Raw genomic sequence first — 56542 nt, 5'->3', positions numbered from 1 at the left:
CGTCGGCCGTCACGGTGGCGTAGGGGATGTCCTCCAGCGGGAGCGCGTCCTCGGGCGGCTGCGGGTCGGCTTGGGGGACGTCGGCGGGTGAACGGCGGTTGCGCCGGCGGCGCCGGCTCGCCCGCGACGCCGCGCTGCGCTCGCGCATCGCCGTCATCAGGTCGACCGGCTCCTCCCGCCCGGAGGGTCCGCCGCCGGCCTTTCCCGGCTGGCCCGGGGAGGCGGCGTCCTCGCCCGAGCGGCCCGCTGCGCCGGCCCCGCTGTCTCCGGAGCGCTCGGTGGCGCGCAGGCCGCCCTCGGCCTCGACGTCATACACCCGCGTGGAGCGGCCGGTGGGGGGCACTCGAGGTGCGGGCAGCGGTCCGGTGGAGGCGGCATCGTCGTCCCCGCTGAGCCAGCGGGCCTCGTCGTCGAGCGGGGTGATCGTCCGGTCCGGCAGGTCGAAGTGCCAGCTGGCCTGCCGCTCCCGACCGCCGGCCGGGAAGGTGACCACCACGGTCCAGGGTCCGTGCTCGACCCGGTGCGCGTCCCAGTAGGCGTGGGTCGGGTTCACGCCACGGTCGCTCAGGCGCTCGGTGGTCCGGGAGTCCAGGGTCGGGGCGACGCCGCCCTGTGCGCGGCCGCGCACCCGCACCGCGCGGGCCAGCTGGGCCACGTGCTCGCGCTCGGCGAGGATCGGGCCCTCGTAGCGGCGGACCTTGTCGACCGACCACCCGGCCTGGTCGGCCACGTCCTCGGCGCTCGCGCCAGCCCGGATCAGCGCCTGCACGTCGCGCGGCCGCAGCCCGCCCTCGACCTCGACGGGCAGGTGGCCCTGGCGTGGCCGCCCCCGTCGGACGGCGGCGCGCAGGTCATCGCTGAGCGGGAGCCGGAATCGCGTGCCGTCGTCGGCGCCGAGCAGCAGGTGCTGGCCGTCCTCGTGCACGCCGATGAGTCGCAGATCCTGCATTCGCCCTCTCCCGTGTTGCGCAAAGCCCGTGTCGAACTCTGCCACCCTCGTGCGCCCAGCACCTAACCGACCACGCCGCTCGGCTAGTTTTGAGCCGATGAGCACCTCCGACCCGGCCCCGCTGGCCCCCTACGACGCCGTCCTGCTGCTCTCCTTCGGGGGGCCCGAGGGCCCGGAGGAGGTCATGCCGTTCCTGCGCACGGTGACCGCCGGGCGCGGCATCCCCGACGAGCGGCTGGAGTCGGTGGCCGAGCACTACCACCACTTCGGTGGCCGGAGCCCGATCAACGACCAGAACCGTGCGCTGCTCGAGGCGCTGCGCCACGAGCTGGACCGTCGGGAGATCGACACCCCGCTGCTGTGGGGCAACCGCAACTCCGCCCCCTTCGTCACCGACACGCTGCGCGAGGCCCACGGGCAGGGGCTGCGCCGAGTGGTGACGATCGTGACCAGCGCGTACTCGTCATACTCCTCCTGCCGGCAGTACCGCGAGGACCTCGGCGGTGCCCTGCAGACGCTCGAGGAGGAGGGGCGCCCGCTCGAGGTCGACAAGGTGCGGCCCTACCCGAACCACCCCGGCTTCGCCCGCGCCAACTGCCGCCTGGTGACCGAGGCGGTGCGAGAGGCGTTGCGGGACACCGATGCCGAGCGCCTCCGGATCGCCTACGTGACCCACTCGATCCCGCTGGCGATGGACGACACCTCCGGTCCCGGCGACGGGGAGGGCAACGCGTACCAGCGCCAGCACGCACAGCTCGCCGGCGCCATCACCGACGAGGTCCGCGCCACGCTCGGCGTCGAGCTCGCCGACAAGCTCGTCTACTGCTCCCGGTCCGGTCGCCCCGACCAGCCGTGGCTGGAGCCGGACGTCAACGACCACCTGGGCGAGCTGGCCGCGGCAGGCGTCGAGACGGTGGTGCTCGCGCCGATCGGGTTCGTCTCGGACCACATGGAGGTCCGCTACGACCTCGACACGGAGGCGCAGGAGACCGCCGACGAGCTCGGGCTGCAGCTCGTCCGCGTGCCGACCGTCGGCACCGACGCGGAGTTCGTCAGCGGCCTTGTGGATCTGCTCGAGGAGCGTGCCGCGCAGGCACGTGGCGTCGAGGTCACCGGGCCGGCCTGGCCCGATCCGCACCCGTTGCCGGCGGTCTGCCCGGCCGGGTGCTGCCCCAACCTGCGCACCGTCCGCCCGGCCGCCTGCGGGAGGGACTGATGGACCGCGCGCCCGTCCCTGCCCCCGCCGAGCTGCGCGAGCTCGAAGCGCTCGCCGTCGAGCTCGCCGTCGCCGCCGGCCGCCTCATCGTCGACGAACGGCCCGACGACCTCGGCGTCGCCGACACCAAGAGCAGCAGCACCGACATCGTCACCGAGATGGACCGACGCTCCGAGCAACTGCTGCGCGCCCGGATCGCCGAGGCCCGCCCGCACGACGCGGTGCTGGGCGAGGAGGCCGGCGCCGGGCACACGCCGCGGGACTGGAGCGGCCTCACCTGGGTGGTCGACCCCATCGACGGCACGGTCAACTACCTCTACGGACTGCCGGAGTATGCCGTGTCCGTCGCCGTCGTGACCGGCGACCCGACCGTGCCCGGCGCCTGGGAGACGGTGGCCGGGGCGGTGAGCCGGCCGTCCGTGGATGAGCTGTTCCACGCCCGCGCCGGTGGAGGCTCCTTCCTCACGACGATGTCCGGCTCGACGGTGTCCGGCTCGACGGTGTCCGGCTCATCGAACAGTGCTGTGGCGCGGCGGCTGCACGTGACGACCGGCGTGCCGGTCGAGCGGGCACTCGTCGGCACCGGTTTCGGCTACCGCAGTGACGTGCGCGCCCGCCAGGGAGCGGTGGCCGCCCAGGTCCTGCCCCGGATCCGCGACCTGCGCCGTGGCGGCAGCGCGGCGATCGACCTGTGCAGCGTGGCCGCGGGCCGGCTCGACGGCTACTACGAGTCCGGGCTGCACCCGTGGGACCTGGCCGCCGGGCTCCTCGTCGTCACCGAGGCCGGGGGAGTCGTGCGCGGTCGGGGCACCGAACCGCCCGGCAGCGCGCTGGTCCTGGCTGCCGCGCCCGAGCTCGCCGACGGGCTCGAGGCGATCCTGGCCGACGTGGCGGGCTGAGCCCCCCGGGTCCGGCCCGCGGCGGGTGGGTGGGCCCGCGGCAGTCGGCAGGTTGCGCCCAGACTGTGGGCAGATTGCCCGGCGAATTCCGCCGTTTCGTCCACCCGCCGGACCCCCTGCTGGAAACCTTCGGCTTCGTAGGGCACAATCCGCCTTCGGTCGGGCACAAAACGCGGGGAGACGGCGTTGTCCTCGCAGACACCGAACGGGCGGTCCCGCCCAGTGTGGGGCGGGTCACAACAGCAGACAGCAACAACAGGGCAATTCGTCCCCGCAAGGGGTATGGGCAACGATCCCCGCAAGGGGAAGGACGATCAGGAGTACCGAACCAGATGGCCACTGATTACGACGCGCCACGCAAGACTGACGACGACCTGAACGAGGACTCCATCGAGGAGCTCAAGTCGCGTCGCGTGGACAAGAACTCCTCGAGCGTCGACGTCGACGAGGCCGAGCAGGCCGAGGGCTTCGAACTGCCCGGCGCCGACCTTTCCGGTGAGGAGCTGTCGGTGCGGGTGCTGCCGCGGCAGGCGGACGAGTTCACCTGCTCGCGGTGCTTCCTCGTGCACCACCGCAGCCAGCTCGCCAAGGAGGTCGGCGGACAGCCGGTCTGCCGCGACTGCGCGGCGTGACCTCGTCCGGCGACGGCGCCGGCACCCCGGTGTCGTTGCGCCGCCTCGACTCCGGCCTCCCGCTGCCGACCTACGCCCACCCGGGTGACGCAGGCGCCGACCTGCACGCCCGGGTGGACGTCACCTTGGCCCCGGGCGAGCGTGCCCTGGTGCCGACCGGGGTCGCGCTGGCCCTCCCCGAGGGGTATGCCGGCTTCGTCCACCCCCGCTCCGGCCTCGCCGCCCGTCACGGGATCACCACGTTGAACTCGCCGGGAACGGTCGACGCGGGCTACCGCGGGGAGATCAAGGTCAACCTCGTCAACACCGACCCACACGAAACCTTCACGGTCCGTCGCGGGGACCGCATCGCGCAACTGGTGGTGCAGCAGGTGGCGAGGGTTCGCTTCGTCGAGGTGGACTCGCTTCCGGACAGCCACCGGGGTGACACTGGACATGGGGCGAGTGGGGGCTTCGGCTCCGGCCGCCCCGCCGCGGACAGCACGCCGGGCATCGACCCCACGCACGACATGACCGACACCAACGACGCGACGACGAAGGACTGAGCAGGCAGTGGGCATCTTCCGACGCAAGAAGGACGTCGACACCGAGGCGGGAGCCGACGACGCCGTACGCCTCGACGAGGCGCCGGACGAGCCGGTCGCCGCGGACCCGGACGACGCCGCCCGTGACGACCGCGCCGAGGACACCGGAGACGAGACCGACGTCGCCGGCGACGAGAGCGAGGACGCCGAGGACGACGCCGCGGGGGCCGTGAGGGTCGACCGCAGCGAGGGACCGTTCGACCGGGACGAGGTGGACGAGCGCGGCCAGCGACTCGACCTCGGCTCGCTGTGGGTCGCCGGGCTGCCGGGCATGGAGCTGCGCCTGGAGGTCGACGAGGAGTCGCAGAACATCGTCGCCGCCAGCGCGCTGCTGGGGGAGTCCGCGGTGCAGCTGCAGGCGTTTGCCGCCCCGAAGTCCAGCGGTGTGTGGGACGACATCCGCGACGAGATCTCCCAGAGCATCACCGCCCAGGGCGGCACCGCCGAGGTCGTCGAGGGACCCCTCGGCCTCGAGCTGCAGACCCGGATGCCGAGCCGGGGGAGCAACGGACGCACCACCTACTCACCGGCTCGGTTCGTCGGGGTGGACGGGCCGCGCTGGTTCCTGCGCGCCGTCGTCTCGGGCAAGGCCGCCGTCGACCCCGACGCGGGCAGCGCCCTGGTGGACTTCATCCGGCAGACCGTCGTCGTTCGCGGGGCCGAGGCGATGGCGCCGCGGGAGCTGTTGCCGCTGCGGCTGCCCGAGGAGATGGCGGCTGCCGCCGAGCAGGCCGGGCAGATCGGCCAGGTCGAGGAGGGGGAGGACCGCTTCGGTCCACTCGAGCGCGGCCCGGAGATCACCGAGATCCGGTGACGGCAGGACCACCACCCCCAAGGCACCGAAGGCACTGAAGGCATTGACGAAGCTGCCAGAGGACCACGAGATGGCACGAGCAACCAAGGTCACCGACAAGGCCCCCGAGAGCGGTCCCCGCGCACAGGGGCTGCTCACCCGCGTCACGGACCGGTTGACCCGATCCGAGGAGGAGCTGGAGGCACGGGAGCTGCAGGAGGACTCCGACCGGCTCGGCGGGACGCCGATCGCCGGGGTCGGGGACCGGCAGCTCGCCAGCGTCTGCGGCACGGTTCGCAGCGTCACCCTCCGCCCCCGGGCCAATGTGCCCGCGCTCGTCGCCGAGCTCTACGACGGCAGCCGGTCGCTCAACGTCGTCTGGCTCGGCCGGCGCCGCATCGCCGGGATCGCGCCGGGCACCTACCTGACCGTGCGGGGCCGAGTGACCTATCACACGGGGACACCGACCATCTTCAACCCCGCCTACGAGATCATCACCGGCCGTGGCCACGCCCAGCGCTGACCACCGCCCCGACGAGGGGACGCAGGAGACCCGCCACGTGGACGCGACGACGGTCGAGGGCCTGATCCGCGCCCGGCTCTCGGCCGCGCTGGGCGGCTTCCGCGGCTCGATGGAGACGGCGCTGCCGACCGTCGCGTTCGTGGTGGCCTGGGTCTGGCAGCACGAGGTGCGCCCCGCCGTCTATGCCGCAGCCGCCGTGGCTGCGGTCCTGCTGCTCGTCCGGCTCGTCATGCGCCAGACCCCGCGCTACGTCCTGTCGGCCGCGGTCGCCACCGCGATCGCCGCGTTCTTCGCGCTGCGCAGCGGCCGGGCACAGGACGCCTTCCTGCCCGGCATCCTCGCCAGCATCGGGTGGGGACTGCTGGCGCTGCTGTCCGTCGTCGGGCGGTGGCCTCTCGTGGGCTTCCTCGTCGCGGCGGGTGACCCACGCATCCAGGAGGACCCGCTCGGCTGGCGGCGCGACCGTGGCCTGGTGCGGGTCTGCCAGCGCCTCACCCTCGTGCTCGTCGGGTTGTATGCCGTGCGCGTCGCCGTGATGCTGCCGATGTACTTCGCCGGCGAGGTGGCCCTGCTGGGGATCGCCAAGATCGTCCTCGGCTGGCCGGCCTACCTCGCCGCGGTGGCGGTGATGGGGTTGATCCTGGTGCGCGGGCGTACCGAGCTGGACCTGCCCGTGACGGGCGTGGAGGACCGGCCTGCCGGGCGGGCGCAGGCGGAGGTCACTCCGGAGGACGCGCCGGGCGCTCGCCCGGACTGAGCATCGACTCCAGCTCGTCCTCGGTGTCCGGGGTGGCGAGGAAGAGCAGCTCGTCGCCGGACTCGATCGCGTCGTCCCGGCTGGGGGCGATCGCCATGTCCTCGCGGATGATGGCGACCAGCACCACGTCCGGGGGGAAGGTGACGTCGCCGACGCGCGTGCCGGCATACGGGCTGTCGTCGGGCAGCGTGAGCTCGACCATGGTGGCCTTGCCCTGCTGGAACTGGAAGATGCGCACGAGGTCGCCGACGCTGACAGCCTCCTCGACGAGCGCGGTCATCAGGCGCGGGGTGGACACGGCCACGTCGACGCCCCAGCCCTCGTCGAACATCCACTCGTTCTTGGGGTTGTTGACGCGGGCGACCGTGCGGGGCACCCCGAACTCGGTCTTGGCGAGCAGCGACACGACGAGGTTGACCTTGTCGTCGCCGGTGGCGCAGACCACGCTGTCGCAGCTGGGCAGCCCCGCCTCCTGCAGCGTGCTGATCTCGCAGGCGTCCCCGAGCAGCCAGGACGCCTCGGGCACGCGGCGGGAGGCCTTGTCGTCGGCGAGCTTGTCGATCAGCAGCACCTGGTTGCCGTTGTGGATCAGCTCGCGGGCGATGGACCGGCCGACGCTCCCCGCGCCGACCACGACGACCCGCATGGGAGTGCGTTCCCGTCTCACCACGTGTGCCTCCCTCATTCCGCCGGCGGGGGCTGGTCGAGGCGTTGCTCGACCACCGGGACATCGGCCGCGCGGGCCATCACGTGCACGAGGTCACCCTCTTGGTAAACGGTCGTGTCGGTCGGGAGGATCCCCTCCCCGAGCCGGGTGAGGAAGGCGACCCGGGTGTCGGAGACCTCCTCGAGCTGGCGGATCGACCGACCGATCCACGAGGGCGCGACCGGCACCTCGATGAGCACGATCTTGCCGCTGGGGTCGCGGTACTCCGACGCGGCACCCTGCGGCAGCAGCCGGCGCAGCGTCTGGTCGGCGGTCCAGCGGACCGTCGCCACGGTGGGAATGCCCAGGCGCTGGTAGACCTCGGCGCGACCGGGATCGTAGATGCGGGCGACGACGTGCTCCACGCCGAAGGTCTCGCGCGCCACGCGCGCGGCGAGGATGTTGGAGTTGTCACCGCTGCTGACGGCCGCGAAGGCGTAGGCCTGCTCGATGCCGGAGTCGCGCAGGGTGTCGCGGTCGAAGCCGACGCCGGTGACGCGGCGCCCTTCGAACTCGGCGCCGAGGCGGCGGAAGGCCGCCGGTTCCTGGTCGATGACGGCGACGTCGTGGCCGTGGCGTTCCAGGTTGCGGGCGAGCGTGGCGCCCACCCGACCGCAGCCCATGATCACGAAGTGCACGCTGCGACGCTACACGAGCAACGGGTGCCGTCGGCGTGCGCCCGCGGTCCTACACTGGCCCATCGTGTCGATGTCAGGACGGGTGCTCAAACGGCTGGTCGTCGGCCGCGCCATGCGCAGCGACAAGCTGGAGCAGACGCTGCTCCCCAAGCGCGTGGCGCTGCCCGTGTTCGCCAGCGACGCGTTGTCGTCGGTGGCCTACGCCCCGGACGAGATCTTCATCACCCTGTCCGTCGCCGGGCTGTCCGCCTACGCCTTCTCCTGGAAGGTGGCCCTGGCGGTCGCGGTCGTCATGCTCACCGTCGTCGCGTCCTACCGGCAGAACGTGCACGCCTACCCCTCCGGCGGCGGCGACTACGAGGTGGCGACCACCAACATCGGTTCACCCGCCGGGCTGACCGTCGCCAGCGCGCTGATGGTCGACTACGTCCTCACCGTGGCGGTGTCGATCTCCTCGGGCGTGCAGAACGCTGCCTCGGCCATCGACTTCATCAACGGCAAGGAGGTCGAGGTCGCCGTCGTGCTGGTCATCCTCCTCGCCGCGATGAACCTGCGCGGGGTGCGGGAGTCGGGCACGGCGTTCGCGATCCCGACCTACTGCTTCATGGCGTCGATCATCGGGATGACGGTCTGGGGCCTGACCCGGTGGGGGTTCGGGGACCTGCCGCAGGTGGCCAGCGCCAAGTTCGACGTCCCCTCGAATCCCGGCTTCAGCCACGGGTTGGCCACCGCCGCGGGGGCGTTCCTGATCCTGCGGACCTTCTCCTCGGGCTGTGCCGCACTGACCGGTGTGGAGGCGATCAGCAACGGGGTACCGGCGTTCCGCAAGCCGAAGAGCCGCAACGCGGCCACGACGCTGCTGATGATGGGCACCATCGCCGTCACCATGCTCATCGGCATCATCGTGCTGGCCAACAAGACCGGCCTGCGCTACGTCGACCCCGACTCCGACATGAGCCGGCTGGTGCTCAACGGCGTGCACGGGCACCAGACGGCGCCGGGCGTGGCCATGTTCGGCGGCTTCGAGTACGACCAGGAGACGGTCGTCGGCCAGCTCTCGCACGCGGTGTTCTCCAACTTCCCGCCGGCCTTCTACTTCACGATCGCGGCCACCGGGGTGATCCTGGTCCTCGCGGCGAACACCGCGTTCAACGGCTTCCCGGTCCTGGCCTCGATCCTCGCTCGCGACGGCTTCCTCCCGCGGCAGCTGCGCACCCGCGGCGACCGGCTCGCCTACAGCAACGGCATCATGATCCTGGCGGCCGGCGCGATCGTCCTCATCGTCGCCTTCGACGCCCAGGTCACCCGGCTGATCCAGCTCTACATCGTCGGGGTGTTCGTGTCGTTCACGACGAGCCAGATCGGGATGATCCTGCACTGGAACCGCCACCTGCGCCGCGAGGAGGACCGCCGGGTGCGGGGCCGGATGATGCGCAGCCGCGCGATCAACGGTCTCGGCGCCGCCATGTCGGGCACCGTCCTGATCGTCGTGCTCGTCACGAAGTTCACCAAGGGCGCGTGGATCGCCATCGCCGCGATGGCCGTGCTGTTCATCCTCATGCGCGCCATCAAGAAGCACTACGAGCTGGTCCGCGAGGAGCTGGCCGTGCACGAGGGCGACAGCGACGTGGCCACGCTCCCGTCCCGGGTGCACGCGCTGGTGCTGGTCTCCCGGATCCACAAGCCGGTGCTCCGGGCGCTCGCCTACGCCCGGGCGACGCGCCCCTCGATCCTCGAGGCGATCACCGTCGACGTGGAGCCGGAGGAGACCCGCGCGCTGCAGCAGGAGTGGGACGCCAAGGACATCCCCGTTCCACTGAAGGCGCTGGACTCTCCCTACCGCGAGATCACCCGCCCGGTCATCGACTACGTCAAGTCCATCCGGCGGGACAGCCCCCGCGAGGTCGTCGTCGTCTACATCCCCGAGTACGTCGTCGGCCACTGGTACGAGCAGATCCTGCACAACCAGAGCGCCCTGCGGCTGAAGGCCCGGTTGCTGTTCACCCCCGGCGTCATGGTCGCCAGCGTCCCGTGGCAGCTGCAGTCCTCGGTCGGCGCCGAGAACCGGTATGACGGCCCGCGCGCCGGGTCGGTGCGGCGCGGCATCCGTCGGTCGTGACCTCCGTCGACGCCGCCTCCGGCCGCGGCCGTGACGCCACTCCCGGCGACGGTTCGCCGACGGTCGGCACGCTGCTCGAGCTCGACGTCGGGCCGGTCGCCCACGGCGGCCACTGCGTCGCGCGGCACGAGGGCCGGGTGGTCTTCGTGCGCCACGCGCTGCCCGGCGAGCGGGTCCGGGCGCGGGTCACCGAGGGCGGCGAGGACGCTCGCTTCCTGCGGGCCGACGCCGTCGAGGTGCTCGCCGCCTCCTCGCAGCGAGTCACGCCGCCGTGCCCCTATGCCCACCCCGGCGGATGCGGCGGCTGCGACTGGCAGCACGCGGCGCCCGCCTACACCCGGGAGCTCAAGGCGGCCGTCGTCGCCGAGCAGCTGCACCGGCTGGCCGGCCTCGACCGGGAGGTCGCGGTCGAGCCGGTGCCGGGCGACCAGCAGGGGCTGCGCTGGCGCACCCGCGTGGAGTTCGCCGTCGACGAGCGCGGCCGCGCCGGGCTCCGGCCGCACCGCTCCCACGACGTGATCCCGGTCGAGGACTGCCTGATCGCCACCCGTGCCGTCGTGGACAGCGGTGTGCTCCAAGCGGAGTGGGAGGGCTGCTCGGCCGTCGACACGGTCGCCCCCGGCGGGCGAGCCCCCGCGGTGACCGTGCCGGTGCCGCGTGGCCGCGCCGACCGACGCGGTATGCCCGTCCCGACCGTCCGCGAGCGCGTCACCACCCCGACGTGGTCGGGGGAGTTCGACGTCAGCGCCCGGGGCTTCTGGCAGGTGCACGTCGGCGCCGCGGCCACCTTCGTCGAGCACGTGCTGCGGGAGCTGGCGCCCCGTGAGGGCGAGCGCGCGCTCGACCTCTACTGCGGCGTGGGGCTGTTCGCCGCGGCGCTCGCCGACGCGGTGGGACCCTCCGGCTCCGTGCGGGCGGTCGAGGCCGACCAGCGCGCGGTCGTCGACGCCCGGGCCAACCTCGCCGACCGCCCGCAGGTGCGGGTGCGGCGCTCACGGGTGGACCGCGAGGTGGCGATGCTGGCGCGTCGCGGTGGCACCACCGACCTGGTCGTCCTCGACCCGCCGCGCACCGGTGCCGGCCGGGCGGTCGTGCGGGACGTGGCCGCGCTGCGTCCCCGGCTGGTCGCCTACGTCGCGTGCGACCCGGCCGCGCTGGCACGCGACCTGGCCTACGCACGGGAGGCCGGCTACGGCATACGGTCGTTGCGGGCGTTCGACGCCTTCCCGATGACGCACCACGTGGAGTGCATCGCCGTCCTCGAGCCGCACCCCACCTCCGACTGACCACCTCGTGTGTGGCGAGTCGCGTCCTCCGGAGGCGGGGAAACGCCACATACCGGGTCGTTGGTCGGGGCGCTACCATGGTGATGTATCTTGATGTCAAGATAAATGACGAGACGAAGGAGCCGGTGCATGAGCGGCACGAGCAACGGACAGGTCGACAGCTTCAACGCGAAGGGCAGCCTGGAGGTCGGCGCGAAGTCTTATGACATCTACCGACTCGCGGCGATCGAGGGCAGCGAGACGCTGCCGTACAGCCTGAAGGTGCTCCTCGAGAACCTCGTGCGCAACGAGAACGGCAGCACCATCACGGCCGACCAGATCCGGGCACTGGCCGGCTGGGACGAGAAGGCCGAGCCGAACACCGAGATCCAGTACACGCCGGCCCGCGTGATCATGCAGGACTTCACCGGGGTGCCCTGCATCGTGGACCTTGCCACCATGCGCGAGGCGGTCGCCGACCTCGGGGGCAACCCGACCTCGATCAACCCGCAGGCGCCCACCGAGCTGGTCATCGACCACTCCGTCATCGCGGACGTCTTCGGCCGGGCCGACGCGTTCCAGAAGAACGTCGACCTGGAGTACCAGCGCAACGGCGAGCGCTACCAGTTCCTGCGCTGGGGGCAGACGGCGTTCGACGACTTCAAGGTCGTTCCGCCGGGCACCGGCATCGTGCACCAGGTCAACATCGAGCACCTGGCCCGCGTCGTCTTCGACCGGGACGGCCTCGCCTACCCGGACACCTGCGTCGGCACCGACTCGCACACCACGATGGTCAACGGCCTGGGCGTCCTGGGCTGGGGCGTCGGCGGCATCGAGGCCGAGGCCGCGATGCTGGGCCAGCCGGTCTCGATGCTCATCCCGCGCGTCGTCGGCTTCAAGCTGTCCGGTGAGATCCCGGCCGGGGCCACCGCCACTGACGTGGTGCTCACCATCACCGAGATGATGCGCGAGCACGGCGTGGTCGGGAAGTTCGTCGAGTTCTACGGCGAGGGTGTGGTGGCGGTGCCGCTGGCCAACCGCGCCACGATCGGCAACATGAGCCCCGAGTTCGGCTCCACCTGTGCGATCTTCCCGATCGACGAGGTCACCCTCGACTACCTGCGCCTGACCGGCCGCAGCGACGACCACGTCGCGCTTGTGGAGGCCTACGCCAAGGAGCAGGGGCTGTGGCACGACCCCTCCGCGAAGGAGGCGCGCTACTCGGAGTACCTCGAGCTCGACCTGTCCACGGTCGTGCCGAGCATCGCCGGCCCCAAGCGCCCGCAGGACCGGATCGCGCTGTCCGAGGCGAAGACGGCCTTCCGCAAGGTGCTCCCGACCTACGTCTCCCACCACGAGGGCGACCCGGGCACCGCGTCCAGCTTCCCCGCCAGCGACGCGCCCACCCCGGACACCGACGGGGCCGGGCAGAACGGCGGGCCGCGCCCGGCCGACGAGGGAGGGGCCACCAGCCGCCCGTCCAAGCGGGTCACCGTGCACTCCCCGGACGGCACCGAGTTCGAGATCGACCACGGCTTCGTCGCCATCGCCTCGATCACCAGCTGCACCAACACCTCCAACCCGTCGGTGATGCTGGCGGCGGCGCTGCTGGCCAAGAACGCCGTGGACAAGGGCCTGGCCTCCAAGCCGTGGGTGAAGACCTCGCTCGCGCCCGGCTCGAAGGTCGTCATGGACTACTACGAGAAGGCGGGGTTGACGCCCTACCTGGAGAAGCTCGGCTTCTACCTCGTGGGCTACGGCTGCACCACCTGCATCGGCAACTCCGGCCCGCTGCCGGGGGAGGTGTCCGAGGCGGTGCAGGAACACGACCTCGCCGCCGTCTCGGTGCTGTCCGGCAACCGCAACTTCGAGGGCCGGATCAACCCCGACGTCAAGATGAACTACCTCGCCTCGCCGCCGCTGGTGATCGCCTACGCGCTGGCCGGGACGATGGACTTCGACTTCGAGAACGAGCCGCTCGGGACCGACGGGCACGGTGACCCGGTCTACCTGGAGGACATCTGGCCCACGCCGGAGGACGTGGACCACACCATCGCCAACGCGATCAGCACCGAGATGTTCACCAAGGACTACTCCGACGTGTTCGCCGGTGACCAGCGCTGGCAGTCGCTGCCGACGCCGGAGGGTGAGATGTTCGCCTGGGACCCGGAGTCGACCTACGTGCGCAAGCCCCCGTACTTCGAGGGCATGGGCCTGGAGCCGGAGCCGGTGCAAGACATCACCCGAGCCCGGGTCCTCGCCAAGCTCGGCGACTCGGTCACCACCGACCACATCAGCCCGGCGGGGTCGTTCAAGACCGACAGCCCGGCCGGCCAGTACCTCACCGAGCACGGCCTGGAGCGCAAGGACTTCAACTCCTACGGCTCCCGGCGCGGCAACCACGAGGTGATGATCCGCGGCACCTTCGCGAACATCCGGCTGCGCAACCAGCTGCTGGACGACGTGCAGGGCGGCTTCACCCGCGACTTCACCCGCGACGGTGAGCAGAGCAGCATCTTCGCCGCGGCCGAGCACTACCGCGAGGCCGGCATCCCGCTGGTCATCCTCGCCGGCAAGGAGTACGGCTCCGGGTCCTCGCGCGACTGGGCGGCCAAGGGCACGATCCTGCTCGGCGTGCAGGCGGTGATCGCCGAGTCGTTCGAGCGGATCCACCGCTCCAACCTGATCGGGATGGGCGTGCTGCCGCTGCAGTTCCCGGAGGGGCAGACCGCCGACTCCCTCGGCCTCGACGGCACCGAGACCTTCGATGTCACCGGCGTGACTGCGCTCAATGAGGGCATCCCGCAGACGGTCAAGGTCCTCGCCGCCAAGGAGAGCGGCGAGGCCGTCGAGTTCGACGCCGTCGTCCGGATCGACACCCCCGGGGAGGCCGACTACTACCGCAACGGCGGCATCCTGCAGTTCGTCCTGCGCTCGCTGGTGGCCGCCGACAAGGGCGCCGAGTGAGGCGTTGACGTAGCACCGGTGACGGCCGGTCGCCCCGAGCACCTCGGGGCGACCGGCCGTTCTGGTGCCATCAGCTCGAGGGCCCCCGCCTGTCGAACGCACGTTCGATAAGGGGCTAGACTGGAGGTATGCCGCAGACCGCACCTCCCGGCTGGCCGGCCACGGTGCCCCCACCGGACAGCCCGGGCTGGCAGCGCGCCGCCGTGGAGTGGCTGCTCGACCAGTGCCCCGCCGACTACCGAGGGTATGCCGGGTGGCGCCGTCACCCGATCGCCCTCGCCTGGGTGGCCACGCGCCACGTCGACGCCCAGCTGCAGGCGATGCGGCAGGCCTACCGTGACTGCCGGGCCGAGTTGTACGAGCAGCTTCCGCCGCGGGCGATGACCGAGGTGCTGGCGAACCTCGAGGCCGAGGGGCTGCGGCTGCGGGCCGCCGCCCGCAGCGCGGCGATGATCCACGAGGCGCTGGAGGGCAAGCGCTACGCCCCGCGCCTGTGAGCGGCCCGGCCGGGGCGGGCCGCGCGACGGCCAGGGTGGCGGGCAGGATGGCGGGCGGCTCGGCGGCGGGCGAACAGGTCTCCGAGAGCCACCCCGCAGGCTCCGGCCACGGCGACCGCGAGGAGGTGGTGCCCCGCTCGTGGAGTCTGCGCGGGCTGCCCGGGCACCGGCCGGGCATACGTGTGGTGGGCGACCTCCTGTTCACCGGCGCCCGGTCCGCGGCCCTCGAGGAGCCGGTTCCGGATGCGCGCCACCTGCTCGGCCGCGGTGGCCGAGTCGACCGGCGGACCGGCGGAGGACGGCATACCGTCACTGTAGGTCGTCGGGAGGAGCACGATGGGCTTCCCGCTGTGGGTCATCGTCACCCACTTCCTCAACATCTTCCTGATGCTGCTGCTGGCCCGCAGTGGGCTGGAGGTGCTCTCGGCGTTCCCCAAGCTGTACCGCACCGACGACTGCCCACCCGGCCACGAGTGGCTGCGGCTGACCGGCACGGTGTTCACCGCCGACTCCCGCCGGCGGTGGTCCTCCCTGCAGGAGGAGGACGCGTGGCCGTCGCTGGTCGCGCTGCCCGGGCACAAGAACCTCGGGCTCGGGCGGCACTGGCACTTCATGTCGGTCCAGTTCTGGATCCTCAACGGGCTGGTCTACCTGGGGTTCGTCTTCGCCAGCGGCTATTGGCACTACCTGCTGCCGACCAGCTGGTCGATCTTCCCCGAGGCCATCCGCGACGTGGGCACCTACCTGCACTTCCGGCTCGCCCCCGAGCTGCCCGGGCAGCCGTTCAACGCCGCCCAGAAGCTGGCCTACTTCTTCGTCATCTTCATCCTCGCACCGACGCAGATCCTCACCGGAGCGGCGATGTCCCCGGCCGTCATCGCGCGATTCCCGTGGTTCACACGGCTGTTCGGTGGCAAGCAGGGGGCGCGCAGCCTGCACTTCCTGGGGCTGGTCGCGTTCGCCCTCTTCGTCCTCGTCCACACGGTGATGGTCATCATCCACGGCGTGCCCACCGAATTCGCCGCGATGGTGCTCGGCAGCTACGGGGCCAACCACACCCTCGGACTGGCGATCGGGCTGCTCGGCATCGCGCTGCTCCTGGCCTTCCACGTCGTCATCACCTGGTTCTCGCTGCGCTACCGGCGCGCCACCCAGCACCTGCTCGGCTTCTGCGTCAATCCCTTCGAACGGGCGATCTCCCGGGCGTTCCGGTCGCGGCAGCACCTCGGTGAGCAGGACGTCTCGCCGTACTTCCGGGTCAACGGCTTCCCTCCGCCGGACGAGTCCTACGCGGAGATGGCACGCCACCGCTTCGCGGGCTACCGACTCGCGGTGGCCGGACTGGTCGAGCGGCCGACGTCGCTGTCGCTGGCGGACCTGCGCGCGCTCGGCGTGCAGGAGCAGGTGACCAAGCACAACTGCATCCAGGGCTGGACGGCGGTGGCGCGGTGGGGCGGGGTGCCGGTGGCCACGCTGATCGAGCGGGTGCGTCCCACCCCCGAGGCGCGCTGGGCGGTCTTCTACGCCATGGACGACAAGGGGCTGACCGAGGGAGAGGGACGCTACGGCTACTTCTACGAGGTGCTGCCGATCGAGCTGCTCGCGCACCCGCAGAGCATCCTCGCGCTGGACATGAACGGCGCGCCATTGCCGGTCGAGCACGGCGCTCCGGTACGGCTGCGGGTGGAGACCCAGCTCGGCTTCAAGATGGTGAAGTGGGTGACGGCCATCGAGTTCGTCGCCGACTTCCACGACATCGGCATGGGTCAGGGCGGCTGGCGCGAGGACCAGCAGTTCTATGCCGCGTCCGCCGGCATCTGACCCGGCCCCGGTGCGTACGGTGTCACCATGCCGGAGGACGTGGTGGGGACGCACGCGTGGGTCGACGGCTCGGCCGGGATCGCGGGGGACATGCTGCTCGGCGCCCTCCTCGACGCCGGGGCGTCGCTGCGTGCGGTGCAGGCGGCGGTCGACGCCGTGGCCCCTGACACCGTCCGGCTCCACGTGGAGGAGGTGCTGCGCGCCGGCCTGCGCGCGACCAAGGTGCACGTCGAGCTCGGCTCGCCTGACCAGCCACACCGGTCCTGGCGACACGTGCGCACCGCGCTGGAGTCCGCGGCGCTGCAGGAGGCCGTCGCCGAGCCCGCGCTGCGAGTCTTCCGCCGGATCGCCGCGGTCGAGGCCGACGCCCACGGCGTGGAGGTGGAGGATGTGCACTTCCACGAGGTCGGTGCCTGGGACTCGATCGCGGACGTCGTGGGGTGCTGCGCCGCGCTCGCCGACCTGGGCGTGGCGACGGTCAGCGGGGGACCCGTGGAGCTCGGGTCCGGCCGGGTACGCACCGCGCACGGCGTGCTGCCGGTGCCGGTACCGGCCGTGCTGGAGCTCGCGCGCGGCTGGCAGGTCCGCGCTGGCGAGCGGGACGGTGAGCTGGCCACGCCCACCGGGATGGCGCTGCTGACGACGCTGGCCGAGCGGTGCGAGGGGCTGCCGGCGCTGCGGGTCACCGGCACCGGGGTCGGTGCGGGCACCCGGGAGGACCGGGGTCGCCCGAACGTCGTCCGGGTCGTCCTGGGCGAGCGCGTGGCAGAAGGGCGCCGCGCACCCGCTCCTGCCCCGGTGCCCGTGGACACGGCCGAACAACAGACGATGGTGGTGCTGGAGGCGAACGTCGACGACCTTGACCCGCGGGTCTGGCCCGGTGTGCTCACGGAGCTGCTCGCGGCCGGGGCCGCCGACGCGTGGCTCGTCCCCATCCTGATGAAGAAGGGCCGGCCGGCGCACACGCTGTGCGTCCTGGCCTCGGTGGACGCGGCAGCCCCGTTGCGCGAGAAGGTCTTCGTGCTGACGACCACGATCGGTGTGCGCGAGACGACGGTCGACCGGCACGCGCTGCCCCGCAGCACCCACCGCGTGCGGGTGGCCGGCCACGAGGTCGCCGTGAAGGTGTCGGAGCACGCTGGCCGGGTGGTGACCGCCACTCCCGAGTTCGACGACGTGGCGGCCGTTGCGGCGGCGGAAGGGATCCCGGTGCGCCGGGCGTTCGACCTGGCCCGCGCGGCCACGGAGGCGGCGGGACTGGCCCTCGGGACGCCTACCTCGCCGCAGGCCGAATTGCCCCTACCGCCCGCTTCGCGAGCGGACTACCGTGAGTGACGTAGGCCTGATCCGAGCCGACGGAGCACCACATGCGGCGGGATCCGGTTTCCCGGCGTCTGGCCGCACGCGGTGCCTGGTGGAGGAGCTGTGACCACCATGATCATCATCCATCGCGCAAAGCGGGCGACCGGGATCGCCCGGGCGCTGGCGGCCGAGGACCGCAGTTCGCGGGAGGACCGGATCAACCCGGTCTACGCGGCGCTGTTGCGGGTGTTCGGACCTCCTGACTCACCGGACAACCCGTTGCTGGGCACGAAGTACGATCCCCGGCTGGCCGCCCAGCGTGAGCGGGAGAAGTTCACCCGGCGTCGCATCAAGGTCGACGAACGCTGGCAACGCTGGGACCACCGGCTGCACGGGCACCACCCCATGCCACCGCCGTTCCAGCCGCCGGGAACGGTCGACCGCGCCACGGGCGGGCCCACCGAGATGCGCAATCTGCCGGGCCCACCTGAACAGCGCTGACGCCGGCCCACGCCGGTGAGCACGCGCCAGTAGGAACTGCTGTTCCGTGCTGCCACGGAGTCGCTACCGGCACGGAGCAGACCACACTGAAGTCTCCGAACGCCCCCACGTGCGGGGCATCCTCACCCTGGCGGAGGAGACGTCATGAACACCACCGGACGACAGCGCATTGGACTGGTTCTCGCCCTGGTCCTGTCCGCGGGCAACATCGTCAGCCTCGCCGCTCCCACGCCGGAGGGTGAGGTGGGCCCGCCGCTACTCGTTCTGGTCGTCGGGGCGGTGCTCGGCATCGCTGGGGTCGTCGCGTCGATCTTGGCGTGGCGGTCGGGAAACCGTGTGGTGCTGCTCATCCTGGCCTGCCTGCTGATCCTGATGGCGCTGGGCGCGGTGCCCGGGCTCTTCGTCGCGATTCCACCCGCGCTCAAGGTCGCCGTCGCAGTGACAGTCGTCTTGACGATCGCCGCCGTGGCGCTCGTTCTCTCGCGGCCGGTCGGCCACACCGTGGCCAAGACCGCAGCCTGACCTGGTGGGATTTCCTCGCTCGGCCGGTCAGCGCGGTGGGCCTCACCAGGGACGCGCTGTTGTCCTCGTCGACTCGTTCGGCCGCGCCGAGAGGGACCTCCCCGGGGGCTACGTCCGCACCCCGGCGAGCCTCGCTGCTGCAGGCCCGTGGCGGGCGGGTGGTCCTGATCCGTGCGGGCTTGTGGTGGGCTTGTTGCTCAGTTGGCGGCGATCTGGGCGGCCATGTGGCCGGCGCCGTAGCCGTTGTCGATGTTGACGACCGCCACGCCCGGTGCGCAGGCGTTGAGCATGGTGAGCAGTGGGGCGAGGCCTTCGAAGGCGGCGCCGTAGCCGACGGAGGTGGGCACGGCGATGACGGGGGCGCTGACGAGGCCGGCGATGACGCCGGGTAGGGCGCCGTCCATGCCAGCGGCCACGACGATGGCGCGGGCGCTGCGGAGCAGGTCGAGGTGGCCCAGGACGCGGTGGAGTCCGGCGACTCCCACGTCGACCACGAGGTCGGTGCTGCGGCCGAGGTAGGTTGCGGTGAGCTGGGCCTCGGTGGCCACGGGTAGGTCGGAGGTGCCGGCGGCGGCGACCACGATCAGTCCGCCGGTGGGTGCGGGCGGCTCGGCGGGCCAGGCCAGGAGTCGTGCGGTGTCGTCGTAGTGGGCGTCGGGCAGGGCGGTCAGGACGGCCTTGGCGTGGTCCGGGTCGGCGCGGGTGAACAAGGTGGTGGCCTGTGGGTTCTCGGCGCGTTGGCCGAGCGCCTGGGCGATGCGGGCGACCTGGTCGGGGGTCTTGCCGGCGCAGTAGACGGCTTCGGGGTAGCCGCGGCGGGCGGCGCGGTCGGTGTCGAGTTCGGCGAGCCGGCGCAGTTGTGGGGGCGGCTGCCAGCCGGGGTCGGGGGTGCTCATGCGGGGCTGGTCCGGTGGGTGACCGCCACCAGGGGGAGGGTGAAGGCGCCGGACTGCAGCCCGGCGAGGTCGAGGGCGACGAAGCGGAACCCGGCCTGTTGCACGGCCTGGTGGACCTGCTGGCGCAGGGGCTCGCTGGCGGCGCGGGTGAGCTCCTCGGTGGGTAGCTCGAGGCGGGCGATCTCGCCGTGGTGGCGCACCCGGCAGTCGGTGAAACCGAGTTGGCGCAGGGCGTGTTCGGCGGCCTCGACCTGCGCGAGGCGTTCGGGGTTGACCTCGGTGTAGTGGGGGATGCGGGAGGCCAGGCAGGGGGCGGCGGGTTTGTCCGCGCACGGCAGGCCCAGTTCGCGCGCGACCTGGCGTACGGCGGCCTTGTCCAGGCCGGCGTCGGCGAGCGGGCGGCATACCTGGTGTTCGGTGGCGGCGCGGGCGCCGGGCCGGTCGGGGCGGCGGGTGTCGTCGGCGTTCTCGCCGTAGGCGACCGCGGTCAGGTGGTGGGCTTGGGCGACCTCGTCGGAGATGCGGGTGAACAGCTCGTCCTTGCAGTGGTAGCAGCGGTCCGGGCCGTTGCGGGTGTATGCCGCCCGCTCGCCCTCGTGGGTGGCGACCTCCACCAGCGGGGCACCGATGAGGCGGGCCACCTCGTGGGCGGCGGCGCGTTCGTCGGCGGCCAGGCTGGGGGAGACCCCCAGCACGGCGACCACCCGGTCGGCGCCCAGGGCCCGGACCGTGAGGGCCAGCAGGACCGACGAGTCGACCCCGCCGGAGAACGCGACCCCCAACCGACCGGACGGTCCGAGCTCCGGCAGGCAGGTCGCCACCCGCTCGGCGGCTCGGCTCGTCCGAGACGGTTCGGTCAGGGTCACGTCGATCACGCCTTCGCTGGGGTGGGGCCGTCCCCATTCTGGGTGGCGAGGGCTTGCGGGTCCACCGCGGCCGACGGCACGGGCACCGGCTGCTGCCCGCGGCGGAGGCGGACCTCCTCGACCATGGTGGCGAACCGGGACTCGGTCAGCGGGTAGGTGAACATGATGAGGGCGGCCAGCAGGGCGAATCCGGCCGGCAGGAGGCCGGCAGCGACGCGGATCGCCGTGAGGGTGCTGCCGGACTGCACGGCGGCGTCCGCGTGGTAGCCGCCGAGGGCCAGGGCGTAGCCGGCGGCGGAGCCACCGAGCGCCTGTCCGCACTTGCGGGTGAAGGAGAAGATCGCGTAGGTCGCGCCCTCGGTGCGCACGCCGCTCTTCCACTCGCCGTACTCCACCGTGTCCGCCTCCAGCGCCCACATGAGCGTGTTCACCAGGGCCAGGCCGATCCCGGCGATCGTCCAGGACACCAGGGCCACCGCCGGGTGCGAGGCGGGCGCGAGGAAGACGCCGATTCCGCCGATGACCGAGAAGCCCGCCGCGACCTGGTAGCCGGTGCGCTTGCCGAGCGTGGCGACGATCTTCGGCGCGATCGGCGCGACGACGAACATCACGCCGGTTCCCAGCACCGTCAGCGGGATGAACAGGCTGGCGTTGCCCAGCACGTCGCGGGCGTAGTAGATGCCGATCGTGTTGAAGGCGAACATGCCGACCAGGTAGCTCACCGTGCTCAGGCACAGCCGCAGCAGCGGCGCGTTGTGCCGCAGCGAGGCGAGGGTCTCCTTGAAGCTCACCTGCGCGACGTCCCGCTCCACGTTCTCCCGGCTGGTGAAGAAGGCGAACAGGTAGAGCGCGATGCCGAGGATGACGAAGGCGCCGGTGATGATCGAGAAGGTCCGTTGGAGGTTCTGCGCGTTGCCGCTGAGCTGCGGCGAGATCGCCAGCACCAGCACCAGGATGATCGCGCCGGCGCCGATGCCTCGGGCACTCGCCAGCTTGGCGCGCTCCCGCGGCTGCTGCGTCATGGCGGTGGCGAGCGAGCCGTAGGGGATGTTCACGAAGCTGTAGGCCAGGCCGAGGAGGCCGTAGGTGACGTAGGCGTAGGCGACCTTGCCGCCGTGCGACCAGTCCGGGACGTGGAAGGTCAGGAAGGTCAACACCATCAGCGGCACGGACCCGAACAGCAGGAACGGCCGGAACTTGCCCCAGCGCGTGTGGGTCTTGTCCACGATGCGCCCGGCGAGGATGTCGGTGAACGCGTCCCAGATCCGCACGAGCAGGAACATCGTGGCGGCGGCTGCGGCGCTGATCCCGGCGACATCGGTGTAGTAGACGAGCAGGAAGATGGCCGTGATGGAGAAGGCCAGGTTGTTGGCGGCGTCACCGGACCCGTAGCCGATGACTTGGATGGGCTTGAGTTTCATGGGGTTTCCTTAAGGGGGGACCGCGCGTGCCGGTCAGTGCTCGGTGCCGTCGGGCTGGGCGTGCCAGCGACGGCGGAGGAGGTGGGCGGCCGCCTTCGGCTGGCGGTCCCGGGTGAAGGCGCCCTTCTTGTTGCCGCCGACACGCATGATTCCCGAGGTGGTGACGAAGTCGGCGAAGTTCCAGACCTGCTCGCCGACGACCGCGTCGATCCGGTCGAACAGGCGGTGGTTCATGTTGAGGTAGTCGACCTGGTACTCCTCACTCCACGGCTGGGCGTTGACATCGTGGAGCCCGGGGTAGGTGTCGGCGCCGTACTCGGTGATGATGATCGGCTTGCCCTCGCCGGCCCAGGCCCGCAGCTCCTCCTCCCAAGCGCGCTCGGCAGCCGGCAGGTCGCCGGTGTTGACGTACCAGCCGTAGTAGCGGTTGAGCATGAGCACGTCGCCGAACTGCGAGACGCGGCACTTGCCGTGGGGAGCGAGCATGACGTTGACGAAGCCGACGGGTCGGGTCGGGTCGGCCTCGCGGGCGACCTGGAAGAGCGGCTCGAAGTACTTCTCGGCGCCCTCGGTGTCCGACTCGGGCTCGTTGGCGATCGACCAGATCACCACGCTCGGGTGGTTCTTGTCACGGGCGATGAGCTCGCGGATCGCCTGGGCGTGCACCCGCTGGGTCTCGTCGTTGACGGTGTCGGGGGAGTAGGTCTGGTAGCCCTGCGAGCCGAAGATCCCGCCGCCGAGGCCCATGTTGAGCCCGACCGCCGCCGTCTCGTCGATCACCACGACGCCGTGCCGGTCGGCGTAGTCGAGCACCTCCTCGGAGTAGGGGTAGTGCGAGGTCCGGAAGGAGTTCGCACCGATCCACTCCAGCAGCTCGAAGTCGTGCACGGACCAGGCGTCGCTGTGTCCCTTGCCGATCACCGGGATGTCCTCGTGCTTGCCGAAGCCCTTGAAGTAAAAGGGCTTTCCGTTGATGAGGAACTCGCTGCCCCGCACCTCGACGGTCCGGATGCCGACCTGCTGGTGGTAGGAGTCGGTCACCTCCTCGCCCTGCACGAGGGTGACCTCGAGGTCATGGAGGTAGCCGTCGCCGGGCGCCCAGGGGTGCACGTCCTCGACGGTGAGCCGGCCGCTCGCGCCGGTGCCGCGGGCGACCTGCTTGCCGGCTGCGTCGCGCAGGACGACCGCGACGTCGGCGTTGCCGGAGCCGGCGGTCGCGACGGTGTAATCGACGGTTCCCGTGCTTCCCTCGAGGCCGGTCACGACGGTCAGGTCGTCGACGTAGGTCGTCGGGGTGCTGGCGAGCCAGACGGTGCGGTGCAGGCCGGCGTAGTTGAAGAAGTCGTGCCAGTAGCGCTGGCGCGGGCCGTCCGGGGTGTCCTCGATCACGCCCGGCGGGATGCTCTGGAAGGACAGGGTGTTGTTGACGCACACGGTGATGCGGGCGACCTGCCCCGCAGCGACCGCGTCAGTGACGTCGGCCTCGAACGGCGTGTAGCCGCCCTCGTGGCTGACCACCTCCGTGTCGTCGACCCAGACGGTGGCGCGGTGCGTGGCCGACTCGAAGTGCAGCACCACCCGCTCGGTCCAGCCGCGCGGGATGCGGACCGTCGTCTGGTACCAGACGTCGCCGAAGAACTCGCGCACCTCGGGGTCGGGGACGATGTCGTTGAAGCTGGCCGGCACCGGCATCTCGCGGGCCTCGGCCAGGGGGCCCTTCCACCAGCCCTCGGCGCGCCCGACGCCGTCCCGGTCGAGCCGGAAGGACCAGAGCCCGTTCAGGGACTTGCGTTCGCGGGTGGCGGTTTCCTGGGGACGGAGCATGGTGCCTTCCTTTGGTGGGGGTCGGCGCCCCGGAGTCGGGGCGTGAGGTCGAGCGGTTCCTCACCATTGCCGCACCGGAGCAACAGTCCCGGCAATCGGTTGCCATGAGTTGCCACCGGGGCCTAGCGTCCCGGGCATGGAGGGTGGCGAGGTCGCAGGAGACGCGGGACAGCGGCGCCCACCGACCATCTACGACGTGGCCCGGGCCGCGGGCGTCGCGCCCTCCACGGTGTCCCGCGCCTTCTCCCGGCCGGGGCGGGTCAACGCCGAGACGGCGGAGCGGATCCGGCAGGCGGCCGAGGAGCTCGGCTACCGCGTCAACCCGCTCGCGCGGGGGCTGTCGTCGCACCGCACCGCAATGATCGCGCTGATGATCTCCGACATCACCAACCCGTTCTACTTCCCGATCATCCGGGGCGCCGAGTCGGCCGTCGCCGAGGCCGGCTACACCATGCTGCTCGCCGACACCCAGGAGTCGGACCGGATGGAGCGGCAGGCACTGGAGCGGAGCCTGCCCACCGTGGAGGGCATCGTCCTCGCGAGCACCCGCATGTCGGACTCGGCGATCCGGATGACCGCCAAGCAGAAGCCGATGATCGTGCTCAACCGGGCGGTGCGGGACGTGCCGAGCGTCGTCACCGACAACGCCCGGGGGATGCGCCGGGCGGCCGAGCACCTCGGCGAGCTCGGGCACGACCACCTCACCTACGTCGCGGGCCCCGAGGCCTCCTGGGCCGACGGGATGCGGTGGCGCGCCCTGCGCGAGGCCGGTGTCGAGCTCGAGCTGCGGGTCCGGCGGATCGGGCCCGTGGCGCCCACGGTCCGCGGCGGCACGGACGCGGTGCAGGCCTGGACGGAGCGCCCGACCACGGGAGTGATCGCCTACAACGACCAGGTCGCGATCGGGCTGATCCGGGGAATCACCGCCCGGGGCATCGCGGTGCCGCGGGACGTGAGCGTGGTCGGCTTCGACAACATCTTCGCGGCCGACCTGGTCTCCCCGGGCCTGACCACCGTGGCGGCGCCGCTGCACGCGCTCGGCTCGACCGCGGCGCGCAACCTCATCGCCCTGATCGGCGGCGCCACCTCTCGGGCGGGTCGCCCTGCGGTGCTGCCCACGCGGCTGGTGATCCGGGAGTCGACCGCTCAGCGCAGGCGGAAGAGGACCTCCCCGGCCTGAGGCACGACGAACGTGTCCGGGTCCTGCTCGTAGGCGGCCACGTCGACGCTCGTCGGGTCGAGGTAGTTCAGGTTCGCCCGCCGCACCACGTCCTCGGGGATGCCGGTCGCAAGCGTGACGGTGACGCGCAGGTGCTCGCCGTGCTGCTCGTCATACGTCCCGGCGCCGCGCAGGTGCGTGGAGTGGGCGAGGACACCCCAGTGCACGTCCTTGAAGCGGTCCCACTGGGCGAGGAAGTAGTCGCGGCAGTGGTAGCCGATCTCATTGATCTCCGGGTGCATCGCCGAGATCTCGGTGATGTGCGGGGCGTAGAGGATGACCTCCCCGCCGTCGGCCACGACCGGCTCCAGCTTGTAGAAGCCCTTGGCCGCGGTCCAGATGTCGTCGTACTTCGGTGGCATCACCGACAGCACCCGCTTCACCGGGGCGTCGAGGTAGCGCACGTGCGTCTCGGCAGACACCTGGGCGGCGGCAGCCCAGGCGGAGCGGGTGTCACCGAAGGAGATCGCGTGCAGGTCGTCCGAGCCGGAGCGCACGACGACGCACAGCGCGAGCTTCTCGGTGGGGATCAGGGCGGCCGCGTCGTCGATCAGCGCGCGCACCGGCGTGATCCCCCGGCTGCCGATGATCTTGGCGCTGGTGATGAGCGCACCGAGCCAGTGCGACAGGTCGATGACCTCCTGCCCGGAGACGCCGGGGAAGAAGTACTTGTTGCCGCCGGAGAATCCCACCACCTCGTGCGGGAAGACGGGCCCGAGCACCAGTGCGACGTCGTGCTCGACCACCGCGCGGTTCAGCCGCACGTCCACGCTGCGGTGCAGCCGCCCCTCGGACAGCTCGCCGATGCGGTCCGCCGAGATGGTGCCCACCGTCACGAACGTGTCCGGGTCCCACCACTCGTGGTTGACCACCGACATGCCCGGGTATGCCGTCTCCAGCGTCCCGCTGTCCCCGCCGAGGTGGCGGCGCAGCCGGTCGCCGTCCATCGCGGCGTGGGTGCCCAGGGCGACGAGCACGGTCAACCGGCTGGCCCGGCCGGCCAGCGCGCCGTGGACCGCCTTGAGCAGCAAGGGAAGCGGGCAGCTGCGGGTGCCGTCGGGGACGACGACGCAGACGCTGCGGCCGTCCAGGTCGGCGTGCCCGAGCTGCTCCCGGACGAACGTGTCGACCTGCTCCTCGGAGAGCACCTCCTCCGGGCCGCCCAGCACCGCGGCGTCGCGGGCCAGCTCCTCGACGACGGTGCTGGTGCCGGGGGCTTCCGAGGGTGCGGTGGGAGTGCTCGTCATGCTCGGCACGATGCCCCACCCACGCGGGCAGCGGCAAGCGGCAACCGCCGCGCAAGGCAACTCGTGGCAACCGATTGCCGCTACGGAGCCGTGGTGGCGACGATGGCGGCATGCCTCCCGCTCAGCTCCAGCTGCACCCCGACCGCCTGCTGCCCGCCGACCCGGGCGTGCGGGCGGTGGCCCGACGGCTCCACGAGGCCGTCGCCGAGCTGCCGATCATCTCCCCCCACGGCCACGTGCCGGCGCAGCTGCTCCTCGACGACGAGCCGTTCGCCGACCCGGCGAGCCTGTTCGTCCAGCCCGACCACTACGTGACGCGGCTGCTGCACGCCAGCGGCGTCCCCTTGGAGCGGCTCGGAGTGGGACGGGGACCGCTGCCCGAGGCCGAGGCACGCACGGTGTGGCACGAGCTGTGCGCCCACTGGTCGGTGTTCCGCGGCACGCCGGTGCGCTACTGGCTGGAGTCAGAGCTCGCGGACATCTTCGGGATCACCGTGCGCCCCGGCGCCGACAACGCCGACGCGCTGTACGACCAGGTCGCCGAGCGGCTCGCCCAGCCGCAGTTCCGGCCGAGGGCGCTGATGAGCCGCTTCGGCATCGAGTTCCTGGCCACGACCGACGACCCGTGCGACGACCTCGCGGCGCACCGCAAGCTGGCCGAGGACGCGACCATGACCTCGCGGGTGGTCCCGACGTTCCGGCCGGATCGTTACCTGGAGCCGGCTCGCCCCACGTGGGTGGCCGACACCCGGCGCCTGGCCGTCGCCGCGGACACCGACACCGGCAGCTACGCCGGCTGGGTGCAGGCCATGGCGGTCCGCCGGCGCCACTTCATCGAGCACGGCGCCGTGTCGGCCGACCACTCCCACGCCGATGCCGGCACCGCACCGCTGGAGCCGGTCGACGCGGAGCGGATCTACGCCGCGGCCCTGCGCGGCGAGGTGGGGGGCGAGGAGGCGGCGGCGCTGCGCCGGCACATGCTGCTGGAGATGGCGCGGCTGTCCACCGAGGACGGCCTGGTGATGACCCTGCACCCCGGCGTGGCCCGCAACCACCACCGGCCCACGTTCGAGCGCTTCGGCGCCGACACCGGGCACGACATCCCGGTGCGGGTGGAGTTCACCGCCGCGCTACAGCCGCTGCTGGAGCGCTACGGCACGCACCCGGACCTGCACCTGGTGCTGTTCACGCTGGACGAGACCGTGTTCTCCCGTGAGGTCGCGCCGCTGGCCGGGTTCTACCCCTCGGTCTACGCGGGCGCGCCGTGGTGGTTCCTCGACGCCCCGGACGCCATCCGCCGCTACCGCTCCGCGGTCACCGAGACCGCCGGGTTCACGCGGACCTCCGGCTTCATCGATGACACCCGCGCGTTCTGCTCCATCCCGGCCCGGCACGACATGTCCCGGCGCCTGGACTGCGGCTACCTGGCCGGTCTCGTCGCCGAGCACCGACTCGAGGAGGATGAGGCGTTCGAGACCGCCGCGGCACTCGTCACCGACATCCCCCGGAAGGTCTTCAAGCTGTGAGCGCCGGCGCGTCGTCCCGCGGCCACGACACGACCACGGCGCTGCGCCGGCTGTCACGGTCGGCCGGCGACGGCCGGCCGGTGGCACCGGTGCGGATGCTGCACCTCGGGGTCGGCAACTTCTTCCGCGCGCACCAGGCGTGGTACACCGACCGTTCCCCCGGTGCGCGGCAGTGGGGCATCGCGGCCTTCACGGGACGACGGCCCCAGCTCGCCGACGAGCTCTCCGCGCAGGACTGCCTCTACACCCTGGTCACCCGCCGGCCGGACGGCGACCGGTTCGAGGTGGTCAGCAGCATCAGCGAGGCGCACGCCGCCGCAGACCACGACGCGTGGCTGCGCCTGTTCGCCGCGCCCTCGGTCGGTCTCGTCACGATCACCGTCACCGAGGCGGGCTACCTGCGGGCGGCCGACGGCGGACTGGACACGGACTCGTCCGCCGTCCAGGAGGACCTCGATGCGCTGCGCGCCGATCCCCGCGCGCTGGTCCACACCGCGCCGTTGCGCCTGGTCGCCGGGCTGCTCGCCCGCCGCGCCGCCGGTGCCGGGCCGATCACCTTGGTGCCCTGCGACAACCTCCCCGACAATGCGGCCACGTTGCGCCGGGTGGTCCGTGACGCCATCGAGCGGGTCGACCCCGAGCTGGCGCCCTGGGCGGACCAACACGTCGGCTGGGTGACCACCATGGTCGACCGCATCACCCCCGCCACCACCGACGCCGACCGCGAGCTGGTCCGCGCCGGAACGGGTGTCGACGACGCCGTACCCGTCGTCACCGAGCCGTTCCACGAGTGGGTGCTCAGCGGTGACTTCCGCACCGGACACCCCGGGTGGGACGCCGCCGGCGCCCGCATCGTGCCCGACGTCGTCCCCTTCGAGCAGCGCAAGCTCTGGCTGCTCAACGGCTCGCACTCGCTCCTGGCGTATGCCGGGAGCGCGCGTGGGAACGCGACGGTCGCCGAGGCCGTCGCCGACCCCACCTGCCGCGGCTGGGTGGAGCAGTGGTGGGACGAGGCCGCGCGCCACCTGACGTTGGGCACCGCGGAGGTCACGGCATACCGCGCAGCGTTGCTGGAGCGGTTCGGCAACCCGGCGATCCGGCACGCGCTCGCCCAGATCGCCACCGACGGCAGCCAGAAGATCCCGGCGCGGGTCCTGCCGGTGCTCCGGGCCGAGCTCGGACAGGGGCGGGTCCCGGACGGCGCGACCCGCATCGTGGCCGCCTGGATCCGGCACCTGCGGGGGGCCGGGGCGCCGGTGCAGGATGCCCGGGCGGATGAAGTGCAGCCGCTGGCACAGGGAGCGCCGGAGCAGGCGGTTCGCGCCGTGCTGGGGTGGCTGGACCCGGCGCTGGCCAGCGACGAGCGCCTCGTCGCGGCGGTGCTCGGACACCTCACCGAGCTCGCACGGTGACCCGCGCCGGCGCCGCCCCCGCGGGCGGCCCGACCGACGACGTGGTCCTCGGGATCGACGTGGGGACCACGGCCGTCAAGGTCGTGGCCTTCGGCGTGGGGACCGGGGAACAGCGTTCCGCGGCCCGCGAGTACCCGCTGCTGCAGCCGGCCCCCGGCTGGCAGGTGCAGGACCCCGACACGGTCGTGTCGGCCCTGGAGGGAGCGCTCGCAGAGTGCGTGTCCGCGGTGGCGGGGCGCCGCGTGCTGGGGGTGTCGCTGAGCACCGCCATGCACGGGCTGATCGGCCTGGACGCGGCGAAGCGGCCGTTGACCCCCTTGGTCACGTGGGCCGACAGCAGGTCGGAGCAGGAGGCCGCGACGCTGCGGGACAGCGGCGAGGCGGAGGTGCTGCGCCGGCACACCGGCACCCCGGTGCACCCCATGTCGCCCCTGACCAAGCTGATGTGGTTCGCCCGGCACGAACCCCGGCTGTGTGCTGCCGTGCACCACTGGGTGGGGCTGAAGGACTACGTCCTGTGGTCGCTGACCGGCGTGCTCGCGACCGAGCTGTCCTCCGCCTCCGGCACGGGTCTGCTCGACCTGGACGCCGGCGACTGGAGCCCGTTCGCGGCCGACCTCGCCGGCGTCGAGCTCGGCCAGCTGCCGACGGTGCTGGACACCACCGCAGCGCTGTCGCTGCGTCGCGGGGTGGCTGCCGCCGTGGGCCTGCCGGCAGGGCTGCCGGTGGTGACGGGCGCCGCCGACGGGCCGCTGGGCAACCTCGGCACGGGCGCGATCGACCCCGGCACCATCGGGATCTCCGTGGGCACCAGCGGCGCGGCGCGCATGGTCGTGCCCCGGCCGCAGCTCGACACCGCGGGCCGGTTGTTCTGCTACGCCCTGACGACGGACGCGTGGGTCACCGGCGGCGCGGTCAGCAACGGCGGGGTCGTGCTGCGCTGGGCGGGACAGGTCTTTGGCCGCGGTGAGGGCACGGTGCTCAGCGACGAGGACCTGTTGGCCGGCGCCGCCGAGGTCCCCGCGGGGAGCGAGGGCCTCGTCATGCTGCCCTACCTGCTCGCCGAACGGGCTCCGCTGTGGGACCCCCAGCTCCCCGGTGCCTTCCTCGGCGTGCGGCACCACCACGGTGCGGCGCACTTCGTGCGGGCGGCGGTCGAGGGCGTGGCCCTCCAGCTGGCCGCGATCGTCGACGAGCTGGCGGGGCTGCACCCGGTCCGGGACGTGCGGGTGACCGGCGGGGTGTTCCGCGCTGCCCTGTGGCGCCAGGTCCTCGCCGCTGCGGTGGGCCGGCCGCTGCACGTCGCCGGAGGGGCGTGGGACACCGCTCGCGGGGCGGCCGTGCTCGGACTCGTCGGCCTCGGCCGGGCGGGCGACCTGCCCGGGGGCCTGCGCCTGCTGCAGCCGGTGGAGGGGCAGGCCCCGGCTCCGACCGAGCCGTCGGTCGCTGACGTCGAGGCGTACCGCCGGTTGCGCAGCCGGGTGCCGGCACTGCTCGGTGCCTACGAGGAGGTCGCCCGGCTGTTCGACGCGCCGGTCTGACCCGCGGCCGGGCACCTGCGGGCGGGCCTGTCGAGGTGGCAAGTTGTGCCGCAGCCTTTAGACTCGACCGGACGCCGAGCGGTGTCGCAGGAGCCGCGCGACAGCCCGCCAGGGGAAGGACCGACAGGATCGTGGGTGTGCTGGAAACCATCAACAACCCGGAGGACCTCAGGGCGCTGTCGACGTCACAGCTGACGCCCCTCGCCGAGGAGATCCGCACCTTCCTCGTGGACTCGGTGTCCAAGACCGGCGGGCACCTGGGGCCCAACCTCGGCGTGGTCGAGCTGACCATCGCGCTGCACCGCGTGTTCGACTCACCCCGCGACACCCTCGTCTTCGACACCGGTCACCAGGGCTACGTGCACAAGCTGCTCACCGGGCGCCACGACTTCTCCAAGCTGAAGAAGCAGGGCGGCCTGTCCGGCTACCCCAGCAGGACCGAGTCCGCCCACGACGTCGTCGAGAACTCCCATGCCTCCACCTCGCTGTCCTGGGCCGAGGGCATCGCCAGGGCGCGGCGGCTGACGGGCGCGTGTGACCGGCATACCGTCGCGGTCATCGGTGACGGGGCACTCACCGGTGGCATGGCCTGGGAGGCGATCAACAACATCGCCGCCGACAAGACGCTGCCGCTGGTGATCGTCGTCAACGACAACGAGCGGTCCTACTCACCGACCATCGGCGGACTCGCTGAGCACCTGTCCACGCTGCGGACCACCAACGGCTACGAGAAGTTCCTCGAGTGGGGCAAGAAGCGGCTCCGGCGCACGCCCCTGGTCGGGCGGCACGTCTACGACACGCTTCACGGCGTCAAGAAGGGGCTGAAGGACATCGTCGCCCCGCAGGGGATGTTCGAGGACCTCGGGCTGAAGTACCTCGGCCCAGTCGACGGCCACGACGAGCCCGCCGTCGAGGCCGCCCTGCGCCGGGCGAAGGCGTTCGGCGGTCCGGTGCTCGTGCACGTCATCACGCAGAAGGGCCGCGGCTACGAGCCGGCCCTGCGCGACCAGGACGACCACTTCCACGGCGTCGGCAAGATCAACCCCGAGACGGGTCTGCCGCTGGAGATCGCCGGTCGCAGCTGGACCGATGAGTTCAGCGACGAGCTCGTCGAGCTCGCCGAGCGGCGGAAGGACATCGTCGCGATCACCGCGGCGATGATGATCCCGGTGGGGCTCAAGCCGTTCCAGCAACGCTACCCCGAGCGGGTTTTCGACGTCGGCATCGCCGAGCAGCACGCCGTCACGATGGCCTCGGGACTCGCGTTCGGCGGCATGCACCCGGTCGTCGCGGTCTATGCCACCTTCCTCAACCGTGCCTTCGACCAGGTGCTGATGGACTGTGCGCTGCACCGTGCGGGCGTGACGTTCGTGCTGGACCGGGCCGGGGTGACCGGCAGCGACGGCCCCTCGCACAACGGCATGTGGGACATGAGCATCCTCGGGGTCGTGCCGGGCCTGCGGCTCGCCGCGCCGCGCGACGGGCGGCAGGTGCGCGCCCAGCTGCGCGAGGCCGTCGACGTGGACGACGGGCCCACGGTGCTGCGCATCCCCAAGGGCTCGGCCTCCGACCAGCTCGACGCCGTGCGGCAGCTCGGGACGCTCGACGTGCTGCACGACCCCGCGCCGACCCCCGGCGGCGAGACCCGCGAGGGCCCGGTCGACCTGCTCGTCGTTGCCGTCGGAGCGATGGCCGGCACCGGCGTCGGGGTGGCGGAGAAGCTGGAGTCGCAGGGGCTCTCGGTGCGCGTGGTCGACCCGCGCTGGGTGCTGCCGGTGAGCGCAGACCTCCTGACGGCCGCCGAGGACGCCTCGGCAGTCTGCGTGATCGAGGACAACGTCGTCGCCGGCGGGGTCGGCGCAGCCGTCCGCTCGGCGTTGGCCGAGCGTGGGTCCACGGTGCCGTGCCACTCCTACGGCATCCCGAGGGAGTTCCTCGCGCACGCCTCCCGTGACCAGGTGCTCGACCGGATCGGCCTGACGCCGGACGCGATCGCCACCTCGCTCATCCAGCGACTGCACCCGGCGCGCTGACGCGGCCGGGCGCGGCCGGGACGGGCTCGGCGTGCCGACTGCTCCTGCTCGGTCTTGCTCGGTCGGGGCGGGTAGGACGGTTCAGGGCCACTGGCCGCGGCGCTGCAGGACATCCTTGAGCACGTCGGCGCGGTCGGTGATGATCCCGTCCACACCGAGGTCGAGCAGCCGTTCCATCGTGGGTGCGTCGTTGATGGTCCACGCATGCACCTGCGCGCCCGCCAGGTGGGCGGCGGCCACCGTGGCGGCGGTCAGCAGGGGAAGCCGCCGGTAGCTCGGCGGCACCTGGACGCAGTCCACACCGCGCAGCGCGGCGTCCACCAGCGCGCCCAGGCGGGTGGCGGTGGCGGCCCGGAACCGGGCGGTGCGCCAATAGCCGGTCGAGGTGGCCACGGGTGCGGACAGGCGACGCAGCACCTCCCGACGGCGGCGGTCGGAGAACGACGCGAGGCACACGCGCGCGTGGGACGCCGTGCGCTCGATCACGTCGGCGAGCGGGGCCACGGCGGCGGCCGCCTTGATGTCGATGTTCACCCGCAGGTGCGGCCACGCGCCGAGCAGCTGCTCGAGGGTCGGGATGGGTTCCCTCCCGCCGATCCGTGCGTGCTGCAGCTGTCGCCAGGTCAGCCGGGCGACGACGCCGTGCGCGGACCTGTCGGCACCCTCGGGACGGGCGGGCAGGGCGGCGATGCGTTGCAGCGTCGGGTCGTGGAAGGCGACGACAACGCCGTCGGCGGTGGCGTGCACGTCGGTCTCGACGTAGGCGTAGCCGAGGTCGACGGCCGCCGCGAAGGCGGCCATCGAGTTCTCCAGGCCATCGAGTGAGAAGCCGCGGTGGGCCATCGCCAGGGGCGTCGGGTGGTTGAAGAACGGGTGGGACGGGCGCACCTGCGGCACCGGCGTGCTCCTCGGGCCGTGGCTCAGATGTCGCGGAAGGTCTGGATGTTGGCGCCCAGGGCGTTGAGGCGGGCGCCGAGGTCCTCGTAGCCACGGTTGATGACGTAGACGTTGCGCAGCACGGAGGTGCCGGGCGCGGCGAGCATGGCGAGGAGAATCACCACACCCGGTCGCAGTGCGGGCGGGCACATCACCTCGGCGGCACGCCAGCGGGTGGGCCCTTCGATCATCACGCGGTGGGGGTCCATCAGCTGCACCTTGCAGCCCACCTTGGTGAGCTCGGTGAGGTAGATCGCGCGGTTCTCGTAGACCCAGTCGTGGATCATCGTGCTGCCCTGCGCGCAGGCCCCGATGATCGCGAAGAACGGCAGGTTGTCGATGTTCAGCCCGGGGAACGGCATCGGGTGGATCTTGTCCGTCGGGGCGATGAGCGGCCCCGGCTGCGTGCGCAGGTCGACCAGACGGGTGTGCCCGTTGGCCGAGGCGTACTCCTCGCTGAGCTCGTAGCGCATGCCCATGCCCTCGAGCACCGCCAGCTCGATCTCGAGGAACTCGATCGGCACTCGGCGGATGGTGATCTCCGAGCCGGTGACGACGCCGGCGGCGAGCAGGCTCATCGCCTCGATCGGGTCCTCCGAGGGGGAGTACTCGAGGTCGACGTCGATGTCGCGCAGGCCGTGCACGGTCAGGGTCGTGGACCCGATGCCGTCGATCTTGACGCCGAGCTCCTCGAGGAAGAAGCACAGGTCCTGCACCATGTAGTTGGGACTGGCGTTGCGGATGACGGTGATGCCGTCGTGCCGCGCGGCGGCGAGCAGGACGTTCTCGGTGACCGTGTCGCCGCGCTCGGTGAGGATGATCGGGCGGCCGGGGGTGATCGTGGTGTTGACGGTCGCCTCGTAGAAGCCGCCGGTGGCCGTGACGTCGAGGCCGAAGTGGCGCAGCGCCGACCAGTGCGGCTCCACGGTCCGCGAGCCGAGGTCGCAGCCGCCGGCGTAGGGCAGCCGGAACCGGTCGACCGAGTGCAGCAGCGGGCCGAGGAACATGATGACCGTCCTCGTGCGGCGTGCGGCCGCGACATCCATCGCCTCGAGGTCGAGCTGGGCAGGCGGGATGACCTCGAGGTCGTTGCTGTCGGGCAGCCAGCGGGTGCGCACGCCGATGCTGTTCAGCACCTCGAGGATCCGGTTGACCTCCTCGATGCGGGCCAGGTTGCGCAAGGTGGTCCGCCCTCGGTTGAGCAGGGAGGCGCACAGCAGGGCGACCGCGGCGTTCTTGCTGGTCCGCACGTCGATCGCGCCGGAGAGCTTGACTCCGCCCTGGATGCGCAGGTTCTGCGGGACCGAGGTGCCCAGCGAGACGAACTCGGAGTCGAGGCTCTCGCCGATGCGTGCGAGCATCTCAAGGCTGAGATTCTGCTTGCCCTGCTCGATGCGGGCGACGGCGCTCTGGCTGGTGCCCAAGGACTCCGCCAACTCGCTTTGGGTCCACCGCTTGTGCCGTCTGGCGTCGCGAATCAGCGTCCCGATGCGTGCGAGGTAGTCCTCAGTCATGTCGACCAATCTAGATCACATGTGAGATATCGCCCGGGATGTGACGTCGGCGAGTCTCCACGCGCCTCCTCTGCTGGGACGCCGGAACAGCCCGGCCGGTTGGACGTGTCCTCAACCTGCGGCTGCGGGCGGCACGGAGGCGACGCCACCAGGCAGGAACCGCGATCCGGTCACTCGCTCCGCCACCCCGATCCGGTCCAGCAACGGCGTCAGGCCGCCGTTCCAGAACGAGAACCCGGCGCCGGTGAGCATCGCGAGGTCGAGCTCGCGGGCGCTCGCCACCACGCCCTCGTCGAGCATGAGCCGTGCCTCCTCGGCGAGCGCCTCGAGCACCTGGTCGCGCACCTGCGGCTCGTGGAGCACCACCGGGGGCACCGGTTCCGGCAGCAGTTCGACGACCTCCGGGTCCAGCCGGGGACGACCCGCCTCCTGGGTGTAGTACCGACGCTTGCCGGCCGCCACCACCCGACGCAGGCTCTCGGGCACGGGGAACCGCTCCGGGAAGGCCTCGTGCAGCGTCTCGGTGTTGTGCAGCGCGATGGTGGGGCCGACCAGGCCGATGAGCACGAACGGTGGCATCGGGGCCAGCCCCGCGAAGGCCCGGTCGGCGACCTCGAGCGGCGTCCCCTCGTCGACGATCCGCCCGACCTCGGCCATGAACCGGCCGAGCAACCGGTTCACCACGAAGCTGGGGGAGTCCTTCACCAGGACGCAGCTCTTGCGCAAGGCCTTCCCGGCTGCGAACCCGGTGGCCAGCGTTGCGTCGTCGGTGCGGTCACCGCGGATCACCTCCAGCAACGGCATCACGGCGACCGGGTTGAAGAAGTGCAACCCCACCACCCGCTCGGGGTGCCGCAGGCCTGCAGCCATGGCGCTCACCGACAGCGAGGAGGTGTTCGTGGCCAGCACGCAGTCGGGGGAGACGACCTGCTCCACCTCGGCGAAGACCTGCTGCTTGACGGAGAGCTCCTCGAAGACCGCCTCGATGACCAGGTCGGCATCGGCAAAGCTCTCCGTGCTCGTCGATCCGCTGACCAGGGCTCGCAGGCGGTTGCCCCCGTCGCCACCGAGCCGACCCTTCTCGACCAGCTTGTCGATCTCGGCGTGCACCCAGGCCACTCCCTGGTCCACCCGCTGCTGGTCCAGGTCGGTGAGCACGACCGGCACCTTGAGCCGTCGGACGAAGAGCAGCGCGAGCTGGCTCGCCATCAGTCCCGCCCCGACGACACCGACCTTGGTGACCGGCCGGGCCCGGCTCCGGTCCGGCGCGCCGGCGGGCCGTTTGGCGTGTCGTTGCACCAGGTCGAAGGCGTAGAGCCCTGCCCGCAGCTCGTCGCTCATGAGCAGGTCGGCCAGCGCCTCCTCCTCGGCGGCAAAGCCCTCCTCGCGGCTCGCGGTGCGGGCTGCGCGCACGAGCTCCAGCGCGCGGTACGGCGCCGGAGCGGCTCCTCCGGTCTTCTCGTCCACCAGCTGCTTGGCCGCGGAAACGGCTGCCTCCCATGCGGATTCGTCGTGGCTGGCCGGGGCCCGTTCGACGGTCACCTCGCCCGAGATGACACCGGCTGCCCAGCGCAGGGAGTCCTCGAGGAAGGCCGCGGGCTCGAAGAGGGCATCGGCCATCCCGAGCCCGAACGCCTGCGGACCGGTGAGCATGCGGTTGTTGCTGAGCGGCCCCTCCAGGATGACCTTGAGCGCCAGCTCCGGGCCGACGAGGCGGGGCAGCAGCGTGCAGCCACCCCAGCCGGGCACGAGGCCGAGGAAGCACTCGGGGAGGGCGAGCGCCGGCACGCCCGAGGACAGCGTGCGGTAGTCGCAGTGCAGGCCGATCTCGACTCCGCCGCCCAGTGCCACGCCGTTGGTGAACGCGAAGGTGGGGACCGGCATACCGTGCAGTCGGCCCAGCACCTGGTGGCCGAGGCGACCGATCACGAGTGCATGGTCCCGCTCGGTGATGGTGGCGACCCCCTTCAGGTCCGCGCCGACCGCGAAGACGAACGGCTTGCCGGTCACGCCGATGCCGACGATCTCGCCGGCCTCGGCGCGGGTGCGCAGCCGGTCCAGCACCAGGCCGAGCTCGGTCAGCGAGGCGGGGCCGAGGGTGCTGGGTCTGGTGTGGTCCTCGCCGTTGTCCAGCGTGAGCAGGGCGAACCGCCCGGCGCCACCGGGCAGGTCCACGTCCTGGACGTGGCTGTGCGTGACCCGTTCGTCGGGGAAGGCGGCGTGGAGCTCGGCGGCCGACGGGGCCGCGTTCGACGCGGTGCTCATCAGGACTCCTTCGGCGAGCGGGCGGACGTGGCGGGGCTCGTGGCGGCTGGGCCTCCCAGGGCGTGGGGGTTCTCCCAGACCACCGCCCCGCCCATGCCGATCCCGACGCACATGGCGGTGAGGCCGTAGCGGACCTCGGGGTGCTCCTCGAACTGCCGGGCGAGCTGGGTCATCAGCCGGACGCCGGAGGAGGCGAGCGGGTGCCCGACGGCGATCGCCCCGCCGTAGGCGTTGACCCGCTCGTCGTCGTCGGGGAGGCCGAAGTGGTCGAGGAACGCGAGCACCTGGACGGCGAACGCCTCGTGGAGCTCGAAGAGGCCGATGTCTGCGATCGACAGGCCGGTCCGCCGCAGCACCTTCTCGGTGGCGGGGATCGGCCCGACGCCCATGACCTCCGGGTCGACCCCGGCGAAGGCGTAGCCGACCAGGCGCATCCGCGCCGGCAGACCCAGCTCGCGGGCGGTGTCCTCGGCGGCGAGCAGGCAGGCCGTGGCGCCGTCGTTGAGCCCTGCGCTGTTGCCGGCGGTGACCCGGCCGTGGGGCCGGAACGGGGTCCGCAGCCCGGCGAGGTCCTCCAGCGTGGTGTCGGGACGGGGTGGCTCGTCGACCGTGGCGAGTCCCCAGCCCCGTTCGGCGTGCCACGTGGCGACCGGCACCAGCTCGGGCCCCACCTGGCCGCTCTCCTGGGCGCGCCGCAGCTTGCGCTGGCTGGCGAGGGCGAACCGGTCGGCGCGCTCGCGGCTGAGGTGCGGAAAGCGGTCGTGCAGGTTCTCGGCGGTCTCGCCCATGACGAGGGCGGAGGGGTCGACGAGCTTCTCGGCGAGGATCCGCGGGTTGGGGTCGACGCCCTCGCCCATCGGGTGGCGGCCCATGTGCTCCACGCCGCCGGCGACGGTGACGTCGCACGCGCCGACGGCGATCTCGGAGGCGGTCGTCGTCACGGCCGTCATCGCGCCGGCGCACATCCGGTCGATGGAGAAGCCCGGTGTGGTCCGGGGCAGCCCGGCGAGCAGGGCCGCGACCCGGCCCAGGGTCAGGCCCTGGTCGCCGATCTGCGTCGTGGCGGCCAGGGCCACCTCGTCGACCCGCTCGGGTGGCAGCTCGGGGTGCCGACGGAGCAGTTCACGGATGCAGGCGATGACGAGGTCGTCGGCGCGGGTCTGGGCGTACATGCCCTTCTCCCCTGCTCGTCCGAACGGCGTGCGGACGCCGTCGACGAAGACGACCTCACGGAGTGTGCGGGGCACGATGCGGCCTCCCGGCGACGTCAGTGAGGTGGGACGCGGCCGATGCTACTCGCGAGTAACTTCAACCGGCGAGAGTGCCCGACGTGAGCCCGCCCTCACTCGCCCGGGTGCCGGGCCACGGCGTGGGCCAGGAGCGGCGCGGTGATCTCAACCTGCCAGCCGCGGGCGCCCTGCTCGGTCAGTGCGGCGGCGAAGCCGCCCACCGAGGTGTCGGCCGGCGGGCTCCACAGCACCCGGCGCAGCAGGTCGGGGGTGAGCAGGTTCTCGACCGGCACGCCGTTCTCCTCGGAGAAGGCCTTGAGCGTCTCGCGGGTCTCGTTCAGCCGGGCGGCGGCGACGGGGTCCCGGTCGGCCCACACGCGCGCCGGCGGAGGGCCGTCGTTGCGCACGGTGAGCGCGGGCAGGTCCTGCTCGGAAAGGGCGCGCCCGCGCCGGAGCGCGGCGAACCACTGGCGTTGATAGCGCCGAGCGCCCCGGGCCCGGATGTCGCCCAGCTCGGCGCCGCTGTGTGGCTCGCGCAGTGCGAGCTCGATGAGCGCGGAGTCCGGGAGCACACGGCCCGGGGAGACATCACGGGTGCGCGCGATCTCGTCCCGGGTCTGCCACAGCTCTCGCACGAGGGCGGCCTGCCGCCGGCTGCGGACCTTGTGCATGCCGGAGGTGCGGCGCCACGGCTCGCTGCGGGGCGGGGGACCGGTGAACGAGGTGAGGGCCGCGAACTCCTGCTCGGCCCAGCCGAGCTTGCCCTGCCGGCGCAGGTCCTCCTTGAGCCGGTCGCGGGCCTCGACGAGGAGCTCGACGTCGAGCGCGGCGTAGCGCAGCCATGGTTCGGGAAGCGGCCGGCTGGACCAGTCGACCGCCGAGTGCTCCTTGGCGAGGGTGACCCCGAGGTAGTGCTCGACGACGGCGGCGAGCCCGACCCGGGGCAGGCCCGCGAGCCGCCCGCCGAGCTCGGTGTCGAAGAGGTGGCGCGGCCGCAGGCCGAGCTCCGCGAGGCAGGGCAGGTCCTGCGTGGCGGCGTGGAGCACCCACTCCGCATCGCCGATCGCCACCTCCAGGGTGGTGAGGTCGGGGCAGGCGATGGGGTCGATCAGCCAGGTGCCGGCGCCCTCGCGGCGCAGCTGGACCAGGTAGGCCCGCTGGCCGTAGCGGTAGCCGGAGGCGCGCTCGGCGTCGATGGCCACCGGCCCGCGGCCACTGCGCACCGCCTCGGCCGCCTTGGCGAGAAGCTCGGCGTCAGCGACCACGTCAGGCACGCCGTCCGCCGGTTCGTCGACGACCGGCACCGGCACGTCCTCGAGGGACTCGTCGGTGTGGTCCTCAGCGGTCATCGGCGCTGCGCCGGCAGGGCGACGACACCGTCCGGCAGGGGCGGCAATCCGGAGATGGTGCACAGCACGTCCGCCCACGCCTCCAGGTGGTCGGCGAGCCGGCCGTCCGTGGGGGTCCAGGAGGCGCGCACCTCCATCTCGACGGTCGGCGGCCGGTCACCGAGTGAGGCGAAACCTTCGGAAAGCACACGGGTCACCGTGCCACCTTCGGCCGCGTATCCCAAGCCGTGGGCGTCGAGGGCGTCGAGGAGCCACGACCAGCCGACCGCCCCCAGCATCGGGTCGGCGCCCATCTCGGGCTCGAGCTCGGCTCGGGCGAAGGTCACTGCGCGCCAGGCCCCACCCCACGGCTCGGGCTCGGCCGGGTCGTGCAGCAGCACGAACCGGCCCGTGCCCAGGTCGTCCTCGTCGTCGTGGCCCGCCAGCGGCCGCACGTCGGCGCTGAGGGCGACCGCATGCGGCGCGATCCGGGTCGGGGCCGGCATCTCGGTGAGGCGCACCTCAGGGCGCACCCGGGCGGCACGTAGGTCGTGCAGTGCGCGGGTGAAGTCTGCAGAGCTCTCCCCGGGGAGGCTTCGGGTGCCCACGAGACGAGGGTATGTCGGGAAGGTGCCCTTGCGTGGCAGGCCACGCCGGATCGGGGTGGTCCTGATCGTGCGAGGATCGGCCGCATGACCGCCGCTCCCTCCGCCTCGTCCAGCCTGCTCCTCCGTGCCGCCCGCGGGGAGCAGGTGGAGCAGACCCCGGTGTGGTTCATGCGGCAGGCCGGCCGCTCGCTGCCGGAGTACCGTGCGCTCCGCGAGGGCGTGCCGATGCTCGAGGCCTGTCGCCGGCCGGAGCTGGTCGCCGAGATCACCATGCAGCCGGTGCGACGGCACGGGGTGGACGCCGCCATCTTCTTCAGCGACATCGTGGTGCCGGTGGCAGCCGTGGGGGTCGACATCGACCTGGTCGCCGGGATCGGCCCGGTCGTCGCCGATCCCTTCCGCACCCGCGCCGACCTGGACCGGCTGCCCGAGCTGACCCCGGACGACGTCCCGGACATCACCGAGTCGGTGCACCTGCTGGTGCGTGAGCTCGGGCCCACGCCCCTCATCGGCTTCGCCGGCGGGCCGTTCACACTGGCGTCCTACCTGGTCGAGGGCGGCCCCTCCCGGCACCACGCCCGCACCAAGGCGCTCATGCACGGCGACCCGGCGCTGTGGCACGACCTGTGCCACCGGCTCGCCCAGCTCGCGGGCACCTTCCTGAAGGTGCAGGTGGAAGCCGGCGCATCGGCCGTCCAGCTCTTCGACTCCTGGGCGGGGGCACTGTCCCGGGCGGACTACGAGCGGTTCGTGCTGCCGCACTCGCGGGCCGCGCTCGCGGCGGTGGAGCCGCTCGGCGTGCCGCGCATCCACTTCGGCGTGGGCACCGGCGAGCTGCTTGACCTCATGGGCAGCGCCGGCACCGAGGTGGTGGGGGTGGACTACCGGGTGTCCCTCGCCGACGCGGTCGCGCGCACCGGTGGACAGTATGCCGTGCAGGGCAACCTTGATCCCGCTCTCCTGTTCGCGCCGTGGGAGCCGCTCGCGGAGCGGGTGCGCGAGATCGTCGCAGAGGGCCGCAAAGCCCCGGGGCACGTGTTCAACCTCGGCCACGGGGTGCTGCCCGAGACCGACCCCGACGTGATCACGCGGGTCGTGGAGCTGGTCCACGAGGTCTCGGCCCGGACCTGACGCCGGGTCGGCTCAACGCCGGCACTTGGGGCCTGAGACCACCGTTGCCGTCAGTGGGTCGTGGTTGTGACCCTTGGCGTAGTGCAGTCCGCCGACCTCGACCGGCTTGGCCGGGGCGTCCTTCACGGTGAACTGCCCGTGGCTGAAGCGGTAGTACTTGTAGGTGTTGTTCGCGAAGGCGACGTAGCCCTTCTGGTCGTTGATCGAGCCGAGTGGCCCCACGTCGATCGTGTACTTGTAGGGAGCCTTCCCGGCCGGATCGCAGACGTGGACCGTGGTCCACCCGTGGCCCTGTCGGTGGGTCGGCGGTCCGCTCGCGGCTGACGCGGTCGCCACCGCGGTCAAGGGGACTGTCGCCGCCACCGCCACCACCGCGCTCGCCCAACGGATCGCGCGCCGTCTCGTCGGATTCATCGCTGTTCCTCCCGTCGGCACAGCTCGGTGCGTCTCACCAAGGGCTGTCGCCCAACAACGGCCCATCCATTGACGCACAGATGCCGGGGCGCCGCTGGGAAACGGGAAGATTCGCGGATGCCTCTGTCGTGCCTATCGATCCAGCAGGGCGCGCGCGAGGGAGCCGTGCGTCACGAGTCCGTTGACGAGCCCGCTCCCGATGGCTGCACGCACGGCGGGGGCCTTCTGCCGGCCGTAGGGAATCGCGATCACCTCGGGGATGGCGCGCATCGCGTCGTAGTCGATCGCGACGATGCGCTTGCTGATGGGGCCACGAACGGGCTTGTCCTTCGCCGAGACGAAGACACCGGAGACGTCGCCGATCACGCCCCGCTCCGCCAGGTGCGCGCGCTCCTCCTCCGTCATCGCGTCGAACAGGGTGGAGGCACCGGCCGACCAGTGGCCGATCCCGACGAACGCCTTGGTCACCGAAGGGAACTGGTCGAACGCCTTGACCACCTCACGCTGGCGTCGGAGGGTTCGGGCGCTCGTCGCGTCCGGCATGATCATCGGCGCATAGAAGACGTATGCCGGCCCGCGGGTGATGCGCGCGACGTCACGCACCAGGTCCACCGAGCTCTCGTCCATGTCGGGGCGGGAGAGGGCGCCGGTGAGCTGGACGACCGGCACGCGCGGGAGCGTGGTGAGCTGGCTGGTCATCGCGTGGACCGACCGCGCCCAGGCGAGGCCGAGGACGTCGCCGTCACCGACGATCTCACTGGCGAGCTCGGCGGCGGTCTGCCCGAGGCAGCGGCGCAGGGCCGACAGGTCCTCCTCCGCGGTGTCGACCACGAGGGCATGGGTGAGCCCGAAGCAGTTGCGCAGCCGGTCGGACAGGTCGACGTCGATGTCGCCGTGGGCGGCGATCTCGATGCGCACGACGCCCGAGGTGAGTGCGGTGTCCAGCAGGCGCGCGACCTTGAACCGGCTGATCCCGAACTCCTCGGCGATCTCGACCTTGGAGTGGCCGTCGAGGAAGTGTCGACGCGCGACCGACGCCATGAGGACGAGCTCGGCCGGTCCCCGCGCGGGCGCTGCGACCACGGCCACCTCCTCCGGACCAAGCGCTCATATGAGCGCTACGGTGCCCAATTGTTGCACACCTCTTGACACGTGTGGGCCGCGTCGGTTCACTGACTGGTGAGCAGAACGGTGCTCATATGAGCGTTCGTTTTCCCCCGACGACGTTGGCCGACCGAGGAGTGCATCGATGCAGCGACGGGCGCGGCGAGTGGTAGGCGCGGCAGTGGTGGTCACCGTCGCCGCGTCGTTGAGCGGCTGTGGTGGCTTCCGGGGCTGGGGCGGCGGCGCCGGCAGCGCGGGCGGCGGAAGCATCAACGTGCTCATGGTCAACAACCCGCAGATGGTGGATCTGCAGAAGCTGACCCCGAAGTACTTCACGGCGAAGACCGGCATCAAGGTGAACTTCACCGTGCTGCCGGAGAACGACGTGCGAGACAAGATCAGCCAGGAGTTCTCGAGCCAGGCGGGCATCTACGACGTGGCCACCCTGAGCAACTTCGAGGTCCCGATCTATGCGAAGGCGGGCTGGATCGCCTCGTTGGACCCGTACCTGAAGAAGGACAAGGCCTTCGACCAGAAGGACATCTTCCCGGCACTGCGCTCCGCGCTGAGCCACAACGGCCACGTCTACTCCGAGCCGTTCTACGGTGAGTCCTCCTTCCTCATGTACCGCAAGGACGTCCTGCAGGCCAAGGGCATCACGATGCCGGCGCACCCGACGTGGCCCCAGGTCGCCAAGATCGCCGCCGAGGTGGACCACGCCAAGCCGGGCATGGCGGGCATCTGCCTGCGCGGCCAGCCGGGGTGGGGGCAGATCTTCGCCCCGCTCACGACGGTGGTGAACACCTTCGGCGGCACCTGGTTCACCAAGGACTGGCACGCGAAGGTCGACACCGATGGCTTCAAGAAGGCGACGAACTTCTACGTGGACCTCGTCCGCAAGCACGGGGAACGCGGCGCGGCCCAGGCCGGCTTCACCGAGTGCCTCAACGACCTGATCCAGGGGCACGTGGCCATGTGGTACGACGCCACGTCCGCGGCCGGGTCCCTGGAGGCGAAGACGTCCCCGGTGCGCGGAAAGATCGGCTACGCACCGGCACCGGTGGTCAAGACGAAGAGCTCCGGGTGGCTCTACACGTGGGCCTGGGCGGTCCAGGAGGCCAGCACCCACAAGAGCAACGCCTGGAAGTTCATCTCGTGGGCCTCGAGCAAGGAGTACGAGCAGCTCGTCGGCAAGGAGATCGGGTGGTCCGCCGTTCCCGCCGGCAAACGCGAGTCGACGTACCACAACAAGAACTACCTCAAGGTCGCCGGCGCCTTCGCCGAGCCGACCCTGAAGGCGATGAAGAGCGCCAACCCGGATGACCCGGGCGTCCAGCCGAGACCGGTGCCGGGGATCCAGTTCGTCGACATCCCGGAGTTCCCGGCGCTCGGCACCCAGGTGTCGCAGTACGTCAGCTCCGCGATCGCCGGGCAGATGTCGGTCGACGAGGCGCTGAGCCGCGGACAGGCGGTGGCGGCGGACGTCGCCGAGGTGTACCGGTCACGGGAAGGGAAGTAGACCCATGAACCACCCCACGAAGTTCTCCGCTGCGCTCCGATACTTCGCGAGGATCCCGGCATGAGCGTCGCCGTCCCCAGCGCCTCCGAACGCCAGCGCGAGCGCAGGCGAAGTGGCGGGCAGGGCACCAAGCAGCGCGTGGGCCAGTGGGCGCGCCGCGCCCCGCTGATGCCCGCCCTCGTGTTCATGATCATCGTCACCCAGCTGCCCATGGTGGCCACGCTGGTGATCTCGTTCATGGACTGGAACGCCTACTACCCCGACCAACGCGGTTTCACCGGCATCGACAACTACCGGCGCGTGCTCAGCAACGTGAACACCGTGCAGGCGATCCTGGTGACGATCATCCTCACGGTCGCGGTCGTCCTGATCAGCCTCGTGCTGGGGCTGGTGATCGCGCTGCTGCTGGACCGCAAGTTCCGCGGACGCGGCGTCGTGCGGACCCTCATGATCGCGCCGTTCCTCATCGTGCCGGTGGCGGCGGCCCTGATCTGGAAGCACGCGCTCTACAACCCCGACTACGGGCTGTTCAACGGCGTGCTCACGTGGATCCTCGGGGACAACGCGCCGCAACCGGACTGGATCAGCAGCTTCCCGCTCGGGGCCATCATCGCCGCCCTGGTGTGGCAGTGGACGCCGTTCATGATGCTGATCATCCTCGCGGGCCTGCAGAGCAAGCCGCTCGACGTCCTGGAGGCCGCGCGCATCGACGGCGCCAGCCCGTGGCAGATCTTCACCCACATGACGCTGCCGCACCTGCGGCGCTACCTCGAGCTCAGCGTGCTGCTCGGCGCGGTCTACATCGTGCAGAACTTCGACCACGTCTTCACCATCACCTCCGGCGGCCTGGGCACCGCCAACCTGCCCTACGACATCTACCAGAACTTCTACGTGGCCCACGACTACGGTGTGGCCTCGGCCGAGGGTGTCGTCGTGGTGGTCGGGACCATCCTCATCGCCACGTTCGCGCTGCGGACCGTGTCGACCCTGCTCAAGGAGGAGAGCTGAGATGACGGCGATCGCCCCGCAGGGCACCTCGCAACGGCACGGCGTGCGGCACCACGGCCCGCCCGGGACTGCCGGCAAACGGAGCACGATGGCGCTCGGGGTCGTCGCCTGGGTGATCGGCATCATCTTCTTCATCCCGATCCTGTGGATGCTGCTGACCTCCTTCCACAGCGAGGAGAGCGCCGCCACCAACCCGCCGTCCGTCGCCGCGCCGTTGACCTTCCAGGGCTACGAGCAGTTCTTCAGCTCCAACCCGTGGCCGCCGATCCTGAACTCCGCCACCGCGAGCATCATCTCGACGATCCTGGTGCTCGTGATCTCCTTCCCCGCGGCCTACGCCCTGTCGATCCGGCCGGTGAAGCGGTGGAGCGACGTGATGTTCTTCTTCCTGTCGACCAAGATGCTGCCGGTGGTCGCCGGGCTGCTGCCGATCTACCTGTTCGCGCAGAAGATCGGGTTCCTCGACAACGTCTGGTTGCTGATCATCTTCTACACCTCCATGAACCTGCCGATCGCGGTGTGGATGCTGCGTTCCTTCCTGGCCGAGGTGCCCGTGGAGATGTTGGAGGCGGCGCAGATCGACGGCGCCGGGCTGCCACGGACCCTGGTGTCGGTCGTCGCGCCGGTGATCACCCCGGGCCTCGCGTCAGCGGCGCTGATCTGCTTCATCTTCAGCTGGAACGAGCTGCTGTTCGCCCGTGTCCTCACCGGCACCGTCGCCCAGACCGCTCCCGTCTACCTGACCGGCTTCGTCACCAGCCAGGGGCTGTTCCTCGCGAAGGTCTGTGCCGCCTCGCTGGTGATCTCGCTGCCCGTGCTGGCGGCCGGCTTCGCGGCGCAGGACAAGCTGGTGCAGGGTCTGTCGCTGGGCGCCATCAAGTAGCGCGGTCGAGACCACCACGAGGGAGGAGAAGTCGTGACCCGACTCACGCAACAGGCCTTGGGGACGTTGGGCGAGAGGGTGACGGTCCCGTCATACGACCGGTCCCAGGTGAGCACGGGCATCGTCCACTTCGGCGTCGGGGGTTTCCACCGGGCCCACCAGGCGATGTACCTCGACCGCCTGCTCGAGCGGGGCGAGGCGACCGACTGGGGCATCTGCGGGGTCGGCACCATGCCCGGCGACAAGCGGATGGCCGACGTGCTGCAGGCGCAGGACGGCCTCTACACGCTGGTGGTCAAGCACCCGGACGGCTCGATGGACGCGCGGGTGGTGGGGTCGATCACCGACTACCTGTTCGCCCCCGACGACCCGGAGGCCGTGCTCGCGGTCATGAGCGCGCCGACGACCCGGATCGTGTCCCTGACCATCACCGAGGGCGGCTACCACTTCCACCCCTCGACCGGAGAGTTCGACCCCTCGGACCCGGTGCTGCAGGCCGACCTGCAGCCGGGCGCCACGCCGCAGTCGGTGTTCGGCTTCATCACCGAGGCCCTCGCTCGTCGAAAGGCAGAGGGCACACCGGCATTCACCGTGATGTCGTGCGACAACATCCAGGGCAACGGCGAGGTGGCGCACACGATGGTCACCGCCTTCGCGCGGCTGAAGGACCCAGGGCTCGCCGACTGGGTCGAGGCGCAGGTCGCCTTCCCGAACTCGATGGTCGACCGGATCACGCCGGTGACCACCGAGGAGGACCGCAAGCGCGTGGCCGAGGAGTTCGGGGTCGAGGACGGCTGGCCGGTGGTGACCGAGCCGTTCACGCAGTGGGCGCTGGAGGACCACTTCCCCCAAGGGCGGCCGGCCTACGAGGACGTCGGCGTGCAGGTGGTCGCCGACGTCATGCCCTACGAGCTGATGAAGCTGCGGCTGCTCAACGCCAGCCACCAGGCGCTGTGCTACCTGGGCTACCTGTCCGGCTACCGCTACGCCCACGAGGTGTGCCAGGACCAGCTGTTCGTCGACTTCCTGCTCGGCTACATGCGCGAGGAGGGGCAGCCGACCCTGCGACCCGTGCCCGGAGTGGATCTCGACCGCTACGAGCACCAGCTGATCGAGCGGTTCGCCAACCCGGAGATCCGGGACACGTTGGCACGGCTGTGCGCCGAGAGCTCCGACCGGATCCCCAAGTGGCTGGTGCCGGTGATCCGCGAGGAACTGGCCGCCGGAGGACCGATCGAGCGCTCTGCCCTTGTCGTCGCCTCATGGGCGCGCTACGCCGAGGGCGTCGACGAGCAGGGACAGCCGATCGAGGTGGTCGACCGGCTCCGCGACCGGCTCATGGAGCGGGCACAGCGCCAACGGCAGGAGCCCCTGGCCTTCCTGCAGGACCGCTCCCTGTTCGGCGACCTCGTCGACGATCCGCGCTTCGTCGCCGCCTACACCAAGGCGCTCGACTCGCTGCACTCCGTCGGCGCCCGGGCGACGCTGGGGTCCTGGACCTCGTGAGGGCGGTTCGGCTCCCGGGCGACAGCACGGTCGAGCACGTGGAGGTCGACGTCCCGGAGCCGGGTCACGGGCAGGTCCTGCTGCGGGTGCGGGCGTCCTCGATCTGCGGCAGCGACATCCGCGCGATCTACCGAGAGCACCTCGGCTCCGGCCCCGAGGCCTACCAAGGAGTCATCGCCGGCCACGAACCCGCCGGCGAGGTGGTGGCCGTGGGTCCGGGCACACGCCGGTTGGCCGTCGGGGACCGGGTCGCGGTCTACCACATCGTCGGCTGCGGACTGTGCGACGAGTGCCGGCACGGTTACGAGATCGGCTGCACCGACCCCTCCCGAGCTGCCCACGGCTGGCAGCGCGACGGGGGACACGCGGAGTACCTCCTCGCCGAGGAGCGCAGCTGCCTGCTCCTGCCGGCGCCCCTGTCGTTCGTCGACGGTGCGCTCGTCTCGTGCGGCTTCGGGACGGCATACGAGGCGCTGCTCCGGCTCACGGTGTCGGGACGGGACCAGCTCCTCGTGACCGGGCTGGGGCCGGTCGGACTGGCCGCCGCGATGATGGGGCGGGCGATGGGCGCCGGGCCGGTGATCGGCACCGACGTCTCCGCCGAGCGGCGCCAGCTGGCGCTGGAGCTCGGCGTGGTCGACCACGCGCTCCCGGCCGACGAGCACGCCGTCGAGGCGGTGCGGGAGCTCACCGGGGGCCGCGGCTGCTCCACCACCATGGACGCCTCCGGCAGCGGGGCGGCGCGGGCCACCGCCCTGGCGGCCACCCGGACCTGGGGGCGGTGCGCGTTCGTCGGCGAGGGCGGGCGGTTGGAGATCGACGTCTCCCCGCTGCTGATCCACCCGCAGATCACCGTCCACGGCTCGTGGGTCACCTCCTTGGGGCACATGGCCACGCTGGTGGAGGACCTCGTGCGCTGGGGGCTGCGCCCCGAACGCATCGTCACCCACCGCTATCCGCTCGAGCAGGCCGACGAGGCGTATGCCGTCGCGGCCGCGGGTGCCACCGGCAAGGTCTGCATCGTCCCCGAGTGAGAGGCTGCGAGGATGCGGCCCATGGGTTCCGGCACAGCTCTGGTGGCAGGGGTGGACTCCTCGACGCAGTCCACCAAGGTTCTCGTCTGCGAGGCAGCGACCGGCACGGTGGTCCGCGAGGGGCGGGCGGCCCACCCCGAGGGCACCGAGGTCGACCCGGCGGCCTGGTGGTCAGCGCTGCAGGAGGCGACCGCGGGCGGGCTCCTGGACGGCGTGAGCGCCATCGCGATCGGCGGCCAGCAGCACGGGATGGTGACCCTCGACGAGGCGGGACGGGTCGTGCGGCCGGCGCTGCTGTGGAACGACACGCGGTCGGCCGGCGCGGCGCACGACCTCGTCACCGAGCTGGGCGGGGCGCAGGCGTGGGCCGACGCCGTCGGGTCGGTGCCCCTCGCGAGCTTCACCGTCAGCAAGGTCCGCTGGCTGGCCGAGCACGAGCCGGAGCACGCGGCCCGCGCGGCCTCGGTGGTGCTGCCGCACGACTGGATCACCGGCCGGCTGCTGTCCCGCGAGCCGGAGGTCGTCACCACGCTGGTCACGGACCGGGGTGACGCGTCGGGGACCGGCTACTGGTCGCCGGCGACGGGGGAGTACCGCCTCGACCTGCTCGAGCGCGCCTTCGGCCGCCGGATCGGGACCCCGTCCGTGCTCGCGCCCTGGGACGCGGCGGGGGAGACGCCCGACGGGCTGCTGGTCGGTCCGGGCACCGGCGACAACATGGGGGCCGCCCTCGGGCTCGGCATCCGCCCCGGCGACGTCGTGGTCTCCCTCGGCACGAGCGGCACGGCGTTCGCCGCACACGGGCGGCCGACTGCCGACGCCAGCGGCTTCGTCGCCGGGTTCGCCGATGCCACCGGGCAGTACCTGCCGCTGGTCTGCACCCTCAATGCCGCCCGCGTGCTCACCGCTGCGGCGCAGCTGCTCGACACCGACCTCGCCGGGCTCGAGCGGCTGGCCACCGCCGCCGAGCCGGGAGCGGGTGGGCTGGTGCTGCTGCCCTACCTCGACGGTGAGCGCACCCCGGACCTGCCGGAGGCGACCGGCACCCTGGGCGGGGTCACCCGCGCCAACGCGACCCCGGAGAACCTGGCCCGCGCCGCCGTCGAGGGCATGCTCTGTGGCCTCGCCGACGGGATCGACGCCCTCGTCGCGCAGGGGATCGCCGTCGAGCGGGTCCTGCTCATCGGCGGCGCCGCCCGGTCCTCGGTGGTCCAGCAAGCGGCGTCCGTGATCTTCGGCGTGCCGGTCGTCGTGCCCTCGCCGGCGGAGTACGTCGCCCTCGGCGCCGCCCGCCAGGCCGCCACGGTGCTGGCCCGGCGGGAGGGCGCCGACCTGCCCGACTGGGACGTGTTGCGCACCACCGAGCTCGAACCCGGCGAACAGGGCCCCGGCAAGCGGGTCCGCGACGCCTACCGGGCGCTGCGCCGGACGGTGCACCCCTCGACCAGCTGACCTGCCGGGCCACCCGACCCGCTCGACCGCCTGGTCGGCGCGGCGGGGCGGCCGCGCACGCCGCAATCTCAACTGGCAGTACTCCGCGACACGCCGCGCGACACGCCGGCGGAGCCATCCCGGGGCCGGGGACTGCCAGTCGAGATTGCGGTCGGGCCGTCACGGCTCATCGCTCACCCCGATCTCGAGATGAAGGACTTTGCCCGGGCGTCCGCTGTCAAGGCCCTTCGGGATGGGTCGGCCCGGTGTGGGTCAGCCTGTGGTGGCCGGTGTCGTCGGGTTCGCGGCGGTGCGGCGCCGGCGCCACCACCACGCCAGCGGGACCAGCACGACGGCACCAAGCCCGAGGAACGGCAGCGCGACGCCCAGCACGGTGACCACCACGGAGACGGCGGTGACGAAGCCGTGCCACCCGGTGACCAGGCCCTGCCCGAACCCGTTGGGGAAGGACGCCGGCACCGGCTTCGGCGTGGCGGTGGTGCTCAGCGACACCTCGACGGTGGAGCGGGCGACGTTGTCCTTCAGCGAGGCCAGTTGCGCCTCCAGCGACTCCAGGGTCGCCTCGCGCTCGCGCAGCTCGTTCTCGATCGTGACGATGTCCTTGATGCGGGTGGCCTTCTGCATCAGGGCTCGCACGCGCGCCACGCTCTCGCGCTGGGTGGCCAGCCGGCTCTGGGTGTCGACGTACTGGCTGGTGACGTCCTGGCTGGTGATCCACTGGTCGGTGACCGTGCCGACGTCGGCCAGCCGATGCAGGGTGTCGTCCAGGCGGTCGGCCGGCACCGACAGCGTCAGCTGTCCCTCGCCGCCGAACTCGTTGCCGTTGTTGCCGTCGCTGTTGCCCTCGCCCTCGAGCGGAACCGGCTGCTCACCGACGTCCCCGATCTGCTCGGACTGCACGTAGCCCTGCTCCCGGGCGGCGACCTGTCGCACCTGGCCCGCCGCCTTGCGGATCCGCTCCACGCGGATCGTCACGCCCGCGTCGCGGGTGATCTTGCGGTCCTGACCGGTGCCGGGCTGCGGCAGGTTCGCCGGGTTGCCGTGGCCCACCGCGGGCGCCGCGGACGACGCCGCGTGCCGGGCCTGCCCACCCGAGGCTTCGCCCGGACGCGACAGGCTCGCGCCCCCGGAGCTGTCCGCCGCAGCACTGCCGGCGCTGGAGCCGGACCCACCGCTCGAACAGCCGGTCAACACCAGCGCCGTCGCCGCGGCGCCTCCCACCAGCGCCAGCCCCAGCCGCGCCCTCCACCCAACGTTCCGTCCCATCGCCGCATCCCTTTCCCCGGTGGCCGCTGCCGCGCGCCCTGGTCACTTCCTCTGATGCAGCGGCAGCCCGATCGGCTCCAGCGCTCGGGTTGCGAATCGGTCACACACACCGGGTGAGAGGCTGAGGTCCGTGTCCGACCTGACGTCCGATCCCCGGCGCCCCCGCGTCGTCGTCCTCGGCGGCGGCATCAGCGGGCTGGCCGCGGCGTGGGAGCTCGTGCGCAGCGACCCGCGCCCGGACGTCCTCGTCGTCGAGGGCCGCGACCGACCCGGCGGCAAGCTGCGCTCGGCCGAGGTCGCCGGCGTGCGCGTCGACGTCGGCGCCGAGTCCATGCTCGCCCGGCGCCCCGAGGGGGTGCAGCTGGCCACCGAGGTCGGCCTCGCCGAGGAGCTGGTGCACCCTGAGCCGGTCGGTGCCGCCATCTGGTCCCGTGGTCGCCTGCACCCCATGCCCAAGGGCACGCTGATGGGCGTCCCCTCGGACCCGACCGCTGCGGCCGGGCTGCTGAGCCCGCGCGAGGTGCAGCGCGCCCAGGCCGACACCGCGCGGCCTCCGCTCACCGGGGACGTCTCCGTCGGCGACCTCGTGGAGGAGCACCTCGGCGCCGCGGTCGTCGACCGCTTGGTCGAGCCCCTCCTCGGCGGTGTGTATGCCGGGCACGCCCGTGCGCTGTCCGTGCAGGCGTCCGTCCCCGCCCTGTGGGACGCGGCCAGCCGTGGGGAGAGCCTGACGGCCGCGGCGGCCCGGGCGGCCCAGCGGGCGGAAGCCGCCCGCCGCGAGACGGGGAACGCACTGCCGCCGGTGTTCGCGGGACTGCCCGGCGGCCTCGGCCGGTTCGCCGAACGGCTCACCGAGCAGCTGGCCGCCCGCGGGGTCCAGTTCGAGACCGACACGCTCGTGCGCCGCCTCGAGCGCACAGCTACCGGTTGGCGTCTGGTCGCGGGCCCCGTCCCGACGCCGCGCGCGATCGACGCCGACGCGATCGTCCTGGCGCTGCCCGCCCGTCCGGCAGGCCGGCTGCTCGACGACGTGGTCCCGGCCGCGGCGGCCCGGCTCGACGAGATCGACTACGCCTCGATGGCGATCGTCACGCTGGCGCTGCCCCGCTCGGCGGTCGGGCACCTCCCGGCGCTGGCGGAGTCCTCGGGCTTCCTGGTCCCGCCGGTGGAGGGCCGGGTGGTGAAGGCCGCGACGTTCAGCGCCGCGAAGTGGGGGTGGGTGGCCAAGGCCGGCGCGGAGCAGGACGTGGTGCTGCTGCGGGCCTCGATCGGCCGGCAGGGCGAGACGGCGGACCTGCACCGCGGCGACCCCGAGCTCATCCGCGCCGCCGTGAACGACCTGGGCGCCGTGCTCGGCCGCCCGCTTCCCCGGCCGGTCGACGCCCTCGTCCAACGCTGGGGCGGGGCCCTGCCGCAGTACGCCGTCGGTCACCTGGACCGCGTCGCCCAGATCCGGGCCGCCGTGGCACCGGTGCCGGGGCTGGAACTGGCCGGCGCCGCCTACGACGGGGTCGGCATACCGGCCTGTATCGGCACCGGGCGGGCCGCTGCGCAGGCGACCCTGGCGGCCTTGACCCGATTCCGTGATCGAGGGGCGCCCGGCGCACAATGAGGGCATGAGCCCCAAGCCGACCGCCAGTCAGATCCGCGCGATCAACGACATGACCCGCTACACGATGTGGTCGGTCTTCAAGGTGACCGGTCCGCTGCCCGAGGACCGCAGCAAGGTGGTCGCCGAGGTCGAGGCGCTGTTCGGCGACCTGGCGGGCGAGGACGTCGTGATCCGGGGCGTCTACGATGTCGCGGGGCTGCGCGCGGACGCCGACTTCATGGTCTGGTGGCACGCCGAGCGGATCGAGCAGCTGCAGGACGCCTACCGCCGCCTGCTGCGCACCGAGTTCGGGCGGCTCGTCGAGCCGGTCTGGTCCGGCACCGCGCTGCACCGGCCGGCGGAGTTCAACAAGAGCCACCTCCCGTCCTTCCTCGCCGGCGAGGACCCCAAGGAGTTCATCGCGGTCTACCCGTTCGTGCGCTCCTACGACTGGTACCTGCTCGATGCCAAGGAGCGGCGCGCGCTGCTGGCCGAGCACGGGCAGATGGCGCGGGACTACCCGGACGTGCGCGCCAACACGATCGCCTCGTTCGCGCTCGGCGACTACGAGTGGGTGCTGGCGTTCGAGGCCGACGACCTCGGCCGGATCGTCGACCTGATGCGGCACCTGCGCGGCTCGGAGACCCGGCGCCACGTGCGCCTGGAGATCCCGTTCACGACCGGTCACCGCGTCCCGGTCGCCGACCTCCTCGCGTCCCTGCGGTAGATGACCGCCCGCCGGGCGGGGCGGCGCGAGTGGGCCGGGTTGGCGGTGCTGACCCTGCCGGTGCTCCTGCTGTCGATCGACTCCACGGTGCTCGGCTTCGCCGTGCCCGCGCTCAGTGAGGCGCTGCACCCCAGCTCGGCCCAACTGCTGTGGATCGTCGACATCTACTCCTTCGTCCTGGCCGGGCTGCTCGTCACGATGGGGACGCTGGCCGACCGGATCGGCCGGCGCCGGCTGCTCCTGCTCGGGTCCACGCTGTTCGGGCTGGTGTCGCTGGCCGCGGCCTACGCACCCAACGCCGAGACGCTGATCGCCACCCGCGCGCTGATGGGCGTGGCCGGCGCCACGCTGATGCCCTCGACGATGTCGTTGCTGCGCAACCTCTTCCATGACCCGACGCAGCGACGGGTGGCCATCGCCAGCTGGGGCGCGGCCTTCGCCGCCGGAGGTTCCCTCGGGCCGATCCTCGGCGGCGTGCTGCTCGAGCACTTCTGGTGGGGATCGGTGTTCCTCATCAACCTGCCCGTCATGGGGTTGCTGCTGGTCCTGGCGCCGACGCTGCTGCCGGAGTCGCGGCGGCGGGAGGCGGGTCGCTACGACCTGCCCAGCGCGGCCCTGTCACTGGCAGCCATCCTGCCGGCCACCTACGGCGTGAAGGAGATCGCCGAGCGCGGTCCCGAGGTGACGTCGGTGCTCGGGATCGTGGTGGGGGTGGCGATCGGGGGTCTGTTCCTCCGGCGCCAGCAGCGCATCACCGACCCGATGGTGGACCTGAGCCTCTTCGGCAAACGTGCGTTCACCGTGGCGCTCGCCAGCAACTTCCTCAGCGTCTTCGCCTTCGTGGGAGCGCTGTTCTTCCTGACCCAGTACCTCCAGCTCGTGCTCGGCCTGAGCCCGGTGCAGGCGGCGCTGCGGTTCCTGCCCGGGCTGGCGCTGTCGGTCGTCGGGTCGTTCACGGCGGTGGCCCTGGCCCGCCGGTTCCGGCTCGGCACGGTGGTCTGCGCCGGCCTGGTGCTGTCGGCTGCGGGCTACGCGATCGGGTGGCTGGTCACCGCGAGCTCCAGCAGCGGCTACGTCGTGGCGTTGTTCGCCCTCGTCGGCACCGGCGCCGGACTCGCCGAGACGCTCACCAACGACGCGGTGCTGACCATCGCGCCGATGGACCGAGCCGGGGCGGCCAGCGCCACGTCCGAGACGGCATACGAGCTCGGCGCGGCGCTCGGCACCGCGCTGCTCGGCAGCCTGCTCACGGCCGTCTACCGCACCCAGCTGGACACGGTCGCCGGCGTGCCGTCGGACGTGGTGGCCGAGGCCCGGCGCACGCTGGGGGAGGCCACGACCCTCGCCCAGTCGCTGCCCGCGCAGGCCGGCAGCGCGCTGCAGCAGGAAGCCGGCGAGGCGTTCACCTCGGGCGTGCACGCGGCCAGCCTGGTGGCGTCCCTCATCGTCCTGTATGCCGGGCTCCAGGCCGCCGTGAGCCTGCGTCACCTCGGCTCTGACTCACCCGGCTCGCCCGGCTCGGCTGCGCGCGAGGCCCGGTCTCGGGGATGATGCACGCCCCGGTCCGGCTCGGCTGCGCGCGAGGCCCGGTCTCGGGGATATGTCTGTGAGCGCCCGGCCTCAGGCCTTGGGCTCCAGGCGCAGGCTCACCGAGTTCACGCAGTAGCGCTGGTCCGTCGGGGTGTCGTAGCCCTCGCCCTCGAAGACGTGCCCGAGGTGCGAGCCGCAGTTCGCGCAACGCACCTCGACCCGGCGCATCCCGAGGGTGTTGTCCTCGAGGTACTCCACCCGATCCTCGGCCAGCGGGGCGTAGAAGGACGGCCACCCGCAGTGGCTCGGAAACTTCGTGTCGCTGCGGAACAGCTCGGCCCCGCACGCCCGGCAGGAGTAGACGCCTTCGGTCACCGTGTCGACGTACTCACCCACCCCGGGTCGCTCGGTCCCGGCCTGCCGGAGCACTTGGTACTCCTGCGGCGTCAGCCGCTCTCGCCACTGCTCGTCGGTCAGGGTCACCGGGTAGGTGCGCTCGCTCTGCTTCACGTTGACTCCTCCTCTGGCTCGCTCACTGGGTCAACAGCGAGCCGCCCACGATCGTTCCCGGGCGTACTGACCGCACACGGCCGGCCCGGGACTTCCCTGGGGTCCCGGGCCGGCCTCCTCTCACCGTGGTCTCGTCGGGCTCCGGGTCAGCCGCGTCCTCCGCGGATCGCCAGCCGCACGACCTGCGGGTCGTGGTCGGAGTCCTGGTCGTGGAACTCACTGTTGGTGTGCACCACGTCGTAGTCGTATGCCGGGTGCTTGGCTCCCGGGGGAGCCACCGTGAGTGCCGGGCTGAGCAGGATGTGGTCGAG

At 72.0% G+C, this 56542-nt stretch carries 49 protein-coding genes; 30 read left to right on the top strand and 19 right to left on the bottom strand.

Going from position 1 to position 56542, the window contains the following annotated elements:
- Positions 1-949, bottom strand: a 949-nt coding sequence (sepH, locus tag VFL99_RS14005; RefSeq protein ID WP_325106986.1) for a septation protein SepH, incomplete at its 3' end; no start/stop codon positions are given.
- A 97-nt stretch (positions 950-1046) separates the two neighbouring features.
- Here sepH and VFL99_RS14000 point away from each other — a divergent pair.
- The 7 genes from VFL99_RS14000 (at position 1047) to VFL99_RS13970 (ending at position 6353) form a co-directional block, all read left to right on the top strand.
- The gene (locus tag VFL99_RS14000; protein ID WP_325106985.1) at positions 1047-2165 is read left to right on the top strand and encodes a ferrochelatase; all 1119 of its coding nucleotides are present in this window, start codon (positions 1047-1049) and stop codon (positions 2163-2165) included.
- Complete coding sequence (locus VFL99_RS13995) at positions 2165-3064, top strand: inositol monophosphatase family protein (protein ID WP_325106984.1); 900 nt, start codon at positions 2165-2167, stop codon at positions 3062-3064. Before VFL99_RS14000 ends, VFL99_RS13995 begins: the two co-directional genes overlap by 1 nt.
- Before the next feature lie 332 nt (positions 3065-3396).
- On the top strand, positions 3397-3696 hold the full coding sequence (locus VFL99_RS13990) for a DUF4193 domain-containing protein (RefSeq protein WP_325106983.1): 300 nt from the start codon (positions 3397-3399) through the stop codon (positions 3694-3696).
- Complete coding sequence (gene dut / locus VFL99_RS13985; protein ID WP_325106982.1) at positions 3693-4241, top strand: dUTP diphosphatase; 549 nt, start codon at positions 3693-3695, stop codon at positions 4239-4241. The genes VFL99_RS13990 and dut overlap by 4 nt, the downstream gene beginning before the upstream one ends.
- 7 nt (positions 4242-4248) lie before the next feature.
- Entirely contained in the window at positions 4249-5094 is an 846-nt protein-coding gene (locus VFL99_RS13980; RefSeq protein WP_325106981.1) for a DUF3710 domain-containing protein, read from the top strand.
- A gap of 70 nt (positions 5095-5164) precedes the next feature.
- Positions 5165-5596 (top strand): OB-fold nucleic acid binding domain-containing protein, encoded by a 432-nt coding sequence (locus tag VFL99_RS13975; protein ID WP_325106980.1) that lies wholly within the window; start codon positions 5165-5167, stop codon positions 5594-5596.
- A complete protein-coding gene (locus VFL99_RS13970; protein WP_325106979.1) occupies positions 5577-6353 on the top strand; it encodes a DUF3159 domain-containing protein in 777 nt (258 codons plus the stop codon). Before VFL99_RS13975 ends, VFL99_RS13970 begins: the two co-directional genes overlap by 20 nt.
- Here VFL99_RS13970 and VFL99_RS13965 read toward each other — a convergent pair.
- Positions 6316-6999, bottom strand: a complete 684-nt coding sequence (locus tag VFL99_RS13965; RefSeq protein WP_325106989.1) for a potassium channel family protein — start codon at positions 6997-6999, stop codon at positions 6316-6318. The genes VFL99_RS13970 and VFL99_RS13965 overlap by 38 nt on opposite strands.
- Positions 7000-7034: 35 nt before the next feature.
- Entirely contained in the window at positions 7035-7697 is a 663-nt protein-coding gene (locus tag VFL99_RS13960; protein ID WP_325106978.1) for a potassium channel family protein, read from the bottom strand.
- A 70-nt stretch (positions 7698-7767) separates the two neighbouring features.
- Between VFL99_RS13960 and VFL99_RS13955 the strand changes: the two genes are divergently transcribed.
- From VFL99_RS13955 to VFL99_RS13940, 4 genes are all read left to right on the top strand, one after another.
- Positions 7768-9816 carry an APC family permease gene (locus VFL99_RS13955; RefSeq protein WP_325106988.1) on the top strand — a complete coding sequence of 683 codons (2049 nt, stop codon included), beginning with the start codon at positions 7768-7770 and terminating at the stop codon, positions 9814-9816.
- A complete protein-coding gene (locus tag VFL99_RS13950; protein WP_325106977.1) occupies positions 9813-11102 on the top strand; it encodes a class I SAM-dependent RNA methyltransferase in 1290 nt (429 codons plus the stop codon). The genes VFL99_RS13955 and VFL99_RS13950 overlap by 4 nt, the downstream gene beginning before the upstream one ends.
- Before the next feature lie 129 nt (positions 11103-11231).
- Positions 11232-14048 carry an aconitate hydratase gene (locus VFL99_RS13945; RefSeq protein ID WP_325106976.1) on the top strand — a complete coding sequence of 939 codons (2817 nt, stop codon included), beginning with the start codon at positions 11232-11234 and terminating at the stop codon, positions 14046-14048.
- Between the two features lie 128 nt (positions 14049-14176).
- Positions 14177-14545, top strand: coding sequence for a hypothetical protein (locus VFL99_RS13940; protein WP_325106975.1), 369 nt, complete (start codon positions 14177-14179; stop codon positions 14543-14545).
- On the opposite strand, the gene VFL99_RS13935 is transcribed toward VFL99_RS13940, so the two are convergent.
- Positions 14527-14850 (bottom strand): hypothetical protein, encoded by a 324-nt coding sequence (locus VFL99_RS13935; protein ID WP_325106974.1) that lies wholly within the window; start codon positions 14848-14850, stop codon positions 14527-14529. The genes VFL99_RS13940 and VFL99_RS13935 overlap by 19 nt on opposite strands.
- A gap of 31 nt (positions 14851-14881) precedes the next feature.
- Between VFL99_RS13935 and VFL99_RS13930 the strand changes: the two genes are divergently transcribed.
- The 4 genes from VFL99_RS13930 to VFL99_RS13915 all read left to right on the top strand — a co-directional run bounded on the left by VFL99_RS13930 (position 14882) and on the right by VFL99_RS13915 (position 18691).
- Positions 14882-16366, top strand: coding sequence for a molybdopterin-dependent oxidoreductase (locus tag VFL99_RS13930; RefSeq protein ID WP_325106973.1), 1485 nt, complete (start codon positions 14882-14884; stop codon positions 16364-16366).
- A gap of 27 nt (positions 16367-16393) precedes the next feature.
- Positions 16394-17701 (top strand): nickel pincer cofactor biosynthesis protein LarC, encoded by a 1308-nt coding sequence (gene larC / locus VFL99_RS13925; RefSeq protein ID WP_325106972.1) that lies wholly within the window; start codon positions 16394-16396, stop codon positions 17699-17701.
- Between the two features lie 90 nt (positions 17702-17791).
- A complete protein-coding gene (locus VFL99_RS13920; protein WP_325106971.1) occupies positions 17792-18169 on the top strand; it encodes a hypothetical protein in 378 nt (125 codons plus the stop codon).
- A 144-nt stretch (positions 18170-18313) separates the two neighbouring features.
- Positions 18314-18691: a hypothetical protein gene (locus tag VFL99_RS13915; RefSeq protein ID WP_325106970.1), complete on the top strand. Its 378-nt coding sequence runs from the start codon at positions 18314-18316 to the stop codon at positions 18689-18691.
- Between the two features lie 197 nt (positions 18692-18888).
- Here the strand turns inward: VFL99_RS13915 and larB are convergent, their stop codons facing one another.
- From larB to uidA, 4 genes are read right to left on the bottom strand one after another with little or no spacing between them, the layout of a single operon-like run.
- On the bottom strand, positions 18889-19587 hold the full coding sequence (larB, locus tag VFL99_RS13910) for a nickel pincer cofactor biosynthesis protein LarB (RefSeq protein ID WP_325106969.1): 699 nt from the start codon (positions 19585-19587) through the stop codon (positions 18889-18891).
- Positions 19584-20453 carry an ATP-dependent sacrificial sulfur transferase LarE gene (gene larE, locus VFL99_RS13905; protein ID WP_325106968.1) on the bottom strand — a complete coding sequence of 290 codons (870 nt, stop codon included), beginning with the start codon at positions 20451-20453 and terminating at the stop codon, positions 19584-19586. Before larE ends, larB begins: the two co-directional genes overlap by 4 nt.
- Before the next feature lie 5 nt (positions 20454-20458).
- Positions 20459-21874: a glucuronide transporter gene (gene uidB, locus VFL99_RS13900; RefSeq protein WP_325106967.1), complete on the bottom strand. Its 1416-nt coding sequence runs from the start codon at positions 21872-21874 to the stop codon at positions 20459-20461.
- A gap of 33 nt (positions 21875-21907) precedes the next feature.
- The gene (gene uidA, locus VFL99_RS13895) at positions 21908-23698 is read right to left on the bottom strand and encodes a beta-glucuronidase (RefSeq protein ID WP_325106966.1); all 1791 of its coding nucleotides are present in this window, start codon (positions 23696-23698) and stop codon (positions 21908-21910) included.
- 136 nt (positions 23699-23834) lie between these two features.
- Between uidA and VFL99_RS13890 the strand changes: the two genes are divergently transcribed.
- Entirely contained in the window at positions 23835-24878 is a 1044-nt protein-coding gene (locus tag VFL99_RS13890) for a LacI family DNA-binding transcriptional regulator (protein ID WP_325106965.1), read from the top strand.
- On the opposite strand, the gene VFL99_RS13885 is transcribed toward VFL99_RS13890, so the two are convergent.
- The gene (locus VFL99_RS13885) at positions 24845-26164 is read right to left on the bottom strand and encodes a lactate racemase domain-containing protein (protein WP_325106964.1); all 1320 of its coding nucleotides are present in this window, start codon (positions 26162-26164) and stop codon (positions 24845-24847) included. The two genes, VFL99_RS13890 and VFL99_RS13885, sit on opposite strands and share 34 nt — an antisense overlap.
- A 110-nt stretch (positions 26165-26274) precedes the next feature.
- Between VFL99_RS13885 and uxaC the strand changes: the two genes are divergently transcribed.
- From uxaC to dxs, 4 genes are all read left to right on the top strand, one after another.
- Entirely contained in the window at positions 26275-27690 is a 1416-nt protein-coding gene (gene uxaC / locus VFL99_RS13880) for a glucuronate isomerase (protein ID WP_325106963.1), read from the top strand.
- A complete protein-coding gene (locus VFL99_RS13875) occupies positions 27687-29102 on the top strand; it encodes a mannitol dehydrogenase family protein (RefSeq protein WP_325106962.1) in 1416 nt (471 codons plus the stop codon). Before uxaC ends, VFL99_RS13875 begins: the two co-directional genes overlap by 4 nt.
- A complete protein-coding gene (locus VFL99_RS13870; RefSeq protein WP_325106961.1) occupies positions 29099-30643 on the top strand; it encodes a gluconokinase in 1545 nt (514 codons plus the stop codon). The genes VFL99_RS13875 and VFL99_RS13870 overlap by 4 nt, the downstream gene beginning before the upstream one ends.
- A gap of 131 nt (positions 30644-30774) precedes the next feature.
- Entirely contained in the window at positions 30775-32676 is a 1902-nt protein-coding gene (gene dxs, locus VFL99_RS13865; RefSeq protein ID WP_325106960.1) for a 1-deoxy-D-xylulose-5-phosphate synthase, read from the top strand.
- A gap of 81 nt (positions 32677-32757) precedes the next feature.
- Here the strand turns inward: dxs and VFL99_RS13860 are convergent, their stop codons facing one another.
- From VFL99_RS13860 to VFL99_RS13835, 6 genes are all read right to left on the bottom strand, one after another.
- On the bottom strand, positions 32758-33573 hold the full coding sequence (locus tag VFL99_RS13860; RefSeq protein WP_325106959.1) for a glycerophosphodiester phosphodiesterase family protein: 816 nt from the start codon (positions 33571-33573) through the stop codon (positions 32758-32760).
- A gap of 23 nt (positions 33574-33596) precedes the next feature.
- Positions 33597-35126 carry a helix-turn-helix domain-containing protein gene (locus VFL99_RS13855; RefSeq protein ID WP_325106958.1) on the bottom strand — a complete coding sequence of 510 codons (1530 nt, stop codon included), beginning with the start codon at positions 35124-35126 and terminating at the stop codon, positions 33597-33599.
- Between the two features lie 111 nt (positions 35127-35237).
- A complete protein-coding gene (locus tag VFL99_RS13850; protein ID WP_325106957.1) occupies positions 35238-37391 on the bottom strand; it encodes a 3-hydroxyacyl-CoA dehydrogenase NAD-binding domain-containing protein in 2154 nt (717 codons plus the stop codon).
- Positions 37391-38638 carry a thiolase family protein gene (locus tag VFL99_RS13845; protein ID WP_325106956.1) on the bottom strand — a complete coding sequence of 416 codons (1248 nt, stop codon included), beginning with the start codon at positions 38636-38638 and terminating at the stop codon, positions 37391-37393. The genes VFL99_RS13850 and VFL99_RS13845 overlap by 1 nt, the downstream gene beginning before the upstream one ends.
- Before the next feature lie 95 nt (positions 38639-38733).
- Entirely contained in the window at positions 38734-39969 is a 1236-nt protein-coding gene (locus VFL99_RS13840) for a ribonuclease D (RefSeq protein WP_325106955.1), read from the bottom strand.
- Complete coding sequence (locus VFL99_RS13835; RefSeq protein ID WP_325106954.1) at positions 39966-40556, bottom strand: DUF3000 domain-containing protein; 591 nt, start codon at positions 40554-40556, stop codon at positions 39966-39968. The genes VFL99_RS13840 and VFL99_RS13835 overlap by 4 nt, the downstream gene beginning before the upstream one ends.
- Positions 40557-40640: 84 nt before the next feature.
- Between VFL99_RS13835 and hemE the strand changes: the two genes are divergently transcribed.
- Positions 40641-41687: a uroporphyrinogen decarboxylase gene (hemE, locus tag VFL99_RS13830; RefSeq protein WP_325106953.1), complete on the top strand. Its 1047-nt coding sequence runs from the start codon at positions 40641-40643 to the stop codon at positions 41685-41687.
- Between the two features lie 12 nt (positions 41688-41699).
- Here hemE and VFL99_RS13825 read toward each other — a convergent pair whose 3' ends face one another.
- Together VFL99_RS13825 and VFL99_RS13820 are read right to left on the bottom strand one after the other, a co-directional pair.
- On the bottom strand, positions 41700-42101 hold the full coding sequence (locus tag VFL99_RS13825; protein ID WP_325106952.1) for a hypothetical protein: 402 nt from the start codon (positions 42099-42101) through the stop codon (positions 41700-41702).
- Positions 42102-42233: 132 nt separating this feature from the next.
- Positions 42234-43184: a sugar-binding transcriptional regulator gene (locus VFL99_RS13820; RefSeq protein WP_325106951.1), complete on the bottom strand. Its 951-nt coding sequence runs from the start codon at positions 43182-43184 to the stop codon at positions 42234-42236.
- A 166-nt stretch (positions 43185-43350) separates the two neighbouring features.
- Between VFL99_RS13820 and VFL99_RS13815 the strand changes: the two genes are divergently transcribed.
- The 6 genes from VFL99_RS13815 to xylB are packed head-to-tail and all read left to right on the top strand — an operon-like array spanning position 43351 to position 50607.
- On the top strand, positions 43351-44724 hold the full coding sequence (locus VFL99_RS13815) for an ABC transporter substrate-binding protein (protein WP_325106950.1): 1374 nt from the start codon (positions 43351-43353) through the stop codon (positions 44722-44724).
- Between the two features lie 60 nt (positions 44725-44784).
- A complete protein-coding gene (locus VFL99_RS13810) occupies positions 44785-45732 on the top strand; it encodes a carbohydrate ABC transporter permease (protein WP_325106949.1) in 948 nt (315 codons plus the stop codon).
- A 1-nt stretch (position 45733) separates the two neighbouring features.
- Positions 45734-46615: a carbohydrate ABC transporter permease gene (locus VFL99_RS13805; protein WP_414713760.1), complete on the top strand. Its 882-nt coding sequence runs from the start codon at positions 45734-45736 to the stop codon at positions 46613-46615.
- 33 nt (positions 46616-46648) lie between these two features.
- Complete coding sequence (locus VFL99_RS13800; RefSeq protein ID WP_325106948.1) at positions 46649-48121, top strand: mannitol dehydrogenase family protein; 1473 nt, start codon at positions 46649-46651, stop codon at positions 48119-48121.
- Positions 48122-48159: 38 nt separating this feature from the next.
- Entirely contained in the window at positions 48160-49155 is a 996-nt protein-coding gene (locus VFL99_RS13795) for a zinc-dependent alcohol dehydrogenase family protein (RefSeq protein ID WP_325106947.1), read from the top strand.
- A gap of 21 nt (positions 49156-49176) precedes the next feature.
- On the top strand, positions 49177-50607 hold the full coding sequence (gene xylB, locus VFL99_RS13790; protein WP_325106946.1) for a xylulokinase: 1431 nt from the start codon (positions 49177-49179) through the stop codon (positions 50605-50607).
- 252 nt (positions 50608-50859) lie between these two features.
- Here the strand turns inward: xylB and VFL99_RS13785 are convergent, their stop codons facing one another.
- Positions 50860-51873: a DUF4349 domain-containing protein gene (locus VFL99_RS13785; RefSeq protein ID WP_325106945.1), complete on the bottom strand. Its 1014-nt coding sequence runs from the start codon at positions 51871-51873 to the stop codon at positions 50860-50862.
- Between the two features lie 130 nt (positions 51874-52003).
- On the opposite strand from VFL99_RS13785, the gene hemG reads away from it, so the two are divergent.
- Genes hemG through VFL99_RS13770 form a run of 3 tightly spaced genes read left to right on the top strand, consistent with a single transcriptional unit; the run spans position 52004 to position 55742 of the window.
- Positions 52004-53485 (top strand): protoporphyrinogen oxidase, encoded by a 1482-nt coding sequence (gene hemG / locus VFL99_RS13780; RefSeq protein ID WP_325106944.1) that lies wholly within the window; start codon positions 52004-52006, stop codon positions 53483-53485.
- Between the two features lie 4 nt (positions 53486-53489).
- The gene (gene hemQ, locus VFL99_RS13775) at positions 53490-54191 is read left to right on the top strand and encodes a hydrogen peroxide-dependent heme synthase (protein ID WP_325106943.1); all 702 of its coding nucleotides are present in this window, start codon (positions 53490-53492) and stop codon (positions 54189-54191) included.
- Positions 54192-55742: an MFS transporter gene (locus VFL99_RS13770; protein WP_325106942.1), complete on the top strand. Its 1551-nt coding sequence runs from the start codon at positions 54192-54194 to the stop codon at positions 55740-55742.
- 69 nt (positions 55743-55811) lie between these two features.
- On the opposite strand, the gene msrB is transcribed toward VFL99_RS13770, so the two are convergent.
- The gene (msrB, locus tag VFL99_RS13765; protein ID WP_325106941.1) at positions 55812-56231 is read right to left on the bottom strand and encodes a peptide-methionine (R)-S-oxide reductase MsrB; all 420 of its coding nucleotides are present in this window, start codon (positions 56229-56231) and stop codon (positions 55812-55814) included.
- Positions 56232-56542 lie beyond the last annotated feature (311 nt).

Source organism: Segeticoccus sp. (assembly GCF_035708005.1).
The sequence above is the reverse complement of the archived record's forward strand: the minus strand, read 5'-3'. Positions and strand labels throughout refer to the sequence as shown.

Coding starts and splice junctions, on each gene's coding strand:
- VFL99_RS13965 (WP_325106989.1), bottom strand. CDS start 6,999: ATGCGGGTCGTCGTGGTCGGCGCGGGGAGCGTCGGCCGGTCCATCGCC.
- uidA (WP_325106966.1), bottom strand. CDS start 23,698: ATGCTCCGTCCCCAGGAAACCGCCACCCGCGAACGCAAGTCCCTGAAC.
- VFL99_RS13940 (WP_325106975.1), top strand. CDS start 14,177: ATGCCGCAGACCGCACCTCCCGGCTGGCCGGCCACGGTGCCCCCACCG.
- larB (WP_325106969.1), bottom strand. CDS start 19,587: ATGAGCACCCCCGACCCCGGCTGGCAGCCGCCCCCACAACTGCGCCGG.
- VFL99_RS13785 (WP_325106945.1), bottom strand. CDS start 51,873: ATGGGACGGAACGTTGGGTGGAGGGCGCGGCTGGGGCTGGCGCTGGTG.
- VFL99_RS13935 (WP_325106974.1), bottom strand. CDS start 14,850: ATGCCGTCCTCCGCCGGTCCGCCGGTCGACTCGGCCACCGCGGCCGAG.
- VFL99_RS13915 (WP_325106970.1), top strand. CDS start 18,314: ATGAACACCACCGGACGACAGCGCATTGGACTGGTTCTCGCCCTGGTC.
- hemE (WP_325106953.1), top strand. CDS start 40,641: ATGACCGCCGCTCCCTCCGCCTCGTCCAGCCTGCTCCTCCGTGCCGCC.
- uidB (WP_325106967.1), bottom strand. CDS start 21,874: ATGAAACTCAAGCCCATCCAAGTCATCGGCTACGGGTCCGGTGACGCC.
- VFL99_RS13805 (WP_414713760.1), top strand. CDS start 45,734: ATGACGGCGATCGCCCCGCAGGGCACCTCGCAACGGCACGGCGTGCGG.
- VFL99_RS13825 (WP_325106952.1), bottom strand. CDS start 42,101: ATGAATCCGACGAGACGGCGCGCGATCCGTTGGGCGAGCGCGGTGGTG.
- VFL99_RS13995 (WP_325106984.1), top strand. CDS start 2,165: ATGGACCGCGCGCCCGTCCCTGCCCCCGCCGAGCTGCGCGAGCTCGAA.
- VFL99_RS13955 (WP_325106988.1), top strand. CDS start 7,768: ATGTCAGGACGGGTGCTCAAACGGCTGGTCGTCGGCCGCGCCATGCGC.
- VFL99_RS13975 (WP_325106980.1), top strand. CDS start 5,165: ATGGCACGAGCAACCAAGGTCACCGACAAGGCCCCCGAGAGCGGTCCC.
- VFL99_RS13770 (WP_325106942.1), top strand. CDS start 54,192: ATGACCGCCCGCCGGGCGGGGCGGCGCGAGTGGGCCGGGTTGGCGGTG.
- larC (WP_325106972.1), top strand. CDS start 16,394: ATGCCGGAGGACGTGGTGGGGACGCACGCGTGGGTCGACGGCTCGGCC.
- VFL99_RS13815 (WP_325106950.1), top strand. CDS start 43,351: ATGCAGCGACGGGCGCGGCGAGTGGTAGGCGCGGCAGTGGTGGTCACC.
- VFL99_RS13885 (WP_325106964.1), bottom strand. CDS start 26,164: ATGACGAGCACTCCCACCGCACCCTCGGAAGCCCCCGGCACCAGCACC.
- VFL99_RS13930 (WP_325106973.1), top strand. CDS start 14,882: ATGGGCTTCCCGCTGTGGGTCATCGTCACCCACTTCCTCAACATCTTC.
- VFL99_RS13890 (WP_325106965.1), top strand. CDS start 23,835: ATGGAGGGTGGCGAGGTCGCAGGAGACGCGGGACAGCGGCGCCCACCG.
- VFL99_RS13810 (WP_325106949.1), top strand. CDS start 44,785: ATGAGCGTCGCCGTCCCCAGCGCCTCCGAACGCCAGCGCGAGCGCAGG.
- xylB (WP_325106946.1), top strand. CDS start 49,177: ATGGGTTCCGGCACAGCTCTGGTGGCAGGGGTGGACTCCTCGACGCAG.
- VFL99_RS13945 (WP_325106976.1), top strand. CDS start 11,232: ATGAGCGGCACGAGCAACGGACAGGTCGACAGCTTCAACGCGAAGGGC.
- VFL99_RS13850 (WP_325106957.1), bottom strand. CDS start 37,391: ATGAGCACCGCGTCGAACGCGGCCCCGTCGGCCGCCGAGCTCCACGCC.
- VFL99_RS13990 (WP_325106983.1), top strand. CDS start 3,397: ATGGCCACTGATTACGACGCGCCACGCAAGACTGACGACGACCTGAAC.
- uxaC (WP_325106963.1), top strand. CDS start 26,275: ATGCCTCCCGCTCAGCTCCAGCTGCACCCCGACCGCCTGCTGCCCGCC.
- VFL99_RS14000 (WP_325106985.1), top strand. CDS start 1,047: ATGAGCACCTCCGACCCGGCCCCGCTGGCCCCCTACGACGCCGTCCTG.
- VFL99_RS13840 (WP_325106955.1), bottom strand. CDS start 39,969: ATGACCGCTGAGGACCACACCGACGAGTCCCTCGAGGACGTGCCGGTG.
- hemQ (WP_325106943.1), top strand. CDS start 53,490: ATGAGCCCCAAGCCGACCGCCAGTCAGATCCGCGCGATCAACGACATG.
- VFL99_RS13855 (WP_325106958.1), bottom strand. CDS start 35,126: ATGACTGAGGACTACCTCGCACGCATCGGGACGCTGATTCGCGACGCC.